Raw genomic sequence first — 47,937 nt, forward strand, 5'->3', positions numbered from 1 at the left:
ACACCTCGACAACTACACGGTCTTCGATCAGCCCGAGCATGCCCACTGACCAGGCCGGCACACCGGGAAACTCCAAGATCACCGACAGAGTCAAGCTACTGAACTTGAATGCGTGATGTCGGGGCTGGACGCTCGGCATGAGTCGTCCCTCCCGCGGGCCCATGGGTGTTGCCGGGCAGTCCGTCGGGAGAGGATCCTCCCGTGAGCCAGCCCCTGCCGCAGTTGCCGAAGCCCGAGTTCGTCTTGGTCCCCGCCGAGGTCCCACCCGAGGTACCCACCCAGATCGCTGCCGGCCTCAGGGAGACCGGCATCCCAGGCGGGCTGATCGGATACGAGTACCGGCCGCTGAGCCAGCCGGCGTACTTCGGAGGGATCGGCGAACGGGGGCTGGTCGCCATCGCGACGAGTGGCCTGTTCGGACGCATCGCCGTCGACGTGTCCAGTGGTCACGTGGTGCAGATCCCCAGCGTCGAGTCATCGGCGACCCAACACGTGAACCGCGACCTCGACTCCTTCAACCGGTGCGTCGCGACCGTGATCGCACGCTTCCCGTTCTATGCGGAGGGCGACGAGGAGAGGTACGGGGAAGCGGCTGAAGAGCTGCGCGGTCTCGTCACCGGCATCGACGAGACCGCTCTCGCGGACAACGGGTTCTGGGAGACGTTCTGCGACGACGTGGCGATGGGAGACTATCCGGACTAGGATACGTGATCCGGATGAGTTCCCGACGCCGGTCAGTCGTCCAGGCTCAGGCCAGTGGCAGCAATGCAGCCGTCGACGAGGTCGGGGCGGTACTGGATCTTCTTGAGCCGACGTTTCACAGCCCTGGTGATCTCACCGAGGTCCGCGGCGGCCAGGTTGCCCAGGTCACGCTTCACCAGCGCCCAGATGCCCTCGGTCGGATTGAGGTCAGGAGCGTAGGCCGGGAGCTGGAACACGGTCAGCCACTCGGCGTTCGCCTCGATGAACTCCTTCATGCCGATCGTCAGGTGGAGGCGGACGTTGTCCCAGACCAGCACGATCGGGCCCCCGAGCTGGATCCGGGCGCGGACGACCAGGTCGCGGAAGTCGCGCCAACCGAAGCCCTTCGGCTCGTCCTTGCGGCCCCGGTACTCTCGGATCGCATAGATAAGACGGGATCGCCGGCCCGGCTTGAAGCAGGCCATGCTCGCCATCGACACTCGCCCGGAGCCCCGGCCCCGCACCCTCACGACCGGGGTCTGTCCGATCCGGCCCCAGGTCCTGGCACGCGGCGGAGTCATCGACTGTCCGGCCTCGTCCTCGAAAACGATCCAGGCACCGCGCTCCGCCGCGGTCCTCTTACCCGCGGCCAGGTCTCCTTCTTCCACACCTCGACCGCATCGTCGTCCCGCTCGATGGCCCGCCTGGCCGGCTGCTGCCAGCTCCAGCCATGCCGCTTCAACAAACGCCACGTGCCCTCAACGGTGTAGGAGACGTGGAACAGCCGGCCGATCAACGTCTTGACCCGCGCCAGCGTCCACCGCTGGTCCGCCCAGCCGTGGACCAGCGGGCCACGCTCCAACTCCCGCTCCAGTCTGACGATCTGTGTTTCGCTGAGCCGCGACCGCCCCGGAGAACCATGCGACAGGACCCCGGCCTCGCCGCGCTCGCGCCAGGCCCGACGCCACCGCTCCACCGACCGCTCGCTCACCCGCAGCGCGGCGGCGACCTCGCGGTTCTTCTCCCCGACCTCGAAGCGGACGACAGCCTGCAACCGGATTCACTCCCGCGCGGCTCTCTCGGCGTCGGTCAGCCCACCGCCCTGCGCGTATCTCACTCCCCAGGAGCTACCGGAGCGAGCAGGCCGCTGTCAGGCGAACCGCCCCGACGTCACCCATTCAAGTTCAGTAGCTCAGCGCGCTTGTGTCCGATGGCTTCTCCGAACTCGGGGGTGGCAATTCACAAGCTCACGTCGTCCACGTCCTCCGGCTCCTCGACGAGAAGGGCAGCGGCGTTGTGCAGGTTGAGCCATGCCTGCCAGCGGTGCCCGTTGGTGTCCAGGCCTGTTACGAGGGCGACGCTCCTGTCGGAGAGGTCGGCGACGCAGGCCGGTGCACCGGTCCACTCGACCAAGCTGGACTGGTAATCGTCCTCCCAGATGCGTCGTTCCAACTGCAGGGTCTGCCAGCCGCGCGGTCGTGGCCGCCACTCGTACACGTGGTCCCTCAGCCCTGGATCGGTGCTGTTGAACAGGGGTGCTTCCAGCAGTAGGCGCCCGCTGCGCGCAAAGACCAGATGACCGGAAGAGCCCATGGAACCTCCTCGTCGAATACCAGCGCACCCTACGAGCTGTCGCTGACACCACCGGCGTCGGCCGACGGTCGCTCCCGACCGACCGGATCAACCGGCAAAAGGCGCCAATGGCCTGCTCGGCGTGGGCGCCGCGGGTCGGCGTCCACGCCGGACAGGAAGGCTGGATCAGGCGGTCAGCGTCGCAAGTTCGGTGTTCGCGCGGTCGGCGACCAGGGCCAGGACCCGGCCGGCGGCGGCCAGGTCCTCGGCGGGTATCCCGCCCCAGATGCGTGCGGCGACGGGGGCAACGTCGACGGCGATCGCGGTGAGCAGTTCGCGCGCGGGGGCTGTGGGGCCCAGGTGTCGGCCGTTTGCGGTGAGCAGCTGGCTGGACCGCAGTTCGTCGAGAACGGTGCGGATGTCGTCGGGGTTGATCTTGAGGGAGGTGTGGACCTGGGTGATGAGGTCTTCCGGGGTCTGCGGGGGCTTGGTGGTAGCGGCGCGCAGGACGATGTGCTGGGTGAAGGTGATGCCGTGTCGGGACAGGACGTGTTCGAGGACGCCGCGGGCGGCGTAGTGGGCCAGGCCCAGGAGTTGCGCGTCGGCGGCGGGTGTGGTGCTGGTCATGGTGGGTGTCCTCTCGGTTCTGCTTGTGGGTGCGGGTGGATCGGAGGGGCTCATGGCGCGGGCCGTGAGGTGTTGTGGGGGCTGGCGCGGGGCCGGATCGCGCGGGCTGGTCGGTGTCTGTCGGGGCAGGTGTGTCGGGGCCTGGCTGCGGTGTGGTCCGCGGTGGGCGTGCGGTGCGGTGGGGCCCTTTGGATTCGGCCTGGACGGATCGTTCCGCAGGCGCGGCGGATGGGGGCGTTGTGTTGGGGCTGTTGTGTCGGGCGGGTCAGTGGAGGTTCTTCCAGAAGGTGTAGGCGTGGTCCTGGGTGAAGTCCGCGCGCTTCCACGGGCCTGCGGTGAGTGACTGCACGTATCCGCCGTTGCGGAAGCTCGGCCAGTTGGTGGTCCCGGCTTTCGCGAAGTTCACCCAGGTACGCGTCATCCTGTCGCCGAGCGTCCGCTGGTTCTCGGGCAGTTCCTCGAACAGGGGTGTGTTGAAGTCGAAGAGGTAGGGCAGCTCGGCCATGTGCTGGGCGCGTGGTGCGAAGCTGGGGGTTTGGGTACTGGCCCACCACGGGGTGTTGCGCTCGCTGAACTCGAACATGCGGGTCGGTGCCCACTGGGACAGCAGCTTGGCGGTATCCAGCGTGGGGACTGACCAGGTGTGGTCGGTGCGTACTGTGGCCAGGGCTTCGCCTGCCGAGCCGAAGCGGCTCAGCGGGTAGCGGGCAAGCACGGTGTCAGCGCGGGAACCGAACTCTGCGCGGATCGTGCGCTCGTAGTCCTCGGCGGGCATGGGGCCGAGCATGAGCTCCTGGCCGAGGATCATGCCGCGTTCCTCGTCGTGATTGACTCCGACGAGCACGGGAACGCGGTTGAACCGTCCCGTGCGCAGAGCTTCGGCGGGGGTCAGGGGCATGAGTTCCGTGCCCGCAACCGGGCGCGGCTCGTTCCAGGTTCCGTACGCCTTCATGAGCGTGGCCGCGTCCGCGCGGTGCAGGCAGGAGGCGGCGTGCTCGTGCAGCGTGCATGCTCCGAGCTTGCGGAGGTTGTCGAGGGTGGTCTTCGCCTCCCTCTCCGCTTCCTGTCTGCTTCGGGTGCCACCGGTGGAGCAGGGTGCGCTCTGGACGATGGCCCTGTCGAAGAGCCCGGCGGACTTCGGGGAGGCGATGTGGTCGCAGACGCTGTAGCCGCCGCCGGACTCGCCCATGACCGTTACGTTGGCCGGGTCGCCGCCGAAGGCGCCGGCGTTGGCGCGGACCCATCGCAGTGCGGCCTGCTGGTCTTCCAGGCCCAGGCCTCCGGAGGTCTTGAGCGCGGGGTCGGCCAGGAAGCCCATGACGCCGAGACGGTAGTTCACCGTCACGACGACCGCCCCCTGGGCGGCCAGCCGCTCGGGGCGGTAGAGGTCGCCACTGCCGAACATCAGGCTGCCGCCGTGGATCCACACGATCACCGGCCGCTTGCCGGTCCGTGGCGCCGGGGTGGTGACGTTCAGGTAGAGGCAGTCCTCGGACTCGCTTGGCGTACCGATGGGCAGTCCCTTCGGCTGCGGGCAGGGTGCTCCTGGAGCTGTCGCCTCACGGACGCCGTCCCAGGGCGCGGCGGGGTGCGGTGAGGCCCAGCGCAGGCTCCCCACCGGCGGTGCGGCGTACGGGATGCCCTGGAAGCTGCGCAGGCCGTCGCTGTCGGCGGTGCCGCTCACGGCACCGCCGGTGGTGACGACGACCGTGCCGGCATCGAGGCCCGCTGCCGCCTGGGCCGTGTCGACCAGGCCGATTCCCAGGCCCACGCCCAGGGTTGCCAGCGTCAGCGCGGCGGCGGTGAGTGTCTTGGAGGCGCTCCGGGTCTGTGTCATGGCGTGGACACTACACAGATTTGCACGATCGTTCAATACGCTTGTATAGATCGATCGTGTCAGACGATCGTTCCACCCAAGCGGTAGGCTCCAGACATGGGAAACCGCGAAGCCCTGCTCATCGGCGCCAAGGCCTGCCTGAGGGAGAAGGGCTACGACCGCACCGCCGTACGCGACATCGCCGCGGCCGCCGGCGTGAGCACGGCAGCCATCGGCTACCACTACGGCTCACGTGAAGCCCTGCTCAACCAGGCCCTGTTCGAGATCCTCGACGAGTGGGGCGACGCCATGGGCCGGGCGCTCGTCCCCGACACCGACGGATCGTCCCGGGCACACTTCGAGCGCGTCTGGGAAAGCCTGATCGACGACTTCGGCACGCACCCCGACCTGTGGCTGGCCTCCGTGGAGCTGTTCATGCAGGCCCAACGGCAGCCCGACCTGCGAGCCGCCCTGATCGCCGGGACCACCCAGGGACGGCGAGGCATGGCAGCCATCCTCGACGGCGTCCCCGAGGAAGCGGTAGAGCCGACCTCCGTCCGTACCCTCGGCACCGTCCAGCTGGCCCTCATGTCAGGAGTCATGCTTCAGTGCCTCAGCGACCCCTCCACCGCCCCCACCGCCGCCGAAGTACTCCAAGGCATCCGGGCACTGGCCGAAAAAGCACGCTGACTCCCCGGGGGGAGCATCTGGCTCGTCGGAGCAGTCGCCAGGACTCCAGCTGCGCGAAGGATCGTTCGCCGGGGGTGTCCTCGGAGCTCTATGTCAGCCACCCATGTCACCCGATCGGTGGCCGGGTTGAAGAGCTCCAATTATCGGCGGCATGCCACGCGGCCATGGGTTCCGTGTCCGTCCATGCTCGATGTCCCGTTCGAGCTCGTCGAGCGTGTCTCCCGGGCTCGTTGTAGACCACCTCGTATGAGAATCACTCGCCATCGGCTGGATCGGTGGCGGCGGGGCCGGCTCGTCTTCACTTCGTCGGCGTTCATGCTGCCAGGCGATGGCGTGCTCAACCTGGAGGGTGTCGAGTCCGGTCGCTGCGGCCAGCTGCTGGGTGCTCAGGCCATCCGGATGCTGTTGAAGCACCAGCGCGATCTTGCTGGCCCAGAGCTCGGCGTTGATGAGGGGTCTCTGCCGGTAGTTGTGCTGGAGGTCGGCCAGGCGCTTCACCTGACAGGCGGTGAGGATCCGTCTGCCGTCGAGCGATGGATCGTGCCCGTGTACCGCAGAGGAGTCGGCGAAGCGGCGGTCAGCCTGGCGACGTTCCCTATCTGGGCGAGATCCCTTTGAAGGCGGGGCCTAGAAGCGAACGAAGCCACTCCTGGCGTCGACCGACGCGTTCGCCTGGCTGCGGTAGTCGCTGCCCGCACCACCGACAGTCAGCCCGTCCGGTGCGCCTGGCCGTCAGCAACCTCCGTCTCAGCACTCACCGCGGAGACGGGCACATGTGCCCCTGTCGGTGAACGCGAGCCCACTCACGGGATAGATCTGGAAGACTCCTGCGCGGCGCGATCTGACGTCGGTGCAGGGAAAGCAGAGGGGCAGGGGGGAGCCGCCGTGGACGCAATGATCATTGTCCTGATCATTCTGGTGGTTTTTGTGTTCATCGTCTTGGTCAAGATGATTCATGTCATTCCGGAGGCCAGCACCGCAGTCGTGGAACGCTTCGGGCGCTACACCCGTACCCTCAATGCCGGCCTGAACATCGTCGTCCCGCTCATCGACACCGTCCGTATCCGGCTTGACCTGCGTGAACAGGTCCTTACGATTCCGCCGCAGCAGATGATCACGCAGGACAACCTGGTCGTTGACATCGACACTGCCATCTCCTACCAGGTGACCGACGCGAGGGCCGCCACCTACGAAGTCACAAACTTCATCCAGGCGATCGAGGAACTCACTGTCACCAGGTTGCGCAGCATCGTCGGCCGCATGGACCTGGAACGGACCCTGGCCTCCCGTGGGGAGATCACCGCGGCCCTGCGCGGCGTTCTCGACGAGACCACCACACGCTGGGGCATCCGCGTCCACCGCGTCGACTTCAAGTCGATCGCACCACCCGCCTCGAATCAGGGCTCGATGGAGAAACCGAAGCGCGCCGCCCCGGACAGGCATGCCGCCGGCCCCGTCGGCGGGAGCAGAGCGACGCGGAGCACACCACGGTCGCCCGTCCAGGCCGGCTCCGCACCCGGACACCAGCCGCTGCGGCAGGACGATCCTCGCCGTATCGGCCGCTACCACCTCACGGCCCTGCTGGGTCAAGGGGGGATGGGCACGGTCTATCTCGGCCGGTCTCCAGGGCAGCGCCTGGTCGCGGTCAAAGTCATCCGGCCGGAATTCGCCGCGGACCCGATGTTCAGGGAACGATTCACCCGCGAGATCGAAGCCGCTCGTCTTGTCGGCGGATTCCACACCGCGCCGGTGGTTGACGCTGACTCCCGCGGCAACCCGCTCTGGCTCGCCACCGAGTACATCCCCGGCCCGTCACTGCACGACGTCCTCGGTCAGCACGGGGCTCTGCCCACAAGGACCCTGCATACTCTCGCCCTCGGCGTCGCCGAAGCACTCGAGCGCGTCCATGCCTGCGGCATCATCCACCGTGACCTCAAACCCAGCAACATCATTATCTCCAGCTCAGGTCCCCGCATCATCGACTTCGGCATCGCCCGAGCCCTCGACAGCACCGCTCTCACCCGTACCAATTACGTCATCGGCACACCGGGGTTTCTCGCTCCGGAACAGCTCACCGGCGCACCGGTCACGCATGCCACGGACATGTACGCCTTCGGCATGGTGCTATGCCACGCCGCGGGAGCCATGCCGCTCACAAACGGTAGATCCCTGAAAGCCGCCCTCGGCCTGTTGCCATCTCGATTCGTCGGCCCTATCACGCGGTGCCTCGACCATGACCCCGACGGGCGCCCGACGCCCACCGAGGTACTCGAACAGCTCTCCCAGAACGACTCATCATCCGAGGACTGGCTGCCGCCTCCCGTACGCACGATGGTCGACCTCTACAACGCCCCTAGGACCTGTCTCGAGTCGTGATCAAGATGCGGGTTGCCTCTCCGAAGGTTGTCCTCGGCTGGTAGAAGCCCGGTATGGCGTGTACGGAACTGACGGACGATGAGTGGGAGTTGATGGAGGATTCCTCCCGATAGGCAGGTCCGGTCCGTGTCCGGAGCATCTACAGAAGCAGTTCGACGTTGTGGTCTGGCGGTTCCGTTCGGGTAGTCAGTGGAGGGAGACGCCGTCGGAGTTCGGCGCCTGGCAGGCCGTCTGCAACCGCTTCGTCCAGTGGCGCGACGCAGGTGTTCTCCAGGCGCTGATGGACGGGATGATCACCGAGGCGGCCCGGCGCGGGCAGGTGGGGCTGTCCTTGGTCAGTGTGGACTCCACGGTGACCCGCGCCCATCACGACGCTGCGGTCATGGCGGTCGGCGAGGAGGCCCTCGCCTCCCTGGAGGAGACGGCCGGGAAGGCAAAGGAGGGCCGCCGGAAGGAACAGAAGCCGCAGGTCGTAGCCATGGAGGGTGATACTGATCCGGACTGCGAGGAGCGTCGGCGGATCCGGCGCAGGCACCAGGCCCGCCTGAAGGCGGCCCGGCTGGGCCGCTCGCGCGGCGGCCTGACCAGCAAGGTCCATCTCGCTTCTGACCCGCGCTGCCGCCCGCTCCGCTTCGATCTGACCGAGGGTCAGGCGGCCGACAGTCCCCGCTTCGTCCCCGTCCTGAACAAGATCAAGGTCCGCGGCCCCGTCGGCCGCCCGCGTACCCGGCCCGACCCGGTCGCCGGCGATAAGGCGTACTCCTCTCGCGCCAACCGTGCCCACCTGCGTAAACGGAACATCAAGGCCGTCATCCCGGAGAAGAGCGACCAGGCCGCCAACCGCAAGAAGAAGGGCCGCGGGGGTGGGCGTCCCATCTCGCACGACACCGAGCTCTATAAAGGTCGCAACAGCGTGGAACGCTGCATCAACAAGATCAAGGCGTGGCGCGGGCTCGCCACCCGCTACGACAAGACTCCCGAGAGCTACCTCGCCGGGCTCCACCTGCGCGGGGCTGTGATCTGGCTCCGCAGCCTCCAACCCACCTCGTGATCCAGGGGAATCGCGCCACCTGTCCAGTATGTAGACCACCGAGCCGCCCCCTCCCCCGCGCGGGGGAGGGGAATGGTCCGCAGGGCTGACGCGACCGGAAACCGACCCGGCAGAGCATGAATTGTCAGGATCACGGAAGCCGGAGGTCACGGTGGCTATCCCCGCAAGGACACAGACACATGAGGGGACAGCACCCCTCGCCCCGACACCCGGCTGGACCGGCTGGTCGCGGCGTTGGCCTGAGTGGGCGCCTGCCGCCGCTGTGACCTGTTGCGCGGTGTACGTCATCGTCGAGGCCACCTGGGCCGTGACGGGAACCACGGTGCCCTTCACCCTGCACACCCCCTACTCGCCGATCGCCCAGCTGATCCTGGCCAGCCTGGCCATTGCCGCCGGTGTCGCCTGCTGGGCCACCAGGCGACGGGTGGCCCAGCCTGGCCGGATAGCGATCGGGGGTGCGCTCGTCCTGGCCACCCCGGTGTTGGCGATGGGCTCGACGGGCCTGCCGGGCTACTTCGTCACCCTGGCCTCCGGTTCAGGGCTGGAGAGCGCCACCGGCCTGGCCCATATGCTGCTGAGTTCGGCCCTCACTGCTCTCCTCGTCCTCGTCGCTCTGTCGTACCGCCGACGGCTGGCTGGTGCCTGCCCGCGCTGCGGGCAGAAGCACACGGGCGGCCATGATGCCCCACTCGTCCATCCCAGTGCCTCGACCGCCTCCCCGCGTACCAGGAGGCTGGCCTACCTGCTGATGTGCGGGATGCTGCCGTGGGCCGGAGTAAAGACCATCTGGACGCTGGGCGGTGACGCGCTCGGCATCACGGCCGAGAAGTGGAAGGAGTCGAACTCCGGCGGATCGGAGGTAGCGAAGGCGCTCGCCGAGGTAGGCATCGATGTCACTGTGCTGGCCGCGGGACTCGGATTCTTTCTCCTGACCGGGCTGATGTACCCGTGGGGGCGGGTGTTTCCCCGCTGGACGCTTATCCTGTCCGGGCGCCGTGTACCGCGTCTGCTGCCCTTGATCCCGGCCTGGCTGACCGCGTTCGGTCTGTCGGTGTACGGGGTCCTCCTGGTGATCTACGCTCCGCTCGCCGCCCTCGGAGTGTTGCCGGCCCCCAAACTCGACACGGATTTCGGCGCCACCCTCTCCGGGACTCTCTGGCTGGCCGCCTTCGGTGGAATGGCCTTCGGCGGCCTGGGCTTCGCCCTCCTCACGGCCGCACGCTCCTACTCCGCCCGGACCCGCCCCGTCTGCGCCACCGCGGCGACCTCGGAGGCCCCACCCACCGAGACGGCCCGCGCAGACGCACCGGCCTCAGCGGCCCCGGCCGACTAGCGAACTGCCGGCGCAGGTCGGGATCCGGCCCAACGCTCACCCACCGGCAGGGACAGTTCGATCAACTCCCATTAGCCATCAGTCAGATCACCACGCGCCACACCGGACTTCTACCAGGCCACGAATGCCTCGCGCGGCGAATCAGCACACCATGATCTGAACCCAGAACAGGCCCTAGAACACCGCCATCCCCACGGGGGCGGGGAGCAGTGAAGGCCACCGTCGCCGCGTTGCCGGCCGCGGGACCATCCACACGCGAGCAGGGAGCAGAATCCGGAGACGGTGTCCTCGGCCATGATGACGGGACCATCCCCGCGCGAGCGGGGAGAAGCCATCGTAAGCGTGGTGGTAAGCAAGTCGCAGGCATGCCCCTGCCCCTCGCATGGGTGTGTCCGGCCGGCGTTTGCGGGACAGCCCTTTGCCCCTTGAGATCAGAGTTCGGTCGTCCAGATCCCGGCAGGGTGGTCACTCGGAGGCAGCCACGCCTGAGGCTGTGACTCGCGATGCCTCTGGCCAGCCTGCTCATCCCAGTGGAAGCGGCCCTCGGCATCGGGCCACGCGACTTGCAGCACGGGCAGAGGAGGCTTCCGGTAGAACCCGAGGGCTCGTCCGAAGAAAGTCCGGTACCAGCCGCGATCAACCTGCCTGAGCGCGACTCGATAACCGTCGACGACATCAGGATGGCTCTGGCCGTCCGCCAGTACCTCGCCCGCGGCAGACTTCTCTCCGAGTGTGTTGAGCAAGCGGTACATGACGTGAATGTCAAGTCCGAACATGGCGAGCTCAGGCCCGCCGTACGTGTGCGCGAGGCCGATCGTGTAGGCGAATCCAGGACCGATCTCGTCTTCGGGAACCATCACGACGTGCCATCCGTGCTGCTGCACATGCTCGATGACCGTCAGATCCACGCGGTCCGCCCCGTCCCGGTCGCCATAGTCATGACAGAGGACACACCTGCACTGGAACGGATCATCAGTCATGCACGGAGAGTACGAGGCGAGCATCCACATCGACCAACCGGGGCTCGGACCCCTCTCAACCGAACCACGTCATCACCCTCCGCAACGACTCCCCAAAACCTGTGCCAGAACCCAGTAGCGACGTCACCTGTCGATGAGTTTGGGCTCTGGCACAACTTCTGTGGTGTCGAGTCGAAGCTCGGTGTCCGAGGCCGGAGTACGCCGGGAAACGGCCGGTCAGCGGCTTGACCTGAGGCAGACACAAACCCGGGTGGTGTGGCTCCACAGAAGTTGTGCCAGAGCCTGAGTTTGGGAGGCATCGGGGTTCTTGCCAGGGCATCTCGAGGTGTCTCTGATGAAAAGTGCTGGTCGTGCCGCTGCGCGTCCATCGTCGACCGGCTCACGTTCAGCGGCACCATCATCGAGACCGGCACCGACTCCTACCGCCTCGCCAGCACCCGAGCCCGAGCCGAGGAGCCCGCCAAGACTGGTTGACTGTTCTGGCAGCCGACCGAAGGATCCCGACTACGTGTCCGCTCGGGTCCAGAACTGACGCGGCGCGAACCCCTCGCGCCGCAGCCAGTGCTCGGTATAGACGATCCGCTCGGCCTCGATCACGACGAGCGGGCCCGACGGTGGTTCGTCGAGAGAACGCGACCGCTCGGCATGGTCGGACTGCCAGCGGAACGCCGGCCAGTAGTGCTCGAAGTCCGGGTCGGTCTCGGACAGCACGCGAGCCTGACCGAAAAGCTGGGCACCTCGGCTGCTGGCCTGCCCGACCAGCGGAGCAAAGATCCCCACCGACACCCGGGGATCCGCTGCAAGGTTCCTCATCTTCGGCGAACCGGCGGCAGTGGAGAACATCACCGCGAAATCAAGGTGGAAGTACCGCACCGGCGTCGCGAGCGGCCCTTCCGGTCCCGCCGTCGCGATCACACACATGTTCTGCGACGACAGCAGATTGAGTACTCGCTCTTCCAGCCGCTCGCGATCGAGCCGCTGCTTCGGTGACGGGCCGGCCAGCCACGGATTGGTCACAGGCATGATCAACTATCCCACACCCTGCCCCAGCACACTCTCCAAGCCGGACGGCCATGACCCTCGGCAGCGCCATCGAAACCCGTCTCCACCCCCTCAGCCGCTGACCACCGCCTATCACCCAAAGTCATCGACAGACGCTGTCGCTTACTGACTTCGGCTTGTCAGGGTGACGTTGGGGTGTCGAGGGTCAGGCCGGTGCCGGCTATGAAGCCGTCGAGGGTCTCGGGCCGGTACTGCAGGCGTTTGAGCCGGTTGCGGACGAGGGCCTCGAGCCGGTCGAGGGCAACCACGGCGAGGTTGGCCAGGCTGCGCTTGACGTGTGCCCAGACCCACTCCACGGGGTTGAGGTCCGGCGAGTAGGCGGGCAGCAGGAACACCGTCAGCCAGGCACGTTCGGCGATCAAGTCGCGCATGGCGTGGGAGACGTGGGTGTTCAGACGGTCCCAGACCAGCACGATCGGCGCCTTGACCAGCTGGTGGACGCCGTCGATCAGCGCGATGAAGTCGCGCTCGCCCATGCTGCGGCGCTTGCCTCTGCCCGCGGGATGGGATCGCAGACGGTGGCACAGCCGGGTACGGGAGCCGGGCCGCATGGCGATCAGCCCGGCCACCGACAGACGTCCCGAGCGACGGCCGCTGACCGTCACGACAGGGGTGCGGCCCCGTCGGCCCCGGGTGCGTCCTTTGGGTGGCCGGCGGGTGAAGCCTGCCTCGTCCTCGAAGCAGATGTAGCCCCCGCAGGCCGCCCGCGCTCTTTTACCTCCGCCCAGGTCGCCTCCTTCCACGCGGTGACGGCCTGCTCGTCGCGCTCAGCGACCTTCCGCGCGGGGACCTGCGGGCTGAAGCCGAGCCGGTGCATCAGCCTCGTGGCGCCCGAGACGCTGTAGGAGACGTGGAACTTCCGGCCGATCAGCGTGGCCACCCGCGCCGCGGTCCACACCTGGTCCTCCACCCAGCCGTGTTCTGCTGGGCCCTGTTCCAGGTACACGGCCAGTTTCTCCAGGCAGCGCGGGGACAGACGGCATCGAGATCCGCTCGGGCCGCGGGAGGCCAGTTCCCCGGCCCCGCCCTCCCGCCACAATTGGTGCCACTGGTAGGCCGACTTCGGGCTCATCCGCAGTCGTCGCGCGACCTCCGGTGCCTTGACTCCCCGCTCGAACAGCTCGGCCGCCTGGATCCGTACCACTTCCCGACGCTCACGGCCCGCGGCGGTCAGCCCGCCCCCATCCGCATATCTCACACACCACCGGATACAGCCACCGCTCCAGACCCGTCAGGGCCTTCGCGAAGGTTCACCCTGACGAGCCGAAGTCAGTATCCGCACCCAAGGCCGGTACCCGTTCACATACGACACCGCTGCCAAACTCACTGGCCCCAAGACACCAGTCGCCGTGGCTGCCAGGAGGGCCGCCGGTGCGATGGCCCGCGCGGCGGCGGTCCGGTTCAGCAGGGACGAGGAATGGTACGAGGCGGCCGGGATCATGGTTGAGACGATCTGGCATGCGAGCGTGGCCGCCGGGCTGCCTCCGCTTGAGGGGCGCCGTAACTGCCGGGACCACCTCGAGCACTTCATGGACGGCGTGATCCCGAACCGGTGACAGACCGGCCCCTCGCGGTGGGATGCGACTAGAAGAGGGCGTCCTGGTCGGGCTCGTCCCGGGGCAGGTCGGGGACGTCCTCGCCGCGCCATTTCGCCTCGAGGTACTTGCGCCAGCCCGGCGGCGGGGGAGACGGGATTCCCCACTCCGCGAGCTGCTTCCTCGTCCACCCGCCCTTCTCGGTCATCGCGGCGGTCACTTCTTCAGGGGAGGGCACATAGCTCGTCACATGCTCATCATGCCCAGCCATGGCCCGCCCGGGGGCGTCTTCGAACCCCCCGGGTCCACCGTGACGAGTGACCGGCGCCCGGTGGTGGACATGGCCGCGCCCCCGAACGGGGGGGCGGATTCCAGTGATCGTCGCAACACGTGATCGCTGGAATCTACCGCGGTGGTGTCGGTGAGCACGATCAACAGGAATGAGGCGTCTGCGGCCGGCGGGCCGTAGGCGCCTCGCCTTACGTCAGTGGGTACTTCACCGGCGCCGGAGGTGACCGGCCTTCTGGCACCGGGCCACGCCCGGTGCTGCCCCTCGTCGACCCGCTGTCTCAGTACGTCCCGCAGGCCGGATCGGCTACCGTCGGCCGGCTTCCGCGCCAGGACCTGAGCCGAGCAAGCCCAGTAGCTCGCCGCCCAGCAGCCGCTGCCAGGTTCCCTCTGGGCAATGCCTGGATCATGATTGAGGCGAAAACTCAGGGAACTGGGAGACGCCCAGAGCACCCTGTCTGAAGAGAGGGTCTCAGTGACTACTCGGCCACGGGGATTCGTCTGGTTGTCGGTTGCCGCAGGGGGATTGGCCATTGCGGCGCTGACGGGTTTCCTCATGGACCTGGCCGAAGACCATGACGGTCCGCCGCTCACTGTCAGTGACGTGGAGGGGGTCTGGTCGGCCTCGGATGGTGGGCGTCTGACGGTCCGGGCGGACGGTTCCGCAGCGCTGGAGCAGGTGCCGGAGCCCGGGGCGGGCTGCGGGCAGGCTGACAGCGGCTTTCACACGGGTCCGGCGATCTGGGTGTTCGACACCTTCCCCGACGAGTCGCCGGGCATCAGGCTCGACTACCCCGGCGCCACCACCGGGCAGACGTGCAGCGTGTACCTCTCCATTTCGATCTCTGACGAGTACGGCACCAAGGGTTTCCTCCCCCACAACGCCGACCCGTGGTACGTCCGCGGCGCCGCGCATTCGGGCTGACCGCAGCAAACGGGCCGCACCCTAAGACGTTGTTTCTTATGGCTGTCAGAGCGGCATGAGAGCCTCCTGGCATGAGCTACGACCTTGCTGTCTGGGAAGGCGAGAGGCCGGCGGATGACAAGACCGCCGGCCGGGTCTTCGACGACCTGTACGACCGCTACATCGACAGCGAGGTGGAAGAGCCTCCGTCCGAGCGCATCGCGGCCTACGTGGCCGCGTTGCTTGAGCGGTGGTGCGACCTCACCGAGGACGAGGAGGACACCTCACCCTGGTCAACCGGGCCGCTGATCGGCGAGGCCAGCGGTCCGCTGATCTACTTCCCCATGCGGTGGAGCATGGCCGAGGAGGCGTCGGCCTACGCGGCGGCCGTCGCGGAGTCCATGGGACTGATCTGCTTCGACGTACAGCAGAACCGGCTCAGGCCGTGAGAAGGCTGGCCAAGCGGCGGTAGCCGATGAGGGCTGCGGCTACGCCGACGAAGGCGAGGAAGTGTTCAGCCTTGCGTTCGTAGCGTCGGTGCAGCCGTCGGCAGCCGGCCAGCCAGGACACGGTTCTCTCGACGACCCAGCGATGGCGGCCCAACCTCTGTGAGGACTCGACACCCTTGCGGGCGATGCGGTGGCGGATACCGCGCTCGCGGAGCCATCGGCGCAGGTGGTCGTAGTCATAGCCCTTGTCCGCATGCAGTTTCGCCGGCCTCCGGCGCCGGGGCCCGCGGCGGGACCGGATGGGCGGGATGCCGCGCACGAGCGGCTCCAGGGCTTGGCTGTCGTGCGTGTTCGCGCCGGAGATGCCCAGGGACAGTGGCAGTCCGTTCCGGTCGCAGATCAGGTGGATCTTCGATCCCAGCTTGCCGCGGTCGGTCGGATTCGGTCCCGTCAGTGGCCTCCTTTTGCCGCCCGCAGACTGACCGAGTCGATCGCGCACCGCGACCAGTCCAGCTCGCCCCGCCTCCCGAGTTCATCGAGGATGACGCGGTGGAGCCTGGCCCAGACCCGGTCCCGGCTCCACTGGGCGAACCGGCGGTAGACCGTGGGCCAGGCCGGGCCGAACACTGGCGGCAGCTGTCGCCAGGTGCAGCCCGAGGTCGCCACGAAGATGATCGCGGCCAGGGCTTCGCGGTCACCTGTCCGACGCCGGCCACCGCCCTGCGGACGCGTGACCACTGTCGGTAGCACCACCCGCCGAAACAGTGCCCACAACTCGTCCGGCACCAGTCGCTCCACGAGATCCGTCATGCACGGATCAACGAACAATCACGCCATAAGAAACGACGTCTTAAGAGAACCAGCCCAAGGGGTCGAGCATCGGATTCGTCGCTGTCCGGACGCGAGGGGAACGCCTTCCCGTCATCGCCGCGCGGCTGAAACGCGGCTGCCCCTTCTGTTTCGTCGAGGAGATCCTGGCCGCCGTCGGTGAGGACGCGGAGCGCGCTGTCGAGCGGTACCGCGGCGAGCGCTCCCGCGGCGTCAACGCCATGGCCGTGCTGACCCGTGCCACCACGGACGCCCGTCGCCGATGAACCGAGATCCTCCCGATGACCGGCAACCGCAAACCGTTCCCACACACGGGGTGCCTCACACACCCTGCCCTGAACACCGGGCGGGCGACAGCGGTGAGCCGCGGCGCGTTCAAACGAGGGCTGCTCGTGGAGACGTGGGGCTCGGCCGATGAGGAGGTCATCAAGCTGGTACTGCCGCCGACCGTGACTGACGAGGACCTGACAGAGGGGCTTGAGATCCTGCAGGAAGCCATGCGAGTAGCGCCGTCGGGGTCGCTCTGGTGACCGGGTCCTCGGCCGGGCGGCGGTCGATCGGTTCGTGCCGGGGTTCTGTCCCGGGTTCCGTACGGGCTCCTCGTGCACGGTGTTCCACGCGATCGCGCGAGGGCTGCCACCGTCGAACGGGCCCGAACCGCTCGGTGCGTACGCGAGTGACCCGCCCAGCGTGAAGACGTCGGCGGCGGGTTCGGTCCCGGCCTGCGCGCAGAACTATTCCGGCGTCACGAACGCTGGGGTGTCCGCCCAGGCGTCGGTGTGGGTGAGGTGCTCAGTGCCCTCGACTCGCGCAACACCGGAATCTTGTGGCGCGGAAACGGTTCCGCGAGGCCGGCGACATGATGCGCTCGGCCGCCCACGCGGGGCACCCGAGCGCTGCCGGCTACGTGCGGGGGGTCCGGTGGTGACCCAACCGTTCGCGCAGGCCCGGCAGGAAGCGCTCGATCAGCCGGTCCTCAACGTCGCCGTAGGCCGTGCGGTGGAAGTCGACGGCCTCCGGCGTGAGCTCCCAGCCCTTCACGTCCGCCGTACGGGGCAGTTTGGTGGCGAGGAGGAACTCCTCATCCCGGGTCCAGTAGTGGTGGACGCGCATGCCGCCGCGTCCGGGTGACGGGTCGGCCGGTGCGCTGACGTAGGCGTGGCCGGGTTCGAGTGCGCAGCGGTGGATCCCCGCCTCGGCGACCCGGTGCGGTTTGACGACCGACTTCCCCGGATTCGGGCGCGTCGCCATGCGCCTGCACATGCGCTCGGTGAGCAGTTCCCCGGCGCCCAGCCGGCGCACGCCGGACGTTCCGAACATGCGCCATTCCACGTGCACCGCTCCCGCCGCCTCGTAGTCCGCGAGGAAGTCCAGGACGGTGGGAGCGGCGGTCGGCACGAGGAACTCGTCGGCGTCGACGAGGGCCAGCCAGCGTGTGACGCCGCGGAGTTCCCGGCACAGTTCTCCCAGGACGATGTGCTGGTACTGGATCCAGCGGCGCCCCGTGTACGCCGGTGGGCAGGGCCTCTCGAAGACCTGGACGACGCCCTCGTCGACGTATGGCCCCACCACGTCCCGGTAGTCGTCGTCGCTGCGGTCGTCCACCAGGTAGAAGCGCTGCACGCCCATCAACCGGTGGAACTCGATCCACTCCCTTAGGAACCTGGCCTCGTCGCGAAATACGCATCCGATGGCGAGGTTCAGTGGACAGTTCCGTTCGGGTGACTCCTCCTCGTTCGGCCCGGCGATTCGTTGACTGCGATTCAGACCGCTGTTAGGAAGACTCTTCTGCACCGATATCCCCTTCATCCCGACTTGGCTGAACAGTCAGGAGTGCACCATGTGTGAGAACGTCGACATGACCCAGCCACGCAAAGAAATCGTGGTGGAGGTGTTCGAAGGCGCCGACACGCCGCGCGTGGAGCTGGAGGACGGCGACCGGGTGGCCATCGAGGTCCGCAGCCGCCGCACCGAGCCGACCGATCCGGCCTCCGCCTCGGCCGAGGGCGATGCCGACGACGACGTGTCGCCGCCCGAGGAGGTCATGTCCATCTCCCTCCAGACCGTCGACATCGAGCTGGACAACCAGAGCTTCGGCATGATCACGGCCTGTACGGGCTGCGCGTCCAACGTCGGCGGGCCGAGTTGCTGAGCGGCGCCACCCGGAACTGATCGCCCGTGGACACGAACAAGCGAGGGCTGGCCGCGGTCCTCGGCACCCAGGACGTCATGTCCTTCCTCCGTACAAATTGGGAACGCGAGGCGCTGCTCCTGCGCGGGGCGGCCGCTCCGCTGGTCGGGCGGCTGTTCACTGTCGAGGACTTTGAGCGGCTCGCATGCGGCGGCGGCGCCGATCTCAGCGTCGTACAGGAGGGCCGGGCGCGGCCGGTCGTCCCCGACCGCGCCGACCGGGCCCCGGGGCGGCACGTGCTGACCGCCTACCGGTCTGGCGCGACGCTCTTGCTCTCCTCCCTGGCCCGCCGCTGTTCCCCGGTCGGCGAGCTGTGCCGCGGCATCGAGTTCGACCTGCTGGAGCTCGGCGTGGTCCCCGCCGAGCCAGTGAGCGCCAACGCGTACCTCACTCCCCCGCGCGCGCAGGGCTTCGACCGCCACCACGACGACCATTCGGTGCTCGTCGTCCAACTGCACGGCAGCAAGCGGTGGGAGGTGTTCGCGTCCGGGTTGCGACAGCCGGAAGCGCTCGTCTCCGCGACATTGGAGCCGGGCGACGTCCTGTCGGTCCCCCACGGCTTCCCTCATGTCGCGCACACGACGGACGACGCGTCGCTGCACCTCACGCTCGGCCTGCACACCCTGTCCTGGGCAGACGCCATGGCGGACATGCTGCGCGCCCACGAACTTTTCCGCCGCCCGGTCACCGGTCCCGAAGGCCTTGGGTCCGCGCCGCCCCGGCTCCCGGACCTTAACGTCCCCGCGTACCTGCGGGAACGCCGCGTACGGTGCATCGCCGGGCTCGATCCGCTGCCCGGTGGGCAGCTGACCGCGGACGCCGCAGCCACCGCGATCGCGCCGGACACCGTTGTACGCAGAGTGCGGCTGATGCCCAGCGAGTCCGACAGCGAGTACGGGCTCGCGCGGCTGACCTTCCCCGGCGGCACCCTGCGCCTCGACGGGCGCCTCCAGCCAGTCGTCGACCACGTAGCGAAGGCGGAGTCCTTCACGCCCGCGGAACTCCCGGCGGTCGGTCAGCACTACGACGCCGTCGAACTCACCCGGATCCTCGTACGGCACAACCTCTTCCGGCCGGTCGAGAGCGCTGCGGCGGTGCCGGCGCCGCCCGCGCAGACCGCGCCGCCCGCGCCGCCCGCCCAGGCCATGCCGCCCGCGCGGGCCGCGCGGCCCGCCCGCGACCTGACCCTGGTCCGGGACGACGCCCCCTCGGCCGGCCACCACCTGGGCTGGCTGCGCCTGCGCAAGCGCCTCACCGCCGACGAATGCGACGAGCTCATCGCCGCCTGCCGCGATCTTCCGCTGACGGCACCGACCACCGTAGACGAGGCCGGGCATCCCGGTCATCGGCGAGCGGCTACCCGACACGTGCCGAACGGGCCGCGCACCGAGTGGATCTACCGGCTGGTCGAGTCCGTGGCACGCGAGGCCGCACGGACCGCCTACGGATTCGATCTGTCGGGCATCGCGCGCGCTCCGCAGTACGTCGAGTACCTCCCCGGCAACGGACACTTCCACCGGCACAACGACTACAGCCACGACCAAGCCGATTCCCCGCGGAAGATCACCGTCATCGTCCAGCTGTCCGATCCATCTTCGTACGAGGGCGGGAGGTTGCGGATGTTCGGCCTCGACACCGCCGAACTGCCGCGCGAACGCGGCTCGGTGCTGGTCTTCCCGTCCCTGGTCGACCACTGCGTCACACCGGTCACCAAGGGGCTGCGCCGCGCCCTGGTGGCCTGGGTCGCGGGACCCCGGCTGCGGTGACCTCCCCCGTCCTCCCTCCCCCCATCCGGCCCCAAGGAGCCCCGATGAGCAGCAAGCAGACCCTGCTGACCCTTCGCGCCTGGCAGGGGGGACCAGCGCTCTCGGGGCCCAACGACGCGCAGCCGTTCCCGCGGTTCGGTGCGCCGGACCGGGCTGCGTACGGCGCCGTCGGCCTGGCGGACGACCCGCCGCCCACCGTCCCCGCGGGTACCGATGAGCGTCCCGGCCGCCGGTCCGCCGACGGTTCCCGCGCAATCTACGACTTGCCCACGACGGAGCCGGTCCCCTTCGTCTCCTCCCTCGCCCATCACCCGGTCGACGACGCGCACCTCTGGATCGCCGTGGAGGACGGCAAACTGCTGGTCGCCGACGACGTCGACCACGCGCTGCTCACCCTCCTCGTCGCCGGCACGACGCCCGCCGACGCCGCCCGCGAGCTGCGCCAGTCCCACGGACTCACCGCCAACGCGGCGTCGCAGGCAATGGCCAAGCTGGTCGCGCGGGCCGCGCATGCCGGAATGGTGCGCGGGATCCGTGGCCACCACTCGGTCAAGCAGGTACGGCCACACGTGTTCGCCCGCTTCCATCTGACCAACCGCTGCCAACTGGAATGCGTGCACTGCTACACCAGCTCCGGCCCGTTGCTGCCCAAGGACGGCGAACTCACCACCGGGCGCTGGATCCGGCTGGTGGAGGACTTCGCGGCGAACGGCGGGGAGAAGCTGCTGCTCACCGGCGGCGAGGCACTGCTGCACGAGGGCTGCGTCCCGGTCATGCGGCGTGCTCACGAACTCGGGCTCGAGGTGACGCTGTTCTCCAACGGCATGGCCGTGCCCAAGCACCTCGACGACATCGTCCGCTACGCCGACATCGTACAGATCAGCGTGGACGGGCCCGACGCGGAGACCCACGACGCGATCCGCGGACCGCAGTCCTTCCGGCGGGCCGTACGCGCCATCCAGCTGCTGCTCGACGCCGGGGTGGAGACACGGGTCAGTACGACGGTCATGGCCGCCAACTGGACAGCCGTCAAAGCGCATCTGCCCGGCTTCGTCGAGCAGTGGCGCAACACCGACCTGCGGTTCCGGATCAGTTACGGTGCGATGGCGCACGGTCGCGGCACCAACCTCGACCACGACCTGGACACGGACGAGGTGCGGGCGTGGGTGGACTCGCTGCTCGGCAGGCTGCGCGAGGAGGACGACAAGGTCCACGGTCCCAACAAGGTGCAGAAGATCAGCGGTTGCGGATACGCCGAGCAGCTCGTCGTGGCACCCGACGGAGTCGTCTACCCCTGCCACCTGATGTCCGGTGCGCTCGGTCACGTCGACCAGCTGCCGCTCGGCGAGATCACGGCGTACCTCGGGCGCACGGCCGCCGCCTTCGGGGTCGACAACCGGGAGGGCTGCCGCTCCTGTGACCTGCGCAACCTGTGCGGCGGGACCTGCCGCGTGGAGGACGAGAAGCACACCGGCAGCCGGCTGGTGACTACCTGTACGCCCGAGGAGAAACTGCGCAGACGGCGCTTCCTCGTCCAGCGCTACCGGCCGACCCCCCTCTCCGCGCAGCCGACCGGGCCTTCCGCGCCCGGCCGGGTGGAGGCGTGATGCTCACCGAACTACTCCGCCCGGCAGACACGGTGGCCTTCGTCGACACGGTTCGCCGCCGTGAGCCGGGCCTCTTCCCCGGCGACGCCGCGGGCGCCGCACCGCTCGACATGGCCGGGTTCGAGGCCATACTGGGCGCGCTGCACCACGCGCACGAGGGCGTCCTGCACCTGGCGCGCGGCGGGGACCGGCGGAGTCTGCCGCCGGAACTGGTCGACAGGGACGGCATGCTCGACCTGCGGCAGGTCCGACAGGTGTTCGAGGACGGCGAGACGCTCTACCTGACCAAGGCACACCGGCTGTCGCCGGCCCTGGCCGACCTGTGCCGCGGCATCGAACTCGACCTGGCCGGGCACGGCATCACCCTCCGGGAGTCGGCCGGCGCGCACGTGTTCGCCACGCCGCCCGCCGCCCAGGGGTTCGCTCCCCACCGCGACGGCCACGGCAGCCTGATCGTGCAGCTGGAGGGGCGCAAGACATGGCAGGTAGAGGACGGCAACGGCCCGCAGCGGGCGTGCGGGGTGCCTGCGGAGGACTGGGCACGGCTCCCGAAACGGAAGTTCGTGCTCGAGCCGGGGGACGTGCTGTACGTGCCCGAGTACCGCGGCCACGCGGCCCGGGCCGGGACGGTGTCGTCCCTGCACCTGACGATCCGGCTCTTCCCGCTGCGCTGGCGGGACGTCCTCGGCGAGATCGCGGGGGCCCTGCCCGGCCTGAACGCGCCGGTCCCCCATGCACGTACGGCCGATCCCGACGCGCTCGCCGCCGGACTGGCCGACCTGCTTGGTTCCCCTGACGTACGCACGGCGCTGCCGAGCCTGATCGGCGGTCTGTCGGCACGGCGCACCGCCCGCCGGGCGGTCCTGGCGGACGGTGGGCTCGGCGAGCGCGGCAGTCTGGAGGGCATCGGCGAGAAGACGTGGCTGGCGCGTACGCGGGGCGCGGACTGCCTGGTGACCTCGGACGACATCTCTGCGACGATCCACTTCCCCGGCGGTGCGGTCCGCGGCCCGATCGAGGTGCTGGCCGCGTTCGAGTACGTCGCCGGGGCCCGCGTACTGCGCGCTGTCGACCTCCCGGGCGCTCTCGTCCCGGCCGTCACGGTGGACGTGGTCTGCAGGCTGGTGGCCGAGGGGCTGCTGCGCCGCGCGCGGCCGGCCGAGATCGACGAGGCCGTTCAGTGAGCACGCGGCCTGTGGTATTCCTCGGGCCGTCGATGCCGCTCGTCGAGGCCCGCCGCTTCCTCGACGCCGACTACCGTCGCCCGGTGCGTCGCGGTGACCTCGACGCCATCCCCGCCGGTCACGTCGTCGGGATCGTCGACGGCGTCTTCGAGCAGTCCCTCGCCGTCAGCCCGGCGGAGGTACGCGCGGCCGTCGAGCGAGGGGTCGTCGTGTACGGCGGCGGCAGCATGGGCGCGTTGCGCGCGGCCGAGGTGCCCGGCGTCATCGGCATCGGGCTGGTCCACGCATGGTACCGCGACGGTGTCGTCAGCCGGGACGACGAAGTCGCACTGTTGTTCGATGAAGAGACCTCTGCTCCGCTGACCGTTCCCATAGTGAACGTCCGCTACGCGGTGGACCGCCTGCACCGCGGCGGCACCATCGACCGTTCCACCGCCGACCGGCTGCTCGCCGCCGCGCTGGAGTTGCCGTACAAGGCGCGCACCCACCGCCGCATCGTCCGTTCGGCCGGTCTGCTCGAGCGCGTCGACGGCGATGACCTCGTCGCCATGCTGTCGGGTCACGACCTGAAGCATCGGGACGCCCAGTCGGTCCTTGAGGCGGTGGGGGCGACCGGAGCGGTATCCGCGCCCGGCACGGAGCCTCCCGTGACTGCGGAGGAACCGGCCGCCGACCCCGTCGCCTCCGATACGGCTCTGATCTGGGAGAGCGGCGACCGGGTCAACGACGACGAGCTGTTCGCCTTCCTCACTTACACAGGACGGCTCGAACCACTGGCCCGTGCCGCCCATCCCGTACCACCCGAGCTGCTGCCGGCGGTCGACGCCCCTGCCGCGCGTGCCCTGTTCCGAACCGCCGTGCGCCGCTGGGGGTGGCTGAGCACGGAGGAGGCCCGTGTCACACTCACGGACCTTGGCATCGACCTGCCGACCCTCAACCGCCGTACCGAGGTGGAGGCTATCGCCGATGCCGGGCTAACGGCGTGGGCGACGGCGGATCGCGCGGCGTTCCGACGGTCGGTGCGTGCCGCACTGTTCCTGCACGACGCGACGCTCAAGCGGGAGGTGATGCGGTGGGGTGCGCTGCGCCTGTTCGCCGCATCGAATCCCCGGCCGGCCGGTGCCGAGGAGCTCGCCGAGGCGTGGCAGGTGCTGTACAAGGCCAACCTGGCCGTCGACGGGGAGGCCCTGCGGCAGCGGTGGGCGCGGTGGGGCTACGGCGACCGCGCCGCCCAGGACGCCTTCGCCGCACTGCTCGCCCGGGCGCGGCGCAACGTCCGGGCGTTGGCCGCGACGATGGCCGGCACGGCTGTGCTCGCCCCCCGCCCCGTACCGCGCCCTGCCCTGGGGCTTCGCAGCCGACCGAAGCATCCGGGGGAACGTCGCTTCTGCACCCCTCCGGCCGAGTCGCGCGACCAGGCGGCCAGGCTGGCGAAGACCATCGGAATCACTCGGATCGGGATGGTCGGCGAGCTCGGGGACATCGGCGGCGTCCAGATCGCCCAGGCCGCCCGGCCCGACGGCCGCTGGTCCAGCACGTACGGGAGCGGCAAGGGGCTCACCGAGGACGGCGCGTACGTCGGCAGCGTCATGGAGGAGCTGGAGAAGTACGCGCAGGAGCGCTGGGTGCCGCCCGCTGACGCACTCGTCCACGGCAGCTACCGTGAAGTCGCCGACGACGCGGTCGACCCGGCCTGTCTGTCCCTGCCGTACGACACCCCGTACACCCCTGACCTGCCGCTGACCTGGGTGCGCTGCCCGGACCTCCTCACCGGCCGGCCGGTGCTCGTCCCCCTCGACCTGCTGTGCCTCGAACGGGGCCAAAACGACATCTGTTTCAGTTCGCGCGGGGCCCGGAAGGTCCTCGCGACCAACGGTTTGGGATCGGGGTTCTCACGAGAGGAGGCCCTGCTGCACGGGCTGTGCGAGTACGTGGAGCGCCACGCCCAGCGCCTCGCGGAGATCGTCCTGGTGAACCCGGGCGGGACGGGGGCGCCGCCATTCCGGTTCGTGGATTCCGGTGCCGCTCCGGGCGGGGCGCGCGAGGTGACACAGCGGCTGCGGCGGGCCGGGCACGTGGTCCGGGTCCTGGACATCACCTCGGAGGTCAGGGTCCCCACGTTCATGGCGACCGTGTGGCGGGGCCTGAATCGCGCTGAAGGCTACGGCACCCATCCGGATCCCGGGACGGCGGTCGAGATGGCCCTGCTGGAGGCCGCGCAGTCGATCGCCTGCTCGGTGGCGGGCGGCCGTGAGGACCTCACGATCAAGGCCCGCAGCCTCGGCCGGCACGAACGGCCACGTCCCCTCGCGCACGATGACGCGTGGTTCTGGCTCGACCCGGACGTCGTCCCGGCCCCGCTCCCACGAGGACTGACCTCTGACGACGTGCTCGACGACCTGCGGTGGACCCTGCGACGGGTCGCCGACGCCGGTGTCGCCCACGTTCCCGTGCTCGACCTGACCCACCCGGAGACCGCGCCCGCCCATGTCGTACGGGTGATGCTCCCCGGCCTGGAGAGCAACAACCCCTTCGCGACCGGGGAGCGCGCCCGGCTGACGCTCCTGCGCGACCTGCTGCCCCGCTGGTCCTGAATTCCGACCGGAGTACGCCATGACGACGACAGAAACCGACCTGAGGCAGGCCGACTCGGCGGTGCGCGCCATCGGCGAACGCGGCTACCTGCTGGTGCAGAACCTGCTGCCCGCACCTGCCGTCGACCGGATGCGGGAGTCCCTCGAACGGCTCCTGTACGCGGAGAAGCAGCGCAACCTGCATCCCACCGGGCACCAGCGGGTCCTGCACCTGCTGGCCAAGGACCCCGTGTTCCTCGAAGCCCTGGTCCACCCCTTCGTCCTCGATGTGTGGCGGCGCTATCTCAGCGAGGACCTGATCTGTTCGACGTTCAGCGCGAACTCCCTCTGGCCCGGTGCCGTCGAGCAGTACTGGCATGCCGACCATCCCTACTGGACGCTGACCCCGCCGTGGCCCGCGATCCCGCTCGCCGGGCAGTGCATCTGGTTCCTGGACGACTTCACCGTGGAGAACGGCGCCACAGCCGGCATCCCCGGTTCCCACCGGGCGAACCGCCTGCCGGACATGGGCGAGTCGTGGTGCGACGAGGGCGAGATCCTCACCGGCCCCCGAGGCAGCGTGATCTTCGCCGACGGCGCCTGGTGGCACACGTCCCGCCCGAACCGCTCCACGAAACCGAGGTCCGCCCTGCTCGTCACCTACACCCACACCTTCTGCGTGCCGCAGGAGAACATGCGCGCGCAACTGGACGCCCTCACCGACCCTTCCGACCTCGTGGTGGAGCTGCTCGGAGGCAGGCAGTACCAGCCCCGTCGCGATTTCCCGTACTGACGTCCAGGGACGTTCAGGAAGGACGCTCACAGGATGTTCGAGGAACGAACACCCTGTGAGCACCGCTCGCACAGAGGGGCGGGTAAAGCCTGCTCCGTATCGCTGTGAAGGTGATCCATCCTGCACAGACCGAGGAGCCTGCAGTTCTTAGGGCTCGCAGAGAATCAACCTGTAGGTTCTGCACCTTGACACAGCAGGTCAGCGCGTTACTTGTCAGCATGTTGATTCTCTGCGAGCCCTTAGAAGCCATATCTCAACCGAACGTGATCCGTCGATTTCTGCTGCTCAGGCATGGTGTAGCTCGGAATGAGAGAGACGTCCGGCGTCTTGTTTACGCTCCGTGAGCGAGGGGTGGGCGATGGCGTCGGTGCTGGGAATGCTGGAGGAGCGGGAGACAGCGGCCCGTGTGCGGGTGGAAGGGCTACAGGAGGAAGTCGCCCGGTTGGCTGAGGTGTTGGAGGCCGCCGAGATCGAGCTGGACCGGCGGGTGATCGCGCGGGAAGAGCTGGTCGAGGCCCTGACAGCCTCGGCTGCCGAGACCACCGCCGGGACCGAGGCCGAGGAGAAAGCGGTGCTGCCGCTCGCGCCGGCGCCGGGCTCGACGGTGCCGTCCTGTAAAAGCGCTGGTCGCGGGTGCGGGCTGTGCGGGACCCTGGGTACATGCCTCGACGCCTCATGTTCGTGCAGTTGAAGTCTGGTTATGACACCGACCGTGGACCCTCGTGGATCGGGTGGGTGGACTTCTCGAAGACTTGGAGCACTGCGTATTTTCAGGGAAGGACATTGCGCCGGGCAGGCGGGATGTTCGACGCGAACTTCTACGACACGCAGAGCAATGAGGAGTTCTGGGTCTCCGGACCGAAGCGGGACCGCTCCGACACCCGCTATGGCCCGTCCAACCCGGAAGTCGAGCCGGATGCCGTTGAGACCTATCACGCGTTCTTGGATGGCGCGGCCCTGCCAGGGCGGGAGAAGGGCTGACCCGGGCTCCCCGCGAGTGCGCTTGTCCGGGTCTTGATCAATCAAACGGAGAGCGCCTCTGACCTGGGACGATAGGGCTTGTCTAGGGTCCAGTCGCCGCAGGGAAGAAGCACTCTCCAGGTGAAGAAGCGTAGTGGGTTCTATCCGCGCGTCCGCGTCCGCGTCCGGGGCGGTGGGGCTGGTGCTGTCTCGCAGGCCGGTGGGGTGCTGCTGGTGGAGACGGTCCGCCGGATTGGCCTGGACACAGCATTGTCGACGGCGCTGGAGCCGTGGCGCAGGCCCGCGGGCGGTGCACGATCCCGGCAAGGTCCTGCTGGACCTCGCACTGGCGGTCGCGCTGAGCGGGGACTGTTTGTCCGACGTGGCCATGCTGCGGGCCGAGCCCGACTTGTTCGGCCTGGTCGCCTCCGATCCCACCGTCTCCCGTCTGGTCGACACGCTTGCCGCGGCCGGCCCCCGGGCCTTGGCCGCCGTGCGGCAGGCCCGCGCCGAAGTCCGCGAGCGGGTCTGGAGCTTGGCTGGTGGCGCGGCGCCGAATGCGGCCGATGAGGTGGTCGTGGACATCGACGGCGTGCTGGTCCAGGCCCACTCAGAGAAGCAGGACGCCGCCGCCACGTGGAAGAAGACCTTCGGCCACCACCCGCTGTTCGTGTTTGTCGACCACGGCCCAGGCGGCTCCGGCGAACCGGTCGCGGCCTGCTGCGACCGGGTAACGCGGGCAGCAACACCGCGAGCGACCACATCGCCGTCGCCCAGCAGGCGCTGGCCCAGCTTCCGAAGAAGTACCGGCGTGGACGGCGGACCCTGATCCGCACGGACTCCGCCGGTGGCACCCACGACTTCCTGAACTGGCTCACGCAGCGGGGACGGTGGTTGTCCTACTCGGTCGGGATGGTCATCACCGATGCCATCCATCAGACCGTCCTGCTCGTCCCCGCGTCCGCCTGGACGCCCGCGACCGAACCCGACGGCAACATACGCGACGGCGCGTGGGTCGCCGAACTCGCCGGCGATGTCCTCAGGGGCCGGCCGAAGGGCATGCGGCTGATCGTCCGAAAGGAACGGCCGCACCCCGGCACCCAGTTACGCATCACCGACGCCGACGGCATGCGGATCACCTGCTTCGCCACCAACGCCACCGGTGCCCCGATCGCGGCCCTGGAGCTGCGGCACCGCCAACGCGCACGCGCCGAGGACCGCATCCGGGCTGCCCGCGACACCGGGCTGCGGAACCTGCCCCTGCACGACGCCTCCCAGAACCGCGTCTGGCTGGAGATCGTCCAACTCGCCCTGGACCTGCTGGCCTGGATGCCGATGCTCGCCCTCACCGGCGAGGCGCGGCGCTGGGAGCCCAAGCGCCTGCGACTGCGGCTGTTCTCCACCGCCGCCCAGCTCGTCACCACCGGCCGCCGCCTCTGGCTCCGTCTGGCCCGCCACTGGCCCTGGACCCAGGTGATCACCACCGCATTCGAGCGACTGCGAGCACTTCAGGTCCCCGGCTGACCAGCAACGACGTCCTACCCCGACGAGACAACCCCCGCCGGAGCCGTGGAACCCGGCGCCCACCCGACGCGAGAGCCAGGCCGTCAGCCTGCCCGCCACCAGCCGAACAGCCGAAACGGGCCGTCACGAAACTTCGAGGCTAACAGAAGTTGTCGATCATGTGACTTTCGGTTCGGGTGGTCGCTGGTCGAGCCGTTGCTGCCCGAGCCGGCGCCGAAACAGATAACAGGACGGCCGCGGGTGCCGGACCGGCAGGCCCTGTGCGGGATCCTGTTCGTCCTGCACACCGGGATCCAGTGGGAGTATCTGCCCCAGGAGCTGGGCTTCGGGTCCGGGATGACGTGCTGGCGGCGTCTGGCCGCGTGGAACGAGGCCGGCGTCTGGGACCAGCTGCACCTGGTGCCGCTGAAGAAGCTGCGGGTCGCGAAGAAACTGAACTGGTCGAGGGCGGTGATCGACTCCAGTCGTGTCCGGGCCGCCCGCAGGGGCCCAAAAGCGGACCCAGCCCGGTCGAGCGAGCGCGGCCTGGCAGCAAGCACCACGTCCTCGTCGACGGGCAGGGCATTCCGCTCGCCGTGTCGCTGACCGGCGGAAACCGCAATGACGTGACGCAGCTGATGCCTTTGCTCGCGAAGGTCCCGTCCGTTGCCTGCCTGGTCGGACGGCCGCGGCGACGGCCTGACGTGCTGCTGGCCGACCGGGGCTACGACCACGACAAGTACCGCCGTCTCGTCTGGGCTCAGGGCATCAAGCCGTTGATCGCCCGCCGCGGCGTCCCGCACGGTTCCGGACTCGGCGTCCACCGCTGGGTCGTCGAGCGCACGATCGCCTGGCTGCACGGCTTCCGGCGCCTACGCGTCCGCTGGGAACGACGCGACGACATCCACGAAGCCTTCCTCGGCCTCGCCACCTGCCTCATCACCCACCGCCACGTCCAACGCCTTTGTCAGCACCTCCGACGATCGGGGAGGTGTCCGAACAGTGACCAGCCCCATCGCCAGCCCCCCTCCCTGCATATGCTGCTGAAGTGCAGTTGGAATTGAGACATCTCGAAGCCGTCTGCCGGATAGCGGAAGCGGGCAGTCTGGGGCGTGCGGCGGCGCTGCTCGGTGTGTCCCAGCCGGGCCTGTCCGCCCAGCTCCGGCGGATAGAACGCGTCACGGGCGGAGAGCTGTTCGTCCGCAGCCAACACGGTGTCGAGCCGACGCCACTGGGCCAGTTCGTGCTGTCCAAGGCGCGCCGGGTGCTCGGCGAGATGGACGCCCTCACAGCGGGCGCCCGGGCCACCGCCCCGCATCCGACCCTGCGGCTCGGCTCCATCCTGCTCGTCCTGACCGACCAGTTGCTCGGGCACCTGGAGCAGGAACTGTCCGGCCACGAGATCGAGGTCAACATCGAGCACTCGGTGACCACCCTCACTCGCATGCTCGGCGCCGGACAATACGACGCGATCATGTACGGAGAGGTCGCCGACCATGAGGTACCGCTCCCCGACGGTGTGGCGGCCCGCACCCTCATCCCCAAGGAGCCGGCCTGCGTACGCCTGTCGGCCGCCCATCCGCTGGCCGGACGGGACCAGATCCACCTGGCTGACCTAGCGGAGGAAACCTGGACGATCATCGTGGAGGAGGATGATGGCAGCCAAGAGGCCATGGTCGACGCCTGCCGCAAGGCCGGCTTCACGCCGAAGCTGCGCTACCGGATCGCCGACCGCAAAATGCGCTGGGACCTGATCGCCGCCGGACGGGCCATCTCCCTGTGCCAGCCGACCTCGCCGCATGCCGAGGGCACGGTACTGCGCCCGCTGGCCGGCGACCCGCTCACCGGCCGCATCCGCCTCGCCTGGAACCGAGCCACGCTCTCCGAAGACCGGGCCCGGCTGCTGTACCGGGCAGCAGGACATGCGTATCTCGACAGCGTGCCCCGCAACACCTTCTACCGCTCCTGGTGGGAGTCCCGTCCCGAGCTGCATCCAAATCTGGACTGAACGCACCCGGGCAAGCCGCAAGCAGGAGCAGACCAAAGAGCATCCGCCACTGCATTATCAACGACTTTTGTTAGGACCTCTAAGCGAACGGGGTGGAGGTGCTGGGGTCTTGAGAGCTCTGACGCCACCCCCAGCACCTTCCCGGATCTGTGCCGTGGCTCCCAGGAGCGGAAGTGCCAGGCGGCAGTGGATCAACGTCCTACGAGATGTCGGCCTGGGTGGCCGGGCCGGGCGGCGATGGCGAGGTACGCAGGGTTCCCTCTGGACAAGGAGGACCGCCGCGAGCATGGGGACATCGGTCAGGAAGAGGAACGTCATGACCTGGCCGCTGCCGTCAGTGAGTCGGCCCGGTCCGTCTGCTGTGCCGCGGTGGCAGCCGCGTTCAGGAGGTGTTTGACGGCCCGGGAGCGGCTCGCCAGTCTCAGGCGGCGTCCGTGCCGGGGCCACCAGTCGAGGATGGCGAGGAAGCCGGAGTCGCAGAAGGTGACCCGTGCGGTGTCCAACACGAGGCCGGTGCAGCCGTCGTCGGCTGCCGAGGCCAGCAGCGCCCGCAGCGGGGTGGCGCTGTAGTGGTCGATCTCTCCGGTGAGGTGGACGACCAGAGTGGTGCCGAGGGTGGTGCAGGATTCGACGACTATGGCGCAGGGCGCGGTGTCCGCGCCCGAGTCGTGCCTGACGGGATGGGCAGGGGCGGCGAGGGCAGCGGGCAGTATCGGTGCGGTGCTTGAGGTACTCACATCCCCATCAACGCCTCCCGCTCGATGTCGGGAAACGAGCCACGCGGCCCTTTCACTCCATGTGACCAGCACCGATCCCCGGTAGGGTGGAAAGATTTCACTCGGACGAGGCAGGCATCGATGCCACGGCCACCGCCCGATACCGGTTGTGCCGCCGCGTAGGTGCTCGCCCCCCTCTCGCCGGTCTTGCCGCACGCGCCACGTCCGCCCATGAACGATCTTCAGCAGCCGCGCCGTCCTGGCTGTGCATGGGCTTGCCGCCCTGTTGCGGCGCGTTGCGGCCATCCTGCGTCTGCGGCGGCCCTGCTTCGGGGCTGCGTCTAGGGGGTGCCGGAACGGCGCTGATCGCTTTCGTCACGGAGGCGTGTGGTGCGCCGGGTGAGGGTGCCGACGCGCTCGGCCAGGTCGGGGCGCAGAGGGGCGAGGTGGGTGTGGGTGCGCGCGAGCGGCGCGAGGAGCAGGGCCGGGTCGCTGTCCGCGAGCGCTGCGGACAGGTCTTCTCGCGCGTCTGCGGGCAGGGCGCCGAGGGCGGTGATCTGCCCGGCGAGCTGGCGCAGGTCGGCGGCGTTTTCTCGGGCCCAGGCCGTCACCGTGCGATCGGCGGCGCGGCGGTCGCGAGTCGTCTGGACGCGTTGCTCGCCGGTGGTGCCGGGGCTGCCTGGCCGTACTCGCAGGTAGCGGCGTTCGGCGGCCTGTCGGCTCGTGACGCCGAGCGGGTGGGCGAGTTCGGCCCAGCTGGCACCCGCGTCCCGGGCGGCCTCGATGAATCCGGGCTCCCATGCGGCGAGCTGTTCGCGCAGTTCGCGCAGGAGGAGGAGCGCGGTGAACGCTTCCTCCGATGAGCTGTGCCGGGTCCTGTCGGGGGCGGTCGCGGACCGGGCAGCACGTACGGCTTCGTCGATCGCGGTCAGGGCCGTGAGGGCCGCATGGAAGGTGACCGGGTGGTCGGCTCCTGTCATGGGATCCCGCCCTTAGGCGTCGTCCATTCGTTGACACAAAATTTGTCGTCGTTTCGATGACATGCTACAACGGTGCCAGATGAAGCGCATTGGCAGTCACTGCCTGATTCCGACTGGAGGTGTTTCGCGATGTTGATGCGCACCGACCCGTTCCGCGAGCTCGACCGCCTCACCCAGCAGATGCTGGGTACCACCGGGACCTGGTCACGACCTTCCGCCGTACCGATGGACGCCTACCGCGAGGGCGACGTCTACGTCATCGCCCTCGACCTTCCCGGCGTCTCGCCGGACGCGATCGACATCGACGTCGAGCGGAACATGCTGACGGTCAAGGCCGAGCGCCGCCCCGTCGCGAAGGCCGACGACGTCCAGATGGAGCTGTCCGAGCGACCTCTCGGCGTCTTCTCCCGGCAGCTGATGCTGGCCGACACCCTCGACACCGAGAAGATCACGGCCGACTACGAGGCAGGCGTACTCACTCTGCGCATTCCGATCGCCGAACGCGCCAAGCCTCGCAAGATCACCATCGGCCGGGGCGACGGCCCCCGGCAGATCAGCGGCTGAGCCGTAAGGAAAGCCGGGAGCGGAGGGCGGAAGCCTTTCCCCCTCCTCCGCCCTCCGCTCCCCGTCATCTCGCATCCGCGGATGCGAGAAGGGGGTCGTGATGAGACTGCGATGGCAGGCATTCCTCGACAAGGTCCAGGAGCGCGGCGACTACAGCTCGCCCCAGGAGGGCGAACGCGCCGCCCGCACCGTGCTGGCGCTGCTCGGCGCCCATCTGGTCGGCGATGTGCGGGCCGCGCTCGCCGCCCGGCTGCCGGAGACCTTCGCCGTCGTGCTCCTCAACCCGCTCCAGGCCACCGAACCCCTCTCACCGGAACGCTTCGTGCGCGCGACGGCCGCCTGGATCGAAGGAGCCACCGAGCGGACCGCCGCCTGGGACGTCAGCACCGTCCTCAGCGTCGTCGCCGACGCGGCCGGCGAGGAGCTGACCGCCCGGATACTCCTGCAGCTTCCACCCGGCTACGACCTCCTCTTCGGCCGGCCGCACCACCCCCGGTCAGCCGGCACCCGTTGAAACGTGTTCGCTCCGCCCGGTCGAAGCACCGGGCCCGAAGAGAACGGCGATCTTCACCAGCGTGACTCTTCAGACCGAGACCACGACAGCCCCCGCGTCCGGACTCACCAGCGCGGCGCCCTACTCCGCCATGCTCGAGCGTGTGCGCTACGAGGGCGCCTACCCGACCCTTGAGCGTGCCGATGAGGCCGTCCAGTCCGTACTCGCCGCTCTGGGGCGACAGCTCGTCGGCGACGAACGCGTCGACCTCGCTGCCTGCCTCCCCATCGAAGCCGCTCTGGCCCTCACCGCCCAGATCCCTGCCCTCACACCCCTCACAGGATGGGAGTTCGTCAAGGACTTCGCCCAGCACTACGGCAGCACCCCCGCCACCGCCCGATGGAACGTCGGCGCCGTCCTCGCCGCCGTATCCCGGCTCGCCGGACCCGAACTCATCGACCGCATCATCGGCCGACTCCCCTCCGGCTACGCCCTCCTCTTCGGCAAAGCCGAACTCCCCCAACCCCGTTACAGGTCCGGCACCGCCTGACCCCCCAGGGGATCCTCGGACCTGTCGTCCAACGGCACCGACGGAAGACTGCCGGCACCCCACGGGCTGGGGGCAGACCGCGGATCCTTGACCGGGCAGGATGGGGGACGGCCTTGCGTCACCCGGTCCTGATGCGGTCGCCCTCCGCGATCACGGTGGTGCCCGCGGCCGAGCTGGGCGGGTTCCGATGACGTCGCGGGGGAGGCGGAGAGATCGCCGGTCGCTGCCCGGTGGTGTTCTCGTGGCCCTCGTACGACGCCATGCCTACCGACTGCCCGGAGCCGTCTCAGTCGGCAGCGGTGTGATCTGACTGCTGAGTGGCTGTGCGGCGGTACTCGGCGTTGATGCGCTGCGCCTCTTCGAGCTGGTCTTCCAAGACGATGATGCGGCAGGCGGCCTCGATGGGGGTGCCCTGGTCGACGAGCTCCCGGGCACGGGCGGCGATGCGCAGCTGGTAGCGGGAGTAGCGCCGGTGGCCGCCCTCGGAGCGCAGCGGGGTGATCAGACGGGCGTCGCCGATGGCGCGGAGGAAGCTCTGAGTGGTGCCGATCAATTCGGCGGCCCGGCCCATGGTGTAGGCGGGGTAGTCGTCGTCGTCGAGACGGCCGTACGAGTCATCTGCTGTCATTTGCACCTCTCTGCGGAACGCGTCGAGGGGCCCTGGTGCCGTACGGCACCAGGGCCCCGAAGGAACTACTACACCACCTGCCGGCCCTGATACTGCGCCGGCCTTCTGTGTCCGCCGACCCGGCCTGGTTGCTGCCGGGAGTGCGGGGATCGCGGTTGCGTGACCGGAGACCACCTCACTATCGATGTCCAGCGGTACCCGGACTCACCACTCTGCCCGGGCGATCCTGATGGCGCGGTTCCTCCGTTCTTCTCTGGGGCCAACTGCTTTTCATGGGGTACTGCGCACTGCTGGGTACTGCTCCACCGCGTACTGCCGGTGATGCGAACTGCACCCCGTGGGGGACCGCCTCTGCCATGACCGCGGTCCCGCTGTGGCGGCCCCTGATCACCGCGGGCCACCCGGTCCGGCCGTCAGTCCCGTCGCCGTCCTGAAACAACCCTGGCTTCGAAACTCCACTGCCGCACCGCCTTGCGACTGCATGTACTGCGGCCGGCAGTTCGTCTCTGCCAGGCCCACGCTCTCTCGGGGGTACGAGAGAAAACATAGCTATGCCAGTAGCCAATGTCTACTCTGGCCAACATAGATTTTTGAGTGTCCAACATTGAGGTAATCGACCTCGTCCATAGAGGCCGTAGGGCACCGCTGATCGCCCCGCCGCCCCGGGGAGCCCCGCCCACCGATACGCGAGAGGGCCCGACCGGCGGGTGCCGGTCGGGCCCTTACTGCTGTCCGAGTGTCAGCTCATGTTCGCCCGAGGGCCGCGGTCAGGCCCCTGCCGGGGTACCGAGCATCGTGGAGGCGTGCTCGACGGGGTCGAGGGCTCGGGCCGGCGCGGTGTTCCGGGGGAGGCCACGACAGGTGAAGCCGAGCTTGGTCATGGCGCGGAGGACCTCACCGGCGCTGAAGTCGCGGCGGTCCTGTCGGGTGATGACCTGGCCGACCTGCTTGACGGGGTAGACGCGGCGACCGATGATCACGGACTCGCCGGCGACCTCCTCGGGCTTGACGCCCTTCATGGCGTCGAGGACGCCGCTCTTGGTGAGGTCGAAGGGGAAGCGGGCGATGACACAGCGCACGATGCCTCACAGGGAGAGGAAGGGAAGGGGACCGCCGTGTTGAGGCGGTTCACGCGAGGGCGAGGGCGAGCATGGGGGCGGGGGCGCCCGGGGTGTCGTCCTGTCCACGCACGTCGGACGGGGTGACGACCCCGCGGGGACGCACGGCCTGCCTGGTCGTCGAGGTGGTGGCCGAGGTCGGCGGCGCTCCGTCGCCGGAGATGTCGCGCAGCTGGAGCCGGTCCGTGTAGGCGGGGCTGTCACGGACGGTGGTGAGCAGGGCCCGGGTCACCAGACCGGTGCACTGGTCGTCGTTGTCGCAGACGATCAGGTGTCCGGCGCGGGCCCCGGCCATCACGGCCAGGGCCACCTCCACGGTCATGTCGTCGCAGACCTGCGGTCCGGACGTGTCCGTGGCGGCGGCCGTCCTCGTGCGCGCCGGGGCGGGGCGCGGCGGGCGGGGCTGCATCTGGACCAGCGTCACAACGTGCCTCCTGAGGAGATGGGTCAGCTTCCGGATCACGTGGTGTTCAGGCCGCCGGGCTGACGACGGACCGCCGTCCGCCGGCGCGCCGGCCGGCCGCGACGGGACCGCGGCGGCTGCGGGGGGCCGCGCCGCGCCTGCGTTGTTCTGCGGGGGGCGCGGTGATCGTCACGGGAATCCCGGAGGGGGTCCGCGCGCCCGTGATCCGGCTGAGCTCCTCCTCGCCGGAGCGGACCTGGGTCGTCCTGGGCACGATCCCGGCGGCGGCCAGGACGCGGGTCATGGAGCGCCGCTGGTTGGCGGTGACCAGGGTGACGACGCTGCCGGCCTCGCCGGCCCGGGCGGTGCGGCCGCCACGGTGGAGGTAGTCCTTGTGGTCGGTCGGCGGGTCGACGTTGACGACGAGGTCGAGGTGGTCGACGTGGATGCCGCGCGCGGCGACGTTGGTGGCGACGAGGACGGTGACGTGTCCGGTCTTGAACTGCGCCAGGGTGCGGGTGCGCTGCGGCTGTGACTTCCCGCCGTGCAGGGCGGCGGCCCGGACGCCGCAGCCGAGGAGGTCCTCGGTGAGGCGGTCCACGGCGTGCTTGGTGTCCAGGAACATGATCACCCGGCCCTCGCGCGCCGCGATCTCCGTCGTCAGCCGCTGCTTGTCGGTGCCGTGCACGTGCAGGACGTGATGCTCCATCGTCGTGACCGCTCCCTGGGAGGGGTCCACGGAGTGGACCACGGGGTCGGTGAGGTAGCGGCGGACCAGGAGGTCGACGTTGCGGTCCAGCGTCGCGGAGAACAGCATCCGCTGGCCCTCGGGGCGGACCTGGTCCAGGAGCGCCGTCACCTGCGGCATGAAGCCCATGTCGGCCATCTGGTCGGCCTCGTCCAGGACGGTGATCGAGACCCGGTCCAGTCGGCAGTCACCGCGGTCGATGAGGTCCTTGAGGCGGCCGGGGGTGGCCACGACGACGTCGACGCCCCCGCGCAGCGCGTTCGCCTGCCGGCGGATCGGCATGCCGCCGACGACGGTGGTCAGGCGCAGCTTCACGGCGCGGGCGTACGGGGTGAGGGCGTCGGTGACCTGCTGGGCGAGTTCCCGCGTCGGGACCAGGATCAGGGCCAGCGGTTGACGGGGCTCGGCGAGCTGCCCGGCGGTGCGGGCCAGCAGAGCCAGGCCGAAGGCGAGGGTCTTTCCGGAGCCGGTCCGGCCGCGGCCCAGGACGTCACGGCCCGCCAGGGAGTTCGGCAGGGTCGCGCCCTGGATGGGGAACGGGACGGACACGCCCTGCGCGGTGAGCGCGGCCAGGAGGCGCCGGTCCAGGGCCAGGTCGGCGAAGGTCTCGACGGCGGGCAGTGCCGGAGTGACCGTCTTCGGCGGTGCGAACTCTCCCTGCACCGCTCCAGGCCGACGGCCGTGGCCGCCGGAGCGGCTCGGAGCCCCCGAACGGCTCGGCGCGGACGAGGCGAGGCGGCTGCTCCGGGGCGAACCTGCGATGGAGCCGTACGCGTGACCGCCGTTGCGGCGGTTACGGGAGGAACGGTTGTTCGTGCGTGTGGGGTTCATGCAGAACCTTCCTTGATACGGCGCGTATCGAGGAATTCCGGCAGCGTATGAGCGGCGTCGGGAATCACAGGCACGGGCCGAATGAAATGCGAAAGCAAGCGGCTTGGGCCGGGTCGAACTAATATCGACGCGCAAGCGGGCGAGCGAAAGAAATGCGGGGGGCTCTGTTTCGAGAAGAGGGCCCGGGAAATGCGTGCAGCTGGGGCCCGCACCCCGAAGGATGCGGGCCCCAGCTACGTATGGCGCGTCAGTGTCAGGCGGCGACGATGTTCTCGGCCGTCGGGCCCTTCTGGCCCTGCGCGATGTCGAAGGTGACCTTCTGGCCCTCCTGGAGCTCACGGAAGCCCTGGGAGGCGATGTTCGAGTAGTGGGCGAACACGTCGGGGCCGCCACCGTCCTGCTCGATGAAGCCGAAACCCTTTTCCGCGTTGAACCACTTCACGGTGCCTGCAGCCATGTCATATCTCCTTGGGGCAATACAACGGAATCCGTACCGTACGGACGCCGTGTCGCCGCGATGATGCCCTGCCCGGAAAATGACCGGAAATACAAAGCGCTTCCGTGCGGCACGCGGCCGACGGGAAGCACTTGAAGTTTTTGGGTACCAAAACTGCAACTGAGTTCGACAGTAGCACGTTGCCGCCGTCTGTGTGCGCCGAATTTTTCTCCCGGTGTGCCGCCGGTAAAAACTCTCTCCGCGGTGGCCGTTAAATTCTCAGACCGCGAGCGCAGGTATTCATGTCTTCCGAGTACAGCGCCCCGACTGCCGGCCGGGCGGGCTCGGCGGGATCCCGAGAGATCCGCAGCCGTGGCCCGCGTGATCGCTTCTGAACTTGATTGAGTGATGTCGGAGCCGTTCGCCTGACAGCGGTGGGTGGGCTCCGGTAGCTCTGGGTTCGTGAGGTACGCGCAGGGCGGCGGGTTGACCGACGCCGAGAGGGCCGCGCGGGAGCGGATCCGGCTGCAGGCGGTGGAACGCTTCGAGGGCGGGGAGAAGAACCGGGAGATCGCTGCCGCGCTGCGCGTGAGCGAGCGGTCGGTGGAGCGGTGGCGCCGGGCCTGGCGCGAGCGTGGAGAGGTCGGCGTCCAGTCGAAGGGATCCCCCGGGCCGACCGAGACTCGCTCCGGCCCAGATCACCAGGCGCGAAAGGGAGTTGGAACGTGGCCCGCTCGCCCATGGCTGGGCGGACCAGCGGTGGACGCTCGCGCGGATCAGGACGCTGATCGGTCGACTGTTCCACGTCTCCTACACGGTCGAGGGTACGTGGCAGCCGCTCAAGCGGCACGGCTGGTCGTGGCAGCAGCCCGCCCGCCGGGCGATCGAGCGCGACGACGCGGCGGTCGAGGTGTGGAAGAAGGAGACCTGGCCGCGGGTAAGAGCGCCGCGGCGGCTCTCGGAGCCTGGATCGTCTTCGAGGACGAGGCCGGGCAGTCGATGACGCCGCCGCGCGCCAGGACCTGGGGCCGGATCGGCCGGACACCGGTCGTCAGAGTGCGCGGTCAGTGATCCGGCCGTGTGTCGATGGCGGGCATGACCTGCTACGAACCCGGCGAGCGGTCCCGACTGATCTACCGCAGCCGCGAGTACCGGGGCCGCAAGGACGAGCCGAAGGGCTTCGGCTGGCGCGACTTTCGGGACCTGATCGTCCGCGCCCGGATCCAGCTCGGCGGCCCGATCGTGCTGGTCTGGGACAACGTCCGCCTCCACCTGACCAAGCCGCTGCGGGAGTTCATCGCCGCGAATGCCGACTGGCTCACCGTGTTCCAGCTGCCCACCTACGCGCCGGACCTCAACCCGCAGGAGGGCGTCTGGTCGCTGGTCAAACGCGACATCGGCAACCTCGCCGCCGCGGACCTCGGCCAGATCACCCGAGCCGTGAAGCACAGGCTCAAACAGATCCGGCACCACCCCGACCCGGTCGACAGCTGCCTCGGCGGCACCGGCCTGATCATGGACGGCTGACCGACATCACGCATTCAAGTTCAGTGGTAGTGCGGGGGCTGTTCGCGGTGGCGGTAGTACGGGGTGCGGAAGGTGGCGCCGGCGCCCTGGTAGGCGCGGTCCGCGAGGACGAGGATCTGCCGGGTGAGGCAGGCCTGGACGGTGCCGTGGGTGCGGGCCGCGGTCAGGTCGTGGGTGCGGCCGGGTGTCGCGCGGGAGAACCAGAGCGGTGTCCGGTCGGGCCGGGCGATGACCTGCACGTTCATGCCGTGCTTGCGGTGCTTCATCGAGTAGTAGGGCTCGTCCGCACGGATCCGGTCGGTGTGGATCAGGGTGCCGTCAACGATGACGTGGTCGCCTCCGCCGAGGCCGGTGAGGGCTTCGTGGAGGCCGGGCGCCCAGCCGGCCAGGACGTCCAGGGTCTCGTCGACGTACCGCCAGGCGGTGGCCTGCGATATCCCGAACCCGGTTCCGAGCCGGGAGAACGTCTCGTTCTTGCGCAGGCGCGCCAGCGTGAGCAGCGCCTGGTCGAAGCAGCCGAGCTTGCGCCAGCGGGTGCTGCGGGTCCGGCGGTGCTCGTGCAGCGGCCAGGCGACATGCTCGACGAGCTCGTGCGGGACGTCGAGCATGGCAGGACACGGAACCAACAGAGCACCGCTTGACGAGAGATAGGAGCATCCCCCGGGCTGTCGGCAGTGTCGAGTGGAATCAACACCGCCGACGACCGAGGGCTCTGCCACGTCACCACCCCAGCTGACCAGGCCTTATAGCCCCTCAGAGGCAGGATGAAACAGGTTCATTGTTGCGTTTGATACAACAGGCGGGTGAGCATGCAAGCACCCGGTTCAGCGCACCTTGTCCTGGCCCGCAACATCATTCATCTCGACCCCGCACCAGCGGTGTTCGACGCGATGAAGGTGAGCTGATCGCTCAACCGCCACTCCCGTCCGGCGGCGGGGGCGGTGTGGGCGCCAGATACCGAGTGAGGGTGTCGGCGGCCTCGGGGGTGAGGGGGGTGGTGGTGTCAAGGCCCAAATATCCTGCCAGATCGCGGGCGTGCAGACGGGTGGCGGCTTCCAGCAACAAGGCGTACGCGTCGGCGGCCGCGCGCATACGGGCCCGAGCGGTGAGGGCGAGCACGCAGGCGACCAGGGCGGCCGGCCACCACCGGACAGTGAGGGGCAGGTAGAGGAGGGCCCAGGCGGCCAGCGTTGTCGCGCGGGTGAGGGCCTGGCGGGCGGCGGTGACCTCGCTGCGGGGCCCCTCAGGGAGTGCGAGCCACAGGTGCGGCCATACGGTAGCCAGGTCGAGGCCCTGGTCGCGTTCGATGCGCACCGCCGCCGCGTTGAGGCGGTCGCCGCTCCAGGTGGGACGCATGGGTTCTTCGAACGCGATGCGCGTCATAGCGTGTTCCGCGGCCTGCCGGGCGGCGGGATCGGCGGGGTTCCTGCGGGCCAGGGAGCGGATGTCTTCGTCGCGACGCCGGTGCCAGGTTAGGGCGGCGGCAATCCACGCCCGACGCCTGCGGGCCGTGCGCCGGGCGGCGAGTCGGCGGGCAGGGCGTGGCCAGGCGGGCCAGTCGGCGGCCAGCCAGAGCCGTTCCAGCAGGGAGCCGAGGGCCTGCGCGGCAAGTCCCGCCACCGCTGCGCCTGCCAGTACCGTCACCAGCAGTACGACCTGACCGCCGCCCCTGGTCGCGGCCGAATGGTTGACCCAGGCGGTGATCCGGTCGGCGACGCGGGACAGGTCGAACGGGTGGGTGTGACCGAGGGCGACGGCGGCGGTGGCGACGGCGAGGTAGAGGGCGCCGGGCAGGACGAGCAGGGACACCCATTTCTCGGCGAGTCTCTTGCCCACCTCCGTCAACAGCCCGCCCACCGGGTCAGAGCCGTTTCCTGCGCAGGGCGGCGCCGCTCATCCCACACTCCGGCACCGGTTCGGCGGCCCGCCGCGGCCACCAGGAACGCGTGCACCGGTCGGCGGGACACAGATACACGTGCGCACCCGGGCTCGGCCTCGTGATTCCGTCCGGCCGTATCCTCCGCAGACCGGATCCGTCGTCGACGTAGCCGTCCAACCCCCATGGATCGCCGCCGGCCTGCAATACCGCGTGCAGCCCGTCCAACGGGCCTGCCACGTCGGCCCCGTCCCGTACGGCTGCCAGTACCCGTTCCACCGGGCCGTCGTCACCGCCGGGCACCGACCGCAGATCCCTGCGGATCTCGTCCAGGTGCCCGCACACCGCGGCCAACCGCTCGGCCATGTGCCCTCGTTCGTCGACCATGGACCACCCCCGTACAACTGGTTCGGCCGCCGTCCCGCCCCACGGCCGACTAATCTGACATCCCATTGAATTGTTGCACCAAAGCAATGGGCGTTACATCGGTTCACCCCCACATACCTGGTAGGGCGTGGCCGCGGAGCGGGGTACGGACAGGGGGACATGGGGTGCGCGACGAGTTGTTGGCCGCGGTGTGGGCGCGGCTGGGACGGCTGGCCGAGACAAGCGACCCTTCCGCAGTGATGGAGCCACAGGCCCTCGCCGACGCCCAGCGACTCGCCGCACTCCTTCGTACCGCCGACAAGAGCGGGGACAGCGACGTCACGGCCTGGTACGCGCTCGGCTGGTTCCACTGGAACCGGTGCTCCGCGCTCCCCCTCGGCGTCAACCACACAGATCTGATGGCCGCGGTGGCGGCGTTCGTTCCGTGCTTCCTCGACGGCGCCAAGGGCCTGCCGGAAGGCGTGCTGCCGTTCGTCGCGGGGCACGCGGCACCGCACGCGGTCGAACTGTTCCAGCGGGCCATGATGTCGACCAACCCGGACGTGCTCTCCGCCGCGGTGCACCTGTGGGAACGCGTGGTGAGCGCCACGCCACCCGGCTTCCCCCAGCGTCCGGTATACCAGACCTACGTGGGGGGCGCGCTGCGCATGCGGTTCGAGCGGACCGGGGACCGTACGGACCTGGACGAAGCCATCGTTGTGGCACGAGACGCGCTCAGGGCCTTTCCCGCCGACGACCCGCAGCGAATGAAGTGTCTGTCCTTCCTGGGAGACGCGCTTCGCGTGCGGTTCACCCGATCCGGCGACCAGGCAGACCTGGACGAAGCCGTCGACCACCTCAGGGCCACGGTGAAGGCCATCCCTGCCGACGACCCCGATCGGGCGGGGTATCTGTCCAACCTCGGGATCGCGCTGGTGCCACGGTTCCAGCAGACCGGGGAACAGGCGGACCTGGACGAAGCCATCGACGGCCTCCGTAGCGCGGTGGAGGCCGCCCCCGCCGACCATCCCGATCGCGCGACGTACATGTCCAACCTGGGGACCGCGCTGAGGACCAGGTTCGGGCGCTTTGGGGGCCAGGCGGACCTGGACCAGGCCATCACCGTCGAGCGGGAGGCGGCGGATGCCGTCCCCACCGACCACCCGAACCGCCCTCTGTACCTGTCCAACCTCGGGGTCGCGTTGATGGGACGGTTCGAACGGACCGGAGACCGGGCGGACCTGGACGAAGCCGTCCACAGTCTTCAGAGCGCGGTGGCGGCCACCCCCGACAACCACGCGGAACGCGCCACGTACGTGTCCAACCTCGCGGACGCGTTGCAGGCGCGGTTCGAACGCACCGGGAACCAGGCAGGTTCCGACGAAGCCGTCGTTGCCGCACGGAAGGCGCTGAGCACTCTTCCCGCCGACCACCCCGACCGGCCGAGTTACCTGGCCAAGGTCGCCATCGCGTTGATGGCACGGTTCGGGCGCGCCGGGGACCGGACGGACCTGGACGAAGCCATCGACGGCCTCCGTAGCGCGGTGGCCGCCGTCCCCGACGACCACCGCAACAGGGCGGGGTACCTGTCCAACCTCGCAGTCGCTTTGCAGTCGCGGTTCGACCGCGCCGGGGACCGGACGGACCTGGACGAAGCCATCGACGGCCTCCGTAGCGCGGTGGCCGCCGTCCCCGACGACCACCCCGACAGGGCGGGGTACCTGTCCAACCTCGGAGCCGCTTTGCAGTCGCGGTTCGACCGCACCGGAAACCAGGTGGACATCAACGATGCCATCGCTGTTGAACGGGAGGCGGTAGCCGCCAAACCCGCCGACCACCCCGACCAGGCCGGCTACCTGTCCAACCTCGGAGTCGCACTGCAGTCGCGGTTCGACCGCGCCGGAAACCAGGTGGACCTGGACGAGGCCATCACTGTCCTGCGGAAGGCCGTGGACACCACCCCCGACGACCATCCCAACCGGGCCAGGAGCCTGTCCAACCTCGGGCAGGCACTGCGGGCCAGATACGAGCGGACCGGGGACGCGAGGGACCTGGACGAGGCCGTCACCGTTGAGCGGGAGGCGGCGGAAGCCACCCCCGACGACCACCCCGACCGGACGCTACGGCTGTCCAACCTCGCGGTAATCCTGCAGGCGCGTTTCGGGCGCACCGGGAACCAGGCAGACCTGGACGAGGCGCTCCGCGGTCTCAAGACCGCAGTGGCGGCCACTCCCGACAACCACCCCCAGCGCCGTTTGCTCCTGTCCAACCTGGGGCAGGCGCTGCGGGCCGGATTCGAACGAACCGGGGACGTAACGGACCTGGACGAGGCCATCACTGTTGACCGGAAGGCGGTGAAGGCTACCCCGGACGACCACCCCGATCGGGCGCGGAACCTGTCCAACCTCGCGATCGCCTTGCAGGCACGATTCGGCCGCACCGGGGACCGCGCGGCCTTGGACGAGGCCGTCGACCGCCTCCGAGCCGCAGTGGCGGCCACCCCCGTCGAACACCCGGAACACGCCAAATACCTGTCCAACCTCGGAACCTCGTTGCTGTCGCGGTTCGACCGCGCCGGAAACCAGGTGGACCTGGACGAAGCCATCACTGTTCAACGGAAGGCGATGGAAGCCACTCCCGACGGCCACGTCATCCGGGCGCAGCACCTGTCTAATCTGGGGCATGCGCTGCTGGCCGGGTACGAGCGCACGGGAGACCGGGCGGCCTTGAGCGAGGCCGTCGACCACCTCCGAGCCGCAGTAGCGGCCACCGCCGCCGAACAGCCGGAACACGCCAAATACCAGTCCAACCTCGCGGTCGCGTTGATGTCGCGGTTCAAGCGGACCGAGGAGGAGACGGATCTGGACGAAGCCATCGACCGCCTCCGAGCCGCGACAGCAGCCGCCCCCAACGACCAACCAGAACGCGCCATAGGCCTGTCCAACCTGGGTACCGCGCTGTGGACCAGGTCCGAGCACACCGGGAACGGAGCGGATCTCGAGGAAGCTGTGGCCGCGTACACCGAAGTGTACGAATCGGCTACGGCAACCCCGACGGTCCGCGTCAAAGCGGGAAGTACCGTGGCCGCGCTGCTGGCCACGTCGGACACGGGGCGGGCGGCCGACGCAGCGGAGGCCGCGGTGCTGCTGCTGCCCGAGGTGGCCGCACGGCAGCTGGGGCGGGGCGATCAACAGCACGCGCTCGGTGAGTTCGCCGGTCTCGCCGTGAATGCAGCAGGTCTTGCCCTGGCCGATCCACGAACGGGCCGGCACGAACGGGCCGCCAGAGCGCTGCGGTTGTTGGAGGCGGGGCGAGCGGTGCTCTACAGCCAAGCGCTGGACACCCGTGACGACATCACCGACCTGAAGGCTCGTCACCCGAACCTGGCCGCACGGTTCGTACGCCTGCGCGATCAACTGGACCAGCCCGTCGGCGGCGCGCCCCTCGACGCGCTCACGGACACGGGCGCACTCACGGCACACCTGGAGCACGGTGCTGCCCCCGACCGACACGACCTGGTCCGCGATCTCGCCCGGACCCTGAGCGAGATCCGCGCGCTCGACGGGTTCGGCTCGTTCGCCCTACCGCCCAGCGTCGAGGAACTCCTCGCCGAGGCTGCCCAGGGCCCGGTCGTGGTGTTCAACATCAGCCACTTCCGCAGCGACGCCCTGGTACTCACTCGCGACAGCATCACCCACCTGGAACTCCCCGGCATCACCGTCCCAACCCTGAACGAGCAGATCAGCGCCTTCCACCAAGCACTGGCCGCTGCCTCCATGGGCACGAGCACCGGTCTCCGGCGCGCGGCGCAGGACGACATGACAGCAGTCCTGGAATGGCTGTGGGACAACGCGGCAGGCCCCGTACTCGAACTGCTGGACCATCACCGGCAGCCGTCGGCGGAGGCCGACTGGCCGCGGGTGTGGTGGGTGCCGGGTGGAGCACTGGGGCTGCTGCCGCTGCACGCCGCGGGCCACCACACCGATCCCGCCGACGACGCGTGCCGACGTACCGTCATGGACCGGGTGGTCTCGTCCTACACGCCGACCGTCCGCGCCCTGCGCCACGCCCGCCGCACCAGTGGCGGTCGGGTCCTATCCCCCGACGCGCTCGCCCGGGGCCTGATCGTCGCCATGCCCACCACTCCCGGCGTGCCCGGCCTCGGCCGCCTTCCTTACGTGGCGGTCGAGGCGGAGCTGCTGCGCCGGCATCTGCCGGGTGCCGTCCTGCTTCGTGAGCCCGACCCCGCGGAACCGGACCTACCCGCCACGGACCTGCCCACCAAGGCCGCCGTTCTGCGCCACCTGCCCGACTGTCCGATCGCGCACTTCGCCTGCCACGGCGCCAGCCACCCTGCCGACCCCTCCCGGAGCCTGCTCCTGCTCCACGACCACGCGTCCGACCCGTTCACCGTCGCCGGTCTCGCCCCCGTCCGCCTCGACCACGCCCAGCTGGCCTACCTGTCGGCCTGTCGCACCGCGGCCGTCAGCAACGCCGAATTGCTCGAAGAGTCCATCCACCTGACCTCCGCCTTCCAACTCGCCGGATTCCCTCATGTGGTGGGCACCCTGTGGGAGATCAAGGACCAGACCGCCGCCGCCGTCGCCGACGCCTTCTACACCCACCTCCGCACCCCCACCGGAGCACTGGACACCGGCCGTTCGGCCTGGGCACTCCACCAGGCGGTACGCGACCTGCGCGACGGCCACGACCTGCCGGGCACGCTGGACCGTGCGAAAGTCCCCTTCCTGTGGGCCGCTTACCTCCACACCGGCGCCTGAACGCCCGAGGCTTCGCCGGTGCGTACGAACGATGACAGCCCCGTTACAGGAGATATGCCCCGGATCACAGATCTCGCGTCCCCGCCTTGGTGAACTCACACCGATGGCATACGCGCTCCTGATCCCCCCAAGAGCGTTCGCGGCGCGGCACCCCCGGTGAACCGCGGGTGCGTCCCAGGGATCGGCCTCTCATCGCCTGGCAGCGGCCACCCGCGTGTCCACCGGTCTGCACGACCTCACCGACACCGGCTGGTGGGAGGCGATGGAGACGGTGCCCCGGCACCGTCTCGTGCCCGGCTTCCATCTGCCCGTCGACGGGCGCGACGAGCAGGGGCTGACGATGTGGGAGCCGGTCACTACCGAGACCGACTGCGGCCGTTGGCTGGCCGCTGCCTATTCCGACACCACGCTGATCACCCAGTTCGACGGTGTGAACGCTCGCGTAATTCCCCAGGGGAAGTTCACGTAATTCCCCACCTGCTGACCTCAGGGCAAGCGCTTGTAAGTCCTCGGATGAGGCAGCCGGACCCTGGCGTCGCTAGGTCAAGATGAATCGCGCGATCATCGACACCCCGATGATGGCGCCGATCCCTCCGGCGACCCGGAAGAACACGGGGCGGCCTCGGTCCTTGCCGGTTGGACTCAAGCGGGACTGGGCCGCCTTCACTGCCATGTTGCGGAAGTTCAACGCCAGCGCGGTGCCGTAGAGGACCAGAAACGCTCCAACGACCAGGTCGAACATCGAACCCCTCCCAGATGCCCGACTGCGATGCTAGAACAATTGCGCGAGTCTAACGAGCTCGTGCACGGTAAGCGGTGAGACGTCGAGGGTTTCGGAGGGACTGGTGCTCACCTCTGTCGTCGAGGCTCCAGGTCCGCGGTCTGCTGGTGGGAGAGCAGGCCGGCGACGGCCTGGACCATGTCACTCATGTGCTCGCGGCGGCCGAGGCGGCGGGCCGGTGCCCGCCAGTTCTTGAGGTGGGCGATGCCGTGCTCGATGTGGATCCGCCGGGAGGAATGTGCCTTGCGCTGTCGCTCGTGCATTTCTTCGTACCAGTCCGGGGCGTTCTTCTTGAACTTGCGGTGCGGTGGCGTCACCACGCGTCCGCCGGTCTGGGCGCCGAGACCCTGGTAGCCGGCGTC

Annotated in this window: 45 protein-coding genes and 9 pseudogenes; 30 read left to right on the forward strand and 24 right to left on the reverse strand. The window is 69.2% G+C overall.

Annotated elements, in window-relative coordinates; translation table 11 throughout:
* The first annotated feature begins 201 nt into the window (after positions 1–201).
* Complete coding sequence (locus ACFYX3_RS39920) at positions 202–702, forward strand: SUKH-4 family immunity protein (protein ID WP_389024770.1); 501 nt, start codon at positions 202–204, stop codon at positions 700–702.
* Between the two features lie 32 nt (positions 703–734).
* Here the strand turns inward: ACFYX3_RS39920 and ACFYX3_RS39925 are convergent, their stop codons facing one another.
* The 5 genes from ACFYX3_RS39925 to ACFYX3_RS39945 form a co-directional block, all read right to left on the reverse strand.
* Positions 735–1,262: a transposase gene (locus tag ACFYX3_RS39925; protein ID WP_389024772.1), complete on the reverse strand. Its 528-nt coding sequence runs from the start codon at positions 1,260–1,262 to the stop codon at positions 735–737.
* Positions 1,259–1,741 (reverse strand): winged helix-turn-helix domain-containing protein, encoded by a 483-nt coding sequence (locus tag ACFYX3_RS39930; RefSeq protein ID WP_389024845.1) that lies wholly within the window; start codon positions 1,739–1,741, stop codon positions 1,259–1,261. The genes ACFYX3_RS39925 and ACFYX3_RS39930 overlap by 4 nt, the downstream gene beginning before the upstream one ends.
* A gap of 179 nt (positions 1,742–1,920) precedes the next feature.
* A complete protein-coding gene (locus ACFYX3_RS39935; protein WP_389024774.1) occupies positions 1,921–2,274 on the reverse strand; it encodes a hypothetical protein in 354 nt (117 codons plus the stop codon).
* Positions 2,275–2,439: 165 nt separating this feature from the next.
* Positions 2,440–2,880, reverse strand: a complete 441-nt coding sequence (locus tag ACFYX3_RS39940) for a MarR family transcriptional regulator (protein ID WP_389024775.1) — start codon at positions 2,878–2,880, stop codon at positions 2,440–2,442.
* Positions 2,881–3,145: 265 nt separating this feature from the next.
* Positions 3,146–4,717, reverse strand: coding sequence for a carboxylesterase/lipase family protein (locus ACFYX3_RS39945; protein ID WP_389024777.1), 1,572 nt, complete (start codon positions 4,715–4,717; stop codon positions 3,146–3,148).
* A gap of 96 nt (positions 4,718–4,813) precedes the next feature.
* Between ACFYX3_RS39945 and ACFYX3_RS39950 the strand changes: the two genes are divergently transcribed.
* From ACFYX3_RS39950 to ACFYX3_RS39975, 6 genes and pseudogenes are all read left to right on the forward strand, one after another.
* A complete protein-coding gene (locus tag ACFYX3_RS39950) occupies positions 4,814–5,386 on the forward strand; it encodes a TetR/AcrR family transcriptional regulator (RefSeq protein WP_389024779.1) in 573 nt (190 codons plus the stop codon).
* A 246-nt stretch (positions 5,387–5,632) separates the two neighbouring features.
* Positions 5,633–6,004 carry a hypothetical protein gene (locus tag ACFYX3_RS39955; RefSeq protein ID WP_389024781.1) on the forward strand — a complete coding sequence of 124 codons (372 nt, stop codon included), beginning with the start codon at positions 5,633–5,635 and terminating at the stop codon, positions 6,002–6,004.
* A 267-nt stretch (positions 6,005–6,271) separates the two neighbouring features.
* Positions 6,272–6,835, forward strand: a pseudogene (locus tag ACFYX3_RS39960) (SPFH domain-containing protein); the annotation flags it as partial.
* Positions 6,836–6,961: 126 nt separating this feature from the next.
* Positions 6,962–7,762: pseudogene (locus ACFYX3_RS39965) on the forward strand (serine/threonine-protein kinase); the annotation flags it as partial.
* Positions 7,763–7,815: 53 nt separating this feature from the next.
* Positions 7,816–8,813, forward strand: a pseudogene (locus ACFYX3_RS39970) (IS5 family transposase).
* A 322-nt stretch (positions 8,814–9,135) separates the two neighbouring features.
* Positions 9,136–10,146 carry a hypothetical protein gene (locus tag ACFYX3_RS39975; RefSeq protein ID WP_389024783.1) on the forward strand — a complete coding sequence of 337 codons (1,011 nt, stop codon included), beginning with the start codon at positions 9,136–9,138 and terminating at the stop codon, positions 10,144–10,146.
* 431 nt (positions 10,147–10,577) lie between these two features.
* On the opposite strand, the gene ACFYX3_RS39980 is transcribed toward ACFYX3_RS39975, so the two are convergent.
* On the reverse strand, positions 10,578–11,126 hold the full coding sequence (locus ACFYX3_RS39980) for a DUF4262 domain-containing protein (RefSeq protein WP_389024785.1): 549 nt from the start codon (positions 11,124–11,126) through the stop codon (positions 10,578–10,580).
* 357 nt (positions 11,127–11,483) lie between these two features.
* On the opposite strand from ACFYX3_RS39980, the pseudogene ACFYX3_RS39985 reads away from it, so the two are divergent.
* A pseudogene (locus tag ACFYX3_RS39985) lies at positions 11,484–11,600 on the forward strand (AAA family ATPase); the annotation flags it as partial.
* A gap of 30 nt (positions 11,601–11,630) precedes the next feature.
* Here the strand turns inward: ACFYX3_RS39985 and ACFYX3_RS39990 are convergent.
* The 3 genes from ACFYX3_RS39990 to ACFYX3_RS40000 form a co-directional block, all read right to left on the reverse strand.
* Positions 11,631–12,149, reverse strand: coding sequence for a pyridoxamine 5'-phosphate oxidase family protein (locus tag ACFYX3_RS39990; protein WP_389024787.1), 519 nt, complete (start codon positions 12,147–12,149; stop codon positions 11,631–11,633).
* 158 nt (positions 12,150–12,307) lie between these two features.
* On the reverse strand, positions 12,308–12,874 hold the full coding sequence (locus ACFYX3_RS39995) for a transposase (RefSeq protein WP_389024847.1): 567 nt from the start codon (positions 12,872–12,874) through the stop codon (positions 12,308–12,310).
* On the reverse strand, positions 12,790–13,332 hold the full coding sequence (locus ACFYX3_RS40000; RefSeq protein ID WP_389024789.1) for a winged helix-turn-helix domain-containing protein: 543 nt from the start codon (positions 13,330–13,332) through the stop codon (positions 12,790–12,792). Before ACFYX3_RS40000 ends, ACFYX3_RS39995 begins: the two co-directional genes overlap by 85 nt.
* Positions 13,333–13,564: 232 nt before the next feature.
* On the opposite strand from ACFYX3_RS40000, the gene ACFYX3_RS40005 reads away from it, so the two are divergent.
* Positions 13,565–13,744: a hypothetical protein gene (locus ACFYX3_RS40005; protein WP_389024791.1), complete on the forward strand. Its 180-nt coding sequence runs from the start codon at positions 13,565–13,567 to the stop codon at positions 13,742–13,744.
* Positions 13,745–13,772: 28 nt separating this feature from the next.
* Here ACFYX3_RS40005 and ACFYX3_RS40010 read toward each other — a convergent pair whose 3' ends face one another.
* Positions 13,773–13,931 carry a hypothetical protein gene (locus ACFYX3_RS40010; RefSeq protein ID WP_389024793.1) on the reverse strand — a complete coding sequence of 53 codons (159 nt, stop codon included), beginning with the start codon at positions 13,929–13,931 and terminating at the stop codon, positions 13,773–13,775.
* A 636-nt stretch (positions 13,932–14,567) separates the two neighbouring features.
* On the opposite strand from ACFYX3_RS40010, the gene ACFYX3_RS40015 reads away from it, so the two are divergent.
* Both ACFYX3_RS40015 and ACFYX3_RS40020 read left to right on the forward strand, forming a co-directional pair.
* Positions 14,568–14,936, forward strand: a complete 369-nt coding sequence (locus ACFYX3_RS40015) for a hypothetical protein (protein ID WP_389024795.1) — start codon at positions 14,568–14,570, stop codon at positions 14,934–14,936.
* 71 nt (positions 14,937–15,007) lie between these two features.
* A complete protein-coding gene (locus ACFYX3_RS40020; protein ID WP_078095606.1) occupies positions 15,008–15,364 on the forward strand; it encodes a hypothetical protein in 357 nt (118 codons plus the stop codon).
* Here ACFYX3_RS40020 and ACFYX3_RS40025 read toward each other — a convergent pair.
* A protein-coding gene (locus ACFYX3_RS40025; RefSeq protein ID WP_389024798.1) for an IS5 family transposase occupies positions 15,354–16,174 on the reverse strand; the annotation gives its coding sequence in 2 pieces (ribosomal slippage) (positions 15,354–15,821 and positions 15,824–16,174; 819 coding nt in all). The genes ACFYX3_RS40020 and ACFYX3_RS40025 overlap by 11 nt on opposite strands.
* A gap of 299 nt (positions 16,175–16,473) precedes the next feature.
* Between ACFYX3_RS40025 and ACFYX3_RS40030 the strand changes: the two genes are divergently transcribed.
* Complete coding sequence (locus ACFYX3_RS40030; protein ID WP_389024800.1) at positions 16,474–16,722, forward strand: hypothetical protein; 249 nt, start codon at positions 16,474–16,476, stop codon at positions 16,720–16,722.
* A gap of 373 nt (positions 16,723–17,095) precedes the next feature.
* On the opposite strand, the gene ACFYX3_RS40035 is transcribed toward ACFYX3_RS40030, so the two are convergent.
* Positions 17,096–18,001: a glycosyltransferase family 92 protein gene (locus ACFYX3_RS40035; RefSeq protein ID WP_389024802.1), complete on the reverse strand. Its 906-nt coding sequence runs from the start codon at positions 17,999–18,001 to the stop codon at positions 17,096–17,098.
* A 31-nt stretch (positions 18,002–18,032) separates the two neighbouring features.
* Between ACFYX3_RS40035 and ACFYX3_RS40040 the strand changes: the two genes are divergently transcribed.
* The 11 genes and pseudogenes from ACFYX3_RS40040 (at position 18,033) to ACFYX3_RS40090 (ending at position 30,777) form a co-directional block, all read left to right on the forward strand.
* Positions 18,033–18,344 (forward strand): hypothetical protein, encoded by a 312-nt coding sequence (locus ACFYX3_RS40040; RefSeq protein ID WP_389024804.1) that lies wholly within the window; start codon positions 18,033–18,035, stop codon positions 18,342–18,344.
* Between the two features lie 26 nt (positions 18,345–18,370).
* Positions 18,371–20,149, forward strand: coding sequence for a JmjC domain-containing protein (locus ACFYX3_RS40045; RefSeq protein WP_389024806.1), 1,779 nt, complete (start codon positions 18,371–18,373; stop codon positions 20,147–20,149).
* Between the two features lie 44 nt (positions 20,150–20,193).
* A complete protein-coding gene (locus ACFYX3_RS40050; protein ID WP_389024808.1) occupies positions 20,194–21,756 on the forward strand; it encodes a radical SAM protein in 1,563 nt (520 codons plus the stop codon).
* A complete protein-coding gene (locus ACFYX3_RS40055) occupies positions 21,756–22,940 on the forward strand; it encodes a JmjC domain-containing protein (RefSeq protein WP_389024810.1) in 1,185 nt (394 codons plus the stop codon). The genes ACFYX3_RS40050 and ACFYX3_RS40055 overlap by 1 nt, the downstream gene beginning before the upstream one ends.
* A complete protein-coding gene (locus tag ACFYX3_RS40060; protein ID WP_389024812.1) occupies positions 22,937–25,534 on the forward strand; it encodes a YcaO-like family protein in 2,598 nt (865 codons plus the stop codon). Before ACFYX3_RS40055 ends, ACFYX3_RS40060 begins: the two co-directional genes overlap by 4 nt.
* A gap of 19 nt (positions 25,535–25,553) precedes the next feature.
* Complete coding sequence (locus tag ACFYX3_RS40065) at positions 25,554–26,306, forward strand: phytanoyl-CoA dioxygenase family protein (RefSeq protein ID WP_389024814.1); 753 nt, start codon at positions 25,554–25,556, stop codon at positions 26,304–26,306.
* Positions 26,307–26,664: 358 nt separating this feature from the next.
* Positions 26,665–26,997, forward strand: a complete 333-nt coding sequence (locus ACFYX3_RS40070; RefSeq protein ID WP_389024816.1) for a hypothetical protein — start codon at positions 26,665–26,667, stop codon at positions 26,995–26,997.
* Between the two features lie 44 nt (positions 26,998–27,041).
* The gene (locus ACFYX3_RS40075) at positions 27,042–27,287 is read left to right on the forward strand and encodes a hypothetical protein (protein WP_388595560.1); all 246 of its coding nucleotides are present in this window, start codon (positions 27,042–27,044) and stop codon (positions 27,285–27,287) included.
* A gap of 120 nt (positions 27,288–27,407) precedes the next feature.
* Positions 27,408–28,790: pseudogene (locus tag ACFYX3_RS40080) on the forward strand (IS1380 family transposase).
* 183 nt (positions 28,791–28,973) lie between these two features.
* Positions 28,974–29,719 (forward strand): annotated as a pseudogene (locus ACFYX3_RS40085) (IS5 family transposase); the annotation flags it as partial.
* A 98-nt stretch (positions 29,720–29,817) separates the two neighbouring features.
* Positions 29,818–30,777, forward strand: coding sequence for a LysR family transcriptional regulator (locus tag ACFYX3_RS40090; RefSeq protein ID WP_389024818.1), 960 nt, complete (start codon positions 29,818–29,820; stop codon positions 30,775–30,777).
* Between the two features lie 314 nt (positions 30,778–31,091).
* Here the strand turns inward: ACFYX3_RS40090 and ACFYX3_RS40095 are convergent, their stop codons facing one another.
* Together ACFYX3_RS40095 and ACFYX3_RS40100 are read right to left on the reverse strand one after the other, a co-directional pair.
* The gene (locus ACFYX3_RS40095; RefSeq protein ID WP_389024820.1) at positions 31,092–31,514 is read right to left on the reverse strand and encodes an STAS domain-containing protein; all 423 of its coding nucleotides are present in this window, start codon (positions 31,512–31,514) and stop codon (positions 31,092–31,094) included.
* A 320-nt stretch (positions 31,515–31,834) separates the two neighbouring features.
* Entirely contained in the window at positions 31,835–32,473 is a 639-nt protein-coding gene (locus ACFYX3_RS40100) for a type III effector protein (RefSeq protein WP_389024822.1), read from the reverse strand.
* A 129-nt stretch (positions 32,474–32,602) separates the two neighbouring features.
* Here ACFYX3_RS40100 and ACFYX3_RS40105 point away from each other — a divergent pair, with 129 nt between their 5' ends.
* The 3 genes from ACFYX3_RS40105 to ACFYX3_RS40115 all read left to right on the forward strand — a co-directional run bounded on the left by ACFYX3_RS40105 (position 32,603) and on the right by ACFYX3_RS40115 (position 34,080).
* The gene (locus tag ACFYX3_RS40105; protein WP_385564317.1) at positions 32,603–33,037 is read left to right on the forward strand and encodes an Hsp20/alpha crystallin family protein; all 435 of its coding nucleotides are present in this window, start codon (positions 32,603–32,605) and stop codon (positions 33,035–33,037) included.
* Between the two features lie 100 nt (positions 33,038–33,137).
* A complete protein-coding gene (locus tag ACFYX3_RS40110; protein WP_389024824.1) occupies positions 33,138–33,551 on the forward strand; it encodes a DUF2267 domain-containing protein in 414 nt (137 codons plus the stop codon).
* A 130-nt stretch (positions 33,552–33,681) separates the two neighbouring features.
* Positions 33,682–34,080, forward strand: coding sequence for a DUF2267 domain-containing protein (locus ACFYX3_RS40115; protein ID WP_389024849.1), 399 nt, complete (start codon positions 33,682–33,684; stop codon positions 34,078–34,080).
* A gap of 286 nt (positions 34,081–34,366) precedes the next feature.
* Here the strand turns inward: ACFYX3_RS40115 and ACFYX3_RS40120 are convergent, their stop codons facing one another.
* The 5 genes from ACFYX3_RS40120 to ACFYX3_RS40140 all read right to left on the reverse strand — a co-directional run bounded on the left by ACFYX3_RS40120 (position 34,367) and on the right by ACFYX3_RS40140 (position 38,265).
* Positions 34,367–34,708: a MerR family transcriptional regulator gene (locus tag ACFYX3_RS40120; protein ID WP_389024826.1), complete on the reverse strand. Its 342-nt coding sequence runs from the start codon at positions 34,706–34,708 to the stop codon at positions 34,367–34,369.
* Between the two features lie 767 nt (positions 34,709–35,475).
* On the reverse strand, positions 35,476–35,787 hold the full coding sequence (locus tag ACFYX3_RS40125; protein WP_389024828.1) for an SCO5918 family protein: 312 nt from the start codon (positions 35,785–35,787) through the stop codon (positions 35,476–35,478).
* A 49-nt stretch (positions 35,788–35,836) separates the two neighbouring features.
* On the reverse strand, positions 35,837–36,250 hold the full coding sequence (locus ACFYX3_RS40130) for a CBS domain-containing protein (RefSeq protein ID WP_389024830.1): 414 nt from the start codon (positions 36,248–36,250) through the stop codon (positions 35,837–35,839).
* Between the two features lie 46 nt (positions 36,251–36,296).
* Positions 36,297–37,808: a DEAD/DEAH box helicase gene (locus ACFYX3_RS40135; RefSeq protein WP_389024832.1), complete on the reverse strand. Its 1,512-nt coding sequence runs from the start codon at positions 37,806–37,808 to the stop codon at positions 36,297–36,299.
* A gap of 253 nt (positions 37,809–38,061) precedes the next feature.
* Positions 38,062–38,265, reverse strand: coding sequence for a cold-shock protein (locus tag ACFYX3_RS40140; protein WP_189803121.1), 204 nt, complete (start codon positions 38,263–38,265; stop codon positions 38,062–38,064).
* Between the two features lie 441 nt (positions 38,266–38,706).
* On the opposite strand from ACFYX3_RS40140, the pseudogene ACFYX3_RS40145 reads away from it, so the two are divergent.
* A pseudogene (locus ACFYX3_RS40145) lies at positions 38,707–39,247 on the forward strand (winged helix-turn-helix domain-containing protein).
* Between the two features lie 92 nt (positions 39,248–39,339).
* On the forward strand, positions 39,340–39,771 hold the full coding sequence (locus ACFYX3_RS40150) for a transposase (RefSeq protein ID WP_389024835.1): 432 nt from the start codon (positions 39,340–39,342) through the stop codon (positions 39,769–39,771).
* Positions 39,772–39,797: 26 nt separating this feature from the next.
* On the opposite strand, the pseudogene ACFYX3_RS40155 reads toward ACFYX3_RS40150, so the two are convergent.
* The 3 genes and pseudogenes from ACFYX3_RS40155 to ACFYX3_RS40165 form a co-directional block, all read right to left on the reverse strand.
* A pseudogene (locus ACFYX3_RS40155) lies at positions 39,798–40,379 on the reverse strand (transposase family protein); the annotation flags it as partial.
* Positions 40,380–40,680: 301 nt separating this feature from the next.
* Positions 40,681–41,607, reverse strand: a complete 927-nt coding sequence (locus ACFYX3_RS40160) for a hypothetical protein (RefSeq protein ID WP_389024837.1) — start codon at positions 41,605–41,607, stop codon at positions 40,681–40,683.
* Positions 41,608–41,632: 25 nt separating this feature from the next.
* Positions 41,633–42,034 (reverse strand): hypothetical protein, encoded by a 402-nt coding sequence (locus ACFYX3_RS40165; RefSeq protein ID WP_389024839.1) that lies wholly within the window; start codon positions 42,032–42,034, stop codon positions 41,633–41,635.
* A 164-nt stretch (positions 42,035–42,198) separates the two neighbouring features.
* On the opposite strand from ACFYX3_RS40165, the gene ACFYX3_RS40170 reads away from it, so the two are divergent.
* A complete protein-coding gene (locus ACFYX3_RS40170) occupies positions 42,199–46,794 on the forward strand; it encodes a CHAT domain-containing protein (protein ID WP_389024841.1) in 4,596 nt (1,531 codons plus the stop codon).
* Between the two features lie 256 nt (positions 46,795–47,050).
* Positions 47,051–47,224 (forward strand): annotated as a pseudogene (locus ACFYX3_RS40175) (SAM-dependent methyltransferase); the annotation flags it as partial.
* Between the two features lie 108 nt (positions 47,225–47,332).
* Here the strand turns inward: ACFYX3_RS40175 and ACFYX3_RS40180 are convergent.
* Entirely contained in the window at positions 47,333–47,536 is a 204-nt protein-coding gene (locus ACFYX3_RS40180) for a hypothetical protein (protein WP_376583783.1), read from the reverse strand.
* Between the two features lie 107 nt (positions 47,537–47,643).
* On the reverse strand, positions 47,644–47,937 hold a 294-nt coding region (locus ACFYX3_RS40185), incomplete at its 5' end, for a transposase family protein (RefSeq protein WP_389024843.1).

The organism is Streptomyces sp. NPDC002463 (genome assembly GCF_042889835.1).
Lineage (GTDB): Bacteria > Actinomycetota > Actinomycetes > Streptomycetales > Streptomycetaceae > Streptomyces > Streptomyces nymphaeiformis.

What these genes read in the sequence shown, in the direction of transcription:
- ACFYX3_RS39925 (WP_389024772.1), bottom strand. Translation starts at nt 1,262, where the DNA reads ATGACTCCGCCGCGTGCCAGGACCTGGGGCCGGATCGGACAGACCCCG.
- ACFYX3_RS39935 (WP_389024774.1), bottom strand. Translation starts at nt 2,274, where the DNA reads ATGGGCTCTTCCGGTCATCTGGTCTTTGCGCGCAGCGGGCGCCTACTG.
- ACFYX3_RS39940 (WP_389024775.1), bottom strand. Translation starts at nt 2,880, where the DNA reads ATGACCAGCACCACACCCGCCGCCGACGCGCAACTCCTGGGCCTGGCC.
- ACFYX3_RS39945 (WP_389024777.1), bottom strand. Translation starts at nt 4,717, where the DNA reads ATGACACAGACCCGGAGCGCCTCCAAGACACTCACCGCCGCCGCGCTG.
- ACFYX3_RS39950 (WP_389024779.1), top strand. Translation starts at nt 4,814, where the DNA reads ATGGGAAACCGCGAAGCCCTGCTCATCGGCGCCAAGGCCTGCCTGAGG.
- ACFYX3_RS39955 (WP_389024781.1), top strand. Translation starts at nt 5,633, where the DNA reads ATGAGAATCACTCGCCATCGGCTGGATCGGTGGCGGCGGGGCCGGCTC.
- ACFYX3_RS39980 (WP_389024785.1), bottom strand. Translation starts at nt 11,126, where the DNA reads ATGACTGATGATCCGTTCCAGTGCAGGTGTGTCCTCTGTCATGACTAT.
- ACFYX3_RS39990 (WP_389024787.1), bottom strand. Translation starts at nt 12,149, where the DNA reads ATGCCTGTGACCAATCCGTGGCTGGCCGGCCCGTCACCGAAGCAGCGG.
- ACFYX3_RS40005 (WP_389024791.1), top strand. Translation starts at nt 13,565, where the DNA reads ATGGCCCGCGCGGCGGCGGTCCGGTTCAGCAGGGACGAGGAATGGTAC.
- ACFYX3_RS40010 (WP_389024793.1), bottom strand. Translation starts at nt 13,931, where the DNA reads ATGACCGAGAAGGGCGGGTGGACGAGGAAGCAGCTCGCGGAGTGGGGA.
- ACFYX3_RS40015 (WP_389024795.1), top strand. Translation starts at nt 14,568, where the DNA reads ATGGACCTGGCCGAAGACCATGACGGTCCGCCGCTCACTGTCAGTGAC.
- ACFYX3_RS40020 (WP_078095606.1), top strand. Translation starts at nt 15,008, where the DNA reads ATGAGCTACGACCTTGCTGTCTGGGAAGGCGAGAGGCCGGCGGATGAC.
- ACFYX3_RS40030 (WP_389024800.1), top strand. Translation starts at nt 16,474, where the DNA reads ATGACCGGCAACCGCAAACCGTTCCCACACACGGGGTGCCTCACACAC.
- ACFYX3_RS40035 (WP_389024802.1), bottom strand. Translation starts at nt 18,001, where the DNA reads ATGAAGGGGATATCGGTGCAGAAGAGTCTTCCTAACAGCGGTCTGAAT.
- ACFYX3_RS40040 (WP_389024804.1), top strand. Translation starts at nt 18,033, where the DNA reads ATGTGTGAGAACGTCGACATGACCCAGCCACGCAAAGAAATCGTGGTG.
- ACFYX3_RS40050 (WP_389024808.1), top strand. Translation starts at nt 20,194, where the DNA reads ATGAGCAGCAAGCAGACCCTGCTGACCCTTCGCGCCTGGCAGGGGGGA.
- ACFYX3_RS40055 (WP_389024810.1), top strand. Translation starts at nt 21,756, where the DNA reads ATGCTCACCGAACTACTCCGCCCGGCAGACACGGTGGCCTTCGTCGAC.
- ACFYX3_RS40065 (WP_389024814.1), top strand. Translation starts at nt 25,554, where the DNA reads ATGACGACGACAGAAACCGACCTGAGGCAGGCCGACTCGGCGGTGCGC.
- ACFYX3_RS40070 (WP_389024816.1), top strand. Translation starts at nt 26,665, where the DNA reads ATGGCGTCGGTGCTGGGAATGCTGGAGGAGCGGGAGACAGCGGCCCGT.
- ACFYX3_RS40100 (WP_389024822.1), bottom strand. Translation starts at nt 32,473, where the DNA reads ATGACAGGAGCCGACCACCCGGTCACCTTCCATGCGGCCCTCACGGCC.
- ACFYX3_RS40105 (WP_385564317.1), top strand. Translation starts at nt 32,603, where the DNA reads ATGTTGATGCGCACCGACCCGTTCCGCGAGCTCGACCGCCTCACCCAG.
- ACFYX3_RS40110 (WP_389024824.1), top strand. Translation starts at nt 33,138, where the DNA reads ATGAGACTGCGATGGCAGGCATTCCTCGACAAGGTCCAGGAGCGCGGC.
- ACFYX3_RS40115 (WP_389024849.1), top strand. Translation starts at nt 33,682, where the DNA reads ATGCTCGAGCGTGTGCGCTACGAGGGCGCCTACCCGACCCTTGAGCGT.
- ACFYX3_RS40120 (WP_389024826.1), bottom strand. Translation starts at nt 34,708, where the DNA reads ATGACAGCAGATGACTCGTACGGCCGTCTCGACGACGACGACTACCCC.
- ACFYX3_RS40135 (WP_389024832.1), bottom strand. Translation starts at nt 37,808, where the DNA reads ATGAACCCCACACGCACGAACAACCGTTCCTCCCGTAACCGCCGCAAC.
- ACFYX3_RS40140 (WP_189803121.1), bottom strand. Translation starts at nt 38,265, where the DNA reads ATGGCTGCAGGCACCGTGAAGTGGTTCAACGCGGAAAAGGGTTTCGGC.
- ACFYX3_RS40150 (WP_389024835.1), top strand. Translation starts at nt 39,340, where the DNA reads ATGACCTGCTACGAACCCGGCGAGCGGTCCCGACTGATCTACCGCAGC.
- ACFYX3_RS40165 (WP_389024839.1), bottom strand. Translation starts at nt 42,034, where the DNA reads ATGGTCGACGAACGAGGGCACATGGCCGAGCGGTTGGCCGCGGTGTGC.
- ACFYX3_RS40180 (WP_376583783.1), bottom strand. Translation starts at nt 47,536, where the DNA reads ATGTTCGACCTGGTCGTTGGAGCGTTTCTGGTCCTCTACGGCACCGCG.